The sequence below is a fragment of the Apilactobacillus sp. genome, assembly GCF_025290035.1.
Taxonomy (GTDB): Bacteria; Bacillota; Bacilli; order Lactobacillales; family Lactobacillaceae; genus Apilactobacillus.
On record NZ_JAMBKT010000005.1, the window covers coordinates 1 to 53,392 of the forward strand.

The 53,392-nt window shown below is 33.1% G+C and carries 53 protein-coding genes and 2 other annotated features; of the genes, 51 read left to right on the top strand and 2 right to left on the bottom strand.

Annotation, left to right across the window (positions count from 1 at the left end):
- Positions 1 to 230 precede the first annotated feature (230 nt).
- Positions 231 to 695, bottom strand: coding sequence for a GAF domain-containing protein (locus M3005_RS02675; protein ID WP_293793484.1), 465 nt, complete (start codon positions 693 to 695; stop codon positions 231 to 233).
- A gap of 160 nt (positions 696 to 855) precedes the next feature.
- Here M3005_RS02675 and M3005_RS02680 point away from each other — a divergent pair, with 160 nt between their 5' ends.
- From M3005_RS02680 to trxA, 37 genes are all read left to right on the top strand, one after another.
- Positions 856 to 2,565, top strand: coding sequence for a septation ring formation regulator EzrA (locus M3005_RS02680; protein ID WP_293793486.1), 1,710 nt, complete (start codon positions 856 to 858; stop codon positions 2,563 to 2,565).
- 100 nt (positions 2,566 to 2,665) lie between these two features.
- The gene (locus tag M3005_RS02685) at positions 2,666 to 3,814 is read left to right on the top strand and encodes a cysteine desulfurase family protein (protein WP_293793487.1); all 1,149 of its coding nucleotides are present in this window, start codon (positions 2,666 to 2,668) and stop codon (positions 3,812 to 3,814) included.
- Between the two features lie 15 nt (positions 3,815 to 3,829).
- The gene (thiI, locus tag M3005_RS02690; RefSeq protein WP_053949853.1) at positions 3,830 to 5,047 is read left to right on the top strand and encodes a tRNA uracil 4-sulfurtransferase ThiI; all 1,218 of its coding nucleotides are present in this window, start codon (positions 3,830 to 3,832) and stop codon (positions 5,045 to 5,047) included.
- A gap of 105 nt (positions 5,048 to 5,152) precedes the next feature.
- Positions 5,153 to 5,650, top strand: a complete 498-nt coding sequence (locus M3005_RS02695) for a peroxiredoxin (protein WP_293793489.1) — start codon at positions 5,153 to 5,155, stop codon at positions 5,648 to 5,650.
- 45 nt (positions 5,651 to 5,695) lie between these two features.
- Positions 5,696 to 5,908, top strand: a binding site (T-box leader).
- Between the two features lie 38 nt (positions 5,909 to 5,946).
- A complete protein-coding gene (locus M3005_RS02700) occupies positions 5,947 to 8,607 on the top strand; it encodes a valine--tRNA ligase (RefSeq protein WP_293793490.1) in 2,661 nt (886 codons plus the stop codon).
- Between the two features lie 55 nt (positions 8,608 to 8,662).
- The gene (locus M3005_RS02705; protein ID WP_293793491.1) at positions 8,663 to 9,973 is read left to right on the top strand and encodes a bifunctional folylpolyglutamate synthase/dihydrofolate synthase; all 1,311 of its coding nucleotides are present in this window, start codon (positions 8,663 to 8,665) and stop codon (positions 9,971 to 9,973) included.
- A 179-nt stretch (positions 9,974 to 10,152) separates the two neighbouring features.
- Positions 10,153 to 11,154, top strand: coding sequence for a rod shape-determining protein (locus M3005_RS02710; protein WP_293793492.1), 1,002 nt, complete (start codon positions 10,153 to 10,155; stop codon positions 11,152 to 11,154).
- 56 nt (positions 11,155 to 11,210) lie between these two features.
- A complete protein-coding gene (gene mreC, locus M3005_RS02715; RefSeq protein ID WP_293793493.1) occupies positions 11,211 to 12,056 on the top strand; it encodes a rod shape-determining protein MreC in 846 nt (281 codons plus the stop codon).
- Positions 12,057 to 12,074: 18 nt separating this feature from the next.
- On the top strand, positions 12,075 to 12,593 hold the full coding sequence (mreD, locus tag M3005_RS02720) for a rod shape-determining protein MreD (RefSeq protein WP_293793496.1): 519 nt from the start codon (positions 12,075 to 12,077) through the stop codon (positions 12,591 to 12,593).
- 33 nt (positions 12,594 to 12,626) lie between these two features.
- Entirely contained in the window at positions 12,627 to 13,298 is a 672-nt protein-coding gene (locus M3005_RS02725; RefSeq protein WP_293793498.1) for a septum site-determining protein MinC, read from the top strand.
- The gene (gene minD, locus M3005_RS02730) at positions 13,298 to 14,101 is read left to right on the top strand and encodes a septum site-determining protein MinD (RefSeq protein WP_293793499.1); all 804 of its coding nucleotides are present in this window, start codon (positions 13,298 to 13,300) and stop codon (positions 14,099 to 14,101) included. Before M3005_RS02725 ends, minD begins: the two co-directional genes overlap by 1 nt.
- A 43-nt stretch (positions 14,102 to 14,144) precedes the next feature.
- Positions 14,145 to 14,368: a binding site (T-box leader), on the top strand.
- A gap of 42 nt (positions 14,369 to 14,410) precedes the next feature.
- Complete coding sequence (locus M3005_RS02735; RefSeq protein WP_293793500.1) at positions 14,411 to 15,049, top strand: amino acid ABC transporter permease; 639 nt, start codon at positions 14,411 to 14,413, stop codon at positions 15,047 to 15,049.
- Positions 15,050 to 15,064: 15 nt separating this feature from the next.
- Positions 15,065 to 15,703 carry an amino acid ABC transporter ATP-binding protein gene (locus M3005_RS02740; protein ID WP_293793501.1) on the top strand — a complete coding sequence of 213 codons (639 nt, stop codon included), beginning with the start codon at positions 15,065 to 15,067 and terminating at the stop codon, positions 15,701 to 15,703.
- A gap of 4 nt (positions 15,704 to 15,707) precedes the next feature.
- Entirely contained in the window at positions 15,708 to 16,568 is an 861-nt protein-coding gene (locus tag M3005_RS02745) for an amino acid ABC transporter substrate-binding protein (protein WP_293793502.1), read from the top strand.
- 11 nt (positions 16,569 to 16,579) lie between these two features.
- A complete protein-coding gene (yfmF, locus tag M3005_RS02750; protein WP_293793503.1) occupies positions 16,580 to 17,854 on the top strand; it encodes an EF-P 5-aminopentanol modification-associated protein YfmF in 1,275 nt (424 codons plus the stop codon).
- Positions 17,844 to 19,100, top strand: a complete 1,257-nt coding sequence (gene yfmH / locus M3005_RS02755; RefSeq protein ID WP_293793505.1) for an EF-P 5-aminopentanol modification-associated protein YfmH — start codon at positions 17,844 to 17,846, stop codon at positions 19,098 to 19,100. The genes yfmF and yfmH overlap by 11 nt, the downstream gene beginning before the upstream one ends.
- Positions 19,101 to 19,178: 78 nt before the next feature.
- A complete protein-coding gene (locus M3005_RS02760; RefSeq protein ID WP_293793506.1) occupies positions 19,179 to 20,033 on the top strand; it encodes a helix-turn-helix domain-containing protein in 855 nt (284 codons plus the stop codon).
- A gap of 50 nt (positions 20,034 to 20,083) precedes the next feature.
- The gene (gene pgsA / locus M3005_RS02765; RefSeq protein WP_293793507.1) at positions 20,084 to 20,671 is read left to right on the top strand and encodes a CDP-diacylglycerol--glycerol-3-phosphate 3-phosphatidyltransferase; all 588 of its coding nucleotides are present in this window, start codon (positions 20,084 to 20,086) and stop codon (positions 20,669 to 20,671) included.
- A gap of 45 nt (positions 20,672 to 20,716) precedes the next feature.
- Positions 20,717 to 21,181 (top strand): nicotinamide-nucleotide amidohydrolase family protein, encoded by a 465-nt coding sequence (locus M3005_RS02770; RefSeq protein WP_293793508.1) that lies wholly within the window; start codon positions 20,717 to 20,719, stop codon positions 21,179 to 21,181.
- Between the two features lie 92 nt (positions 21,182 to 21,273).
- Positions 21,274 to 22,326: a recombinase RecA gene (recA, locus tag M3005_RS02775; protein WP_293793509.1), complete on the top strand. Its 1,053-nt coding sequence runs from the start codon at positions 21,274 to 21,276 to the stop codon at positions 22,324 to 22,326.
- Between the two features lie 149 nt (positions 22,327 to 22,475).
- Positions 22,476 to 24,041 carry a ribonuclease Y gene (gene rny / locus M3005_RS02780; RefSeq protein ID WP_293793510.1) on the top strand — a complete coding sequence of 522 codons (1,566 nt, stop codon included), beginning with the start codon at positions 22,476 to 22,478 and terminating at the stop codon, positions 24,039 to 24,041.
- 78 nt (positions 24,042 to 24,119) lie between these two features.
- A complete protein-coding gene (locus M3005_RS02785; RefSeq protein WP_293793511.1) occupies positions 24,120 to 24,920 on the top strand; it encodes a TIGR00282 family metallophosphoesterase in 801 nt (266 codons plus the stop codon).
- 11 nt (positions 24,921 to 24,931) lie between these two features.
- On the top strand, positions 24,932 to 27,547 hold the full coding sequence (gene mutS, locus M3005_RS02790) for a DNA mismatch repair protein MutS (RefSeq protein ID WP_293793512.1): 2,616 nt from the start codon (positions 24,932 to 24,934) through the stop codon (positions 27,545 to 27,547).
- A gap of 15 nt (positions 27,548 to 27,562) precedes the next feature.
- Positions 27,563 to 29,488, top strand: coding sequence for a DNA mismatch repair endonuclease MutL (gene mutL / locus M3005_RS02795; RefSeq protein ID WP_293793513.1), 1,926 nt, complete (start codon positions 27,563 to 27,565; stop codon positions 29,486 to 29,488).
- A gap of 12 nt (positions 29,489 to 29,500) precedes the next feature.
- The gene (ruvA, locus tag M3005_RS02800; RefSeq protein ID WP_293793514.1) at positions 29,501 to 30,115 is read left to right on the top strand and encodes a Holliday junction branch migration protein RuvA; all 615 of its coding nucleotides are present in this window, start codon (positions 29,501 to 29,503) and stop codon (positions 30,113 to 30,115) included.
- Positions 30,116 to 30,130: 15 nt separating this feature from the next.
- The gene (gene ruvB, locus M3005_RS02805; RefSeq protein WP_293793515.1) at positions 30,131 to 31,141 is read left to right on the top strand and encodes a Holliday junction branch migration DNA helicase RuvB; all 1,011 of its coding nucleotides are present in this window, start codon (positions 30,131 to 30,133) and stop codon (positions 31,139 to 31,141) included.
- 65 nt (positions 31,142 to 31,206) lie between these two features.
- Positions 31,207 to 31,524, top strand: a complete 318-nt coding sequence (gene yajC / locus M3005_RS02810; RefSeq protein WP_293793516.1) for a preprotein translocase subunit YajC — start codon at positions 31,207 to 31,209, stop codon at positions 31,522 to 31,524.
- Positions 31,525 to 31,684: 160 nt separating this feature from the next.
- Positions 31,685 to 32,635: a DHH family phosphoesterase gene (locus M3005_RS02815; RefSeq protein WP_293793551.1), complete on the top strand. Its 951-nt coding sequence runs from the start codon at positions 31,685 to 31,687 to the stop codon at positions 32,633 to 32,635.
- Position 32,636: 1 nt separating this feature from the next.
- Positions 32,637 to 33,998, top strand: coding sequence for a DEAD/DEAH box helicase (locus M3005_RS02820; protein WP_293793517.1), 1,362 nt, complete (start codon positions 32,637 to 32,639; stop codon positions 33,996 to 33,998).
- 267 nt (positions 33,999 to 34,265) lie between these two features.
- Positions 34,266 to 36,908 carry an alanine--tRNA ligase gene (alaS, locus tag M3005_RS02825; protein WP_293793518.1) on the top strand — a complete coding sequence of 881 codons (2,643 nt, stop codon included), beginning with the start codon at positions 34,266 to 34,268 and terminating at the stop codon, positions 36,906 to 36,908.
- A gap of 78 nt (positions 36,909 to 36,986) precedes the next feature.
- Positions 36,987 to 37,259: an IreB family regulatory phosphoprotein gene (locus M3005_RS02830; RefSeq protein ID WP_293793520.1), complete on the top strand. Its 273-nt coding sequence runs from the start codon at positions 36,987 to 36,989 to the stop codon at positions 37,257 to 37,259.
- Between the two features lie 3 nt (positions 37,260 to 37,262).
- Positions 37,263 to 37,694 (top strand): Holliday junction resolvase RuvX, encoded by a 432-nt coding sequence (gene ruvX, locus M3005_RS02835; protein WP_293793521.1) that lies wholly within the window; start codon positions 37,263 to 37,265, stop codon positions 37,692 to 37,694.
- A gap of 19 nt (positions 37,695 to 37,713) precedes the next feature.
- A complete protein-coding gene (locus M3005_RS02840; RefSeq protein ID WP_053949881.1) occupies positions 37,714 to 38,022 on the top strand; it encodes a DUF1292 domain-containing protein in 309 nt (102 codons plus the stop codon).
- Between the two features lie 111 nt (positions 38,023 to 38,133).
- Positions 38,134 to 38,403 (top strand): cell division protein ZapA, encoded by a 270-nt coding sequence (locus M3005_RS02845; RefSeq protein WP_053949882.1) that lies wholly within the window; start codon positions 38,134 to 38,136, stop codon positions 38,401 to 38,403.
- Entirely contained in the window at positions 38,403 to 38,888 is a 486-nt protein-coding gene (locus tag M3005_RS02850) for a CvpA family protein (RefSeq protein WP_293793524.1), read from the top strand. The genes M3005_RS02845 and M3005_RS02850 overlap by 1 nt, the downstream gene beginning before the upstream one ends.
- A gap of 12 nt (positions 38,889 to 38,900) precedes the next feature.
- Positions 38,901 to 41,258, top strand: coding sequence for an endonuclease MutS2 (locus M3005_RS02855; protein ID WP_293793526.1), 2,358 nt, complete (start codon positions 38,901 to 38,903; stop codon positions 41,256 to 41,258).
- 90 nt (positions 41,259 to 41,348) lie between these two features.
- Positions 41,349 to 41,660 carry a thioredoxin gene (gene trxA, locus M3005_RS02860; protein ID WP_053949885.1) on the top strand — a complete coding sequence of 104 codons (312 nt, stop codon included), beginning with the start codon at positions 41,349 to 41,351 and terminating at the stop codon, positions 41,658 to 41,660.
- A 39-nt stretch (positions 41,661 to 41,699) separates the two neighbouring features.
- Here the strand turns inward: trxA and M3005_RS02865 are convergent, their stop codons facing one another.
- A complete protein-coding gene (locus M3005_RS02865) occupies positions 41,700 to 42,188 on the bottom strand; it encodes a YslB family protein (protein WP_293793529.1) in 489 nt (162 codons plus the stop codon).
- A gap of 163 nt (positions 42,189 to 42,351) precedes the next feature.
- Here M3005_RS02865 and racE point away from each other — a divergent pair, with 163 nt between their 5' ends.
- The 14 genes from racE to M3005_RS02935 form a co-directional block, all read left to right on the top strand.
- Positions 42,352 to 43,161, top strand: a complete 810-nt coding sequence (gene racE / locus M3005_RS02870; protein WP_353320897.1) for a glutamate racemase — start codon at positions 42,352 to 42,354, stop codon at positions 43,159 to 43,161.
- Positions 43,154 to 43,753, top strand: a complete 600-nt coding sequence (locus tag M3005_RS02875; RefSeq protein ID WP_293793553.1) for an XTP/dITP diphosphatase — start codon at positions 43,154 to 43,156, stop codon at positions 43,751 to 43,753. The genes racE and M3005_RS02875 overlap by 8 nt, the downstream gene beginning before the upstream one ends.
- 80 nt (positions 43,754 to 43,833) lie before the next feature.
- Positions 43,834 to 44,211 carry a DUF948 domain-containing protein gene (locus M3005_RS02880; protein ID WP_053949888.1) on the top strand — a complete coding sequence of 126 codons (378 nt, stop codon included), beginning with the start codon at positions 43,834 to 43,836 and terminating at the stop codon, positions 44,209 to 44,211.
- A 15-nt stretch (positions 44,212 to 44,226) separates the two neighbouring features.
- Positions 44,227 to 44,646, top strand: a complete 420-nt coding sequence (locus M3005_RS02885) for a YtxH domain-containing protein (RefSeq protein WP_293793531.1) — start codon at positions 44,227 to 44,229, stop codon at positions 44,644 to 44,646.
- 153 nt (positions 44,647 to 44,799) lie between these two features.
- The gene (gene ccpA, locus M3005_RS02890) at positions 44,800 to 45,801 is read left to right on the top strand and encodes a catabolite control protein A (protein ID WP_293793532.1); all 1,002 of its coding nucleotides are present in this window, start codon (positions 44,800 to 44,802) and stop codon (positions 45,799 to 45,801) included.
- A 98-nt stretch (positions 45,802 to 45,899) separates the two neighbouring features.
- A complete protein-coding gene (locus tag M3005_RS02895; RefSeq protein WP_053949891.1) occupies positions 45,900 to 46,634 on the top strand; it encodes a YebC/PmpR family DNA-binding transcriptional regulator in 735 nt (244 codons plus the stop codon).
- 87 nt (positions 46,635 to 46,721) lie between these two features.
- Positions 46,722 to 47,576 (top strand): competence type IV pilus ATPase ComGA, encoded by an 855-nt coding sequence (gene comGA, locus M3005_RS02900; protein WP_293793533.1) that lies wholly within the window; start codon positions 46,722 to 46,724, stop codon positions 47,574 to 47,576.
- Positions 47,566 to 48,570, top strand: a complete 1,005-nt coding sequence (locus M3005_RS02905) for a type II secretion system F family protein (protein ID WP_293793534.1) — start codon at positions 47,566 to 47,568, stop codon at positions 48,568 to 48,570. The genes comGA and M3005_RS02905 overlap by 11 nt, the downstream gene beginning before the upstream one ends.
- 3 nt (positions 48,571 to 48,573) lie before the next feature.
- The gene (gene comGC / locus M3005_RS02910) at positions 48,574 to 48,879 is read left to right on the top strand and encodes a competence type IV pilus major pilin ComGC (RefSeq protein ID WP_293793536.1); all 306 of its coding nucleotides are present in this window, start codon (positions 48,574 to 48,576) and stop codon (positions 48,877 to 48,879) included.
- A 401-nt stretch (positions 48,880 to 49,280) separates the two neighbouring features.
- Positions 49,281 to 49,466, top strand: coding sequence for a hypothetical protein (locus M3005_RS02915; protein ID WP_293793538.1), 186 nt, complete (start codon positions 49,281 to 49,283; stop codon positions 49,464 to 49,466).
- Complete coding sequence (locus M3005_RS02920) at positions 49,459 to 49,860, top strand: ComGF family competence protein (protein ID WP_293793539.1); 402 nt, start codon at positions 49,459 to 49,461, stop codon at positions 49,858 to 49,860. Before M3005_RS02915 ends, M3005_RS02920 begins: the two co-directional genes overlap by 8 nt.
- A gap of 233 nt (positions 49,861 to 50,093) precedes the next feature.
- Positions 50,094 to 51,128: a class I SAM-dependent methyltransferase gene (locus M3005_RS02925; protein WP_293793540.1), complete on the top strand. Its 1,035-nt coding sequence runs from the start codon at positions 50,094 to 50,096 to the stop codon at positions 51,126 to 51,128.
- 10 nt (positions 51,129 to 51,138) lie between these two features.
- Entirely contained in the window at positions 51,139 to 52,326 is a 1,188-nt protein-coding gene (locus M3005_RS02930; RefSeq protein WP_293793541.1) for an acetate/propionate family kinase, read from the top strand.
- A gap of 206 nt (positions 52,327 to 52,532) precedes the next feature.
- Positions 52,533 to 53,392: amino acid permease (locus M3005_RS02935; RefSeq protein WP_293793554.1), on the top strand; the 860-nt coding region annotated here is incomplete at its 3' end.

The following is a 53,392-nucleotide window of genomic DNA, read 5'->3' on the forward strand; positions in this document are numbered from 1 at the left end:
AATTCTCCAACTTGGACCTGTATATCTAGACATAAAAATATCCTCCAATAAAAATAATTATTTGGAGTAAAATAATCACTGTATACTTAGTATTCGTGCATATTGCTTTGCAATTTTCACCTCAGCAGCCGTGAGGGTACTAGTTGAACCTAATAGGCATCAATATGTTGACGAGCTTACCGTATACTGCTGCATTATTTTACACAAAGATTATTTTATGATTAATAGTCTTAATTGTCAATTGTTATATGGTTTTCGAAGACTTTTACAAATTCTTCTAGTAGTTTTTGATCATCTTCTGAGAAACGATTTAAAATAGGAGCATCAATGTCTAATACACCATAGGAAATTCCATCTTTAGAAATTGGAATAACGATTTCAGATTTACTATTTGAATCACATGCAATGTGACCAGGGAATTGATTAACGTCTTCCACTCTAAGTGTCTTGTTTTCTTTAAATGATGTACCACAGACACCATTTCCAACAGGGATGTGAACACAAGCGACCTTACCTTGGAATGGGCCAAGTATTAATTCGTTCTTATCATCTACGTATGTATAAAAACCTGCCCAACTAACATCTTCAAGTTCTTGCATAAGTAATGCCGAAGCATTTGCCATGTTGGCAACATTATTATGTTCGTCAGTTAATAATGCGTCTAATTGTTGTGCTAACATTGAATTGATTTCCATCTCTGAAAAACTCCTTTATATATTGGTAATAGGTATTTTAATAATTATCACGTATGATATAATTAAATAATGTAAATTAGTTTATTATTAAAACATTAAAAATTCAAACAATTAATACAAAAAAATACAATAATACAAAAATAAGGGGATAGATATAAAAATGATTGATTTGGTAATTCTTGGGATAGTAGTTATCTTGGTTATATTTGTAGCTTCATTTATATACAAAAATAGTCTAATTAAAAAAATAGATGATGTTGAATCACACAAAAATCAAATCGCCGACTCAACAGTAGGGGATTCGCTTGAAGCTACTTCTAAAATCAAGTTAAATGGTGAATCATACAATCATTTTAATCAATATAAAGATGAATATAATAAGATTTTTAACACTGAATTATTATCTATCCAACGTGATTTAGATGAGGCTAGAAGATATGCCAGCAGTTTTAAATTACTATCAGCAAATGCATTAGTTACTGACATTATCGAAGATCTTAAAAGAACTGAACAAGTGATTGATAACGTAGAAAAAGGATTATTGCAATTACAAACTCTTGATTCAGAACATAGAGAAGCAGTTGATAATATTGAATCAACTTTAAGAGAAATCAATCAACAATTGCTAGCACAAAATTATTCATTTGGACCAAGTAGTGAAAAACTTGAAGATAAGCTAAATTCTATCAAGGAAGTATATGACGAATTTGTAGAATCAACTGAAAATGGTGACCAAGACAAATCAGAAAAATTATTGGACCAAATTAACGTTTCAATCCAAGAATTAGATGATTTAATGAAGTTAATCCCTGATACATATGCTGCGCTATCAAAGGAATTCCCTAGACAGTTAGATGAAATTGATCGTGGACATAGTACTATGATTCAAACAGATTACAACTTTATTGATGATGAATTTGAAGAAACACTAAAAGCGCTTAAGGAAGCATGCCAAGATGGATTGAATTCTCTATGTACTTTGGATATTCCCGAAACTAAGAAAACAAGTAGATACATTGAAGATACTATTGACTCATTATATGAACTTATGGAAAAAGAAATCGTTTCAAAACGTAAGGTTAAAAAGAATCTTAGTTTGATTTATGATTACATTTTTCATGCAAAGAACCAAAATAGAATCTTGCTAGAAGAATTAGATGGATTAAGCAAAAACTACAATTTAGAACATAATGAACTAGAAGATGCTAATGAACTATCTGATAAAATTGAACAAATTGAAAGTATCTACAATGAAGATGCTGAAACTATTACTAACAAGAAGGCTGTTTATTCTGTTATTCAAAGACATCAACAAGATGCCAAGCAAGAACTAAGTGCGATTGAAAAACGTCAAAAAGATATTAATGACTCTGTTGCAGATTTGAGTGAAGAAGAAAGAGTAGCTAGAGATAGCTTACAAAAATTTGATTTACAGTTATTAACAATCAGAAGACGAATTGATAACTTAAATCTTCCAGGTCTAACAGAAGATTTCTTGGAACGTTATGATTATGTATATAACGATGTTCAAAAACTTTCATCATCCATTAATCAAGTTAAGATTAGTATGGATGAAATCAACCAAAAACTAGCTAACATTTCTGATTCAATGAATGATTTAATTCATGATACAGATAATATCGTTGATAGTGCCATGTTAGCTGAAAGATTAATGCAATACGCTAATAGATATCGTAATGATAATGCTGAAATTGACGAAGCATGCGCTAAGGCTAAAGAATACTTTGATATTCGTTTCCAATACGAAAAGAGTTTAGCAACAATTGCAGCTGCAATTGAAAAAGTTAACCCAGGTGCATATAAGCAAATTGAAACAGAATATTACGATGAAAAAAACAACACTAAATAAGAAGAAGTAACGCGTTTAGATCTAAACGTTACTTCTTTTTTTCTGTTATAATGTCTAATATAGCTAAGTCGGACAAATAAAAAAATGAAGAAGGGTAATAATGATATACTTTGACAATAGTGCAACTACTAAACCAGATGATTCTGTAGTAGCGACTTATGATAAAGTAAGTAAGGATTTTTGGGGAAATCCATCTAGTTTACATCAATTTGGTGAACAATCATTTAACTTATTGGAACAATCTAGATCACAAATTGCGAAGTTGCTAGGAGTGCTACCTAGTGAAATTTTATTCACAAGTGGTGGTACGGAAGGTGATAATTGGGCCATTAAGGGAACTGCAATGGAAAAAAGAGCTTATGGTAATCACATTATCACAAGCACTGTTGAACATCCTGCGGTTAAAAACTCAATTGAACAGCTAACACAATTAGGATTTGAAGCCACATATCTACCAGTTGATGACGAAGGTCGAATATCCGTAGAAGATTTACGAAAAGCAATTAGACCTTCTACAATTTTAGTTAGCATTATGGCTGTTAATAATGAAATTGGGACTATTCAACCCATTAAAGAAGTCGCTGAACTTTTAAAAGACTACCCTAATATCAGTTATCATATTGATGCCGTACAAGGGATTGGTAAAGGAATCCACGACTTAATTTTTAATGATCGTGTTGACTTTGCGACATTCTCTGGACATAAGTTCCACGCTCCAAGAGGGGTTGGCTTTATGTACAAAAGAAGCGGTAAAAAGATTGCGCCACTTATCACGGGTGGTGGCCAAGAAAGAAACTTAAGAAGTAGTACTGAAAACCTACCAGCGATTGCTGCAATGGCAAGAGCGGTTCGTTTATTACTTGATGATCAAGACAAAAAGGTTGCAAAACAACTTGAAATCAAGCAAAATATTCTAAGTCATATTTCTCAATTTGATAAAGTCAAAATTTTCTCAAAGGATAATACAGGATTTGCGCCACACATTCTTTGTTTCGCAATTTTAGGTGTACGTGGCGAAACTGTAGTTCATGCTTTTGAGAGCTTTGGAATTTACATTTCAACTACAAGTGCTTGTTCTTCTAAAAGACATGTTGCTTCAGGTACCTTATCAGCTATGAAAGTTGATGAGGATGAATCAACAAGCGCTGTTAGAATATCTTTGGATGAACATAATTCGTTAGAAGAAGCTAATAAATTTAACGAAGTATTTGATGAATTATATGAAAGATTTAAAAAGATTAACTCTTAGAAAGGAAATCCGTTAATGCAATACACTGAAATAATGGTTAGATACGGTGAATTATCCACAAAGGGTAAAAACCGTAAAGACTTTATTAAGCAATTAGGTAAAAACGTTGATAGAGTATTACATGATTTTGAAAACTTGAAGGTTTCAGCTAAACGAGATCGTTTACATGTTACTTTAAACGGGGATGACTCTGATAAAGTAATTGAAAGATTAAAAGACGTGTTTGGAATTGAAAACTTCTCACCATCAATTAAAGTTGATAAAGACATTGAAGCTGTTAAAGAAATGGCTGTAAAGATGATTAGTAATCAATTTAAGGATGGGATGACATTCAAGATTGATACTCGTCGTCAAGACAAGCATTTTCCTATGGATACTCATGACATCAATGATGCCTTGGGTGGATATATTTTAGAAAATGTTAAGGGAATTAAAGTTCAAATGAAAGATCCTGACATTAAGCTTCGAGTTGAAGTTAGAATGAATGGAATCTTCTTATCAAGCGAAACAATTCCTGGAGCAGGAGGACTTCCAGTTGGTACTGGTGGACGTGCGACAATGATGCTTTCTGGAGGAATTGACTCTCCAGTTGCAGCTTACATGGGGATGAAACGTGGAGTTAAATTAGACATGATTCATTTCTACAGTCCTCCATATACTAGTGAACAAGCACTAGCAAAAGCAAAAGAATTAGCTGGTAAGTTAACTCGTTTTGGTGGAAACATTCAGTTCATTCAAGTTCCTTTTACTGAAATTCAAGAAGAAATTAAAGAAAAGGTTCCTGAAGGTTACTTGATGACCATTCAAAGAAGAATGATGCTAAGATTAGCTGCTAAGCTAACTTTAGATAGACATTGTAAAGGTGTCTTCACTGGTGAATCACTTGGTCAAGTGGCTTCACAAACATTGGAAAGCATGATGGCTATTAATGACGTTACAACTGTACCAGTATTAAAACCATTAATTTCAATGGATAAGACTGAAATCATCAAGATTGCTGAAAAAATTGATACTTATGATTTATCAATTATGCCTTTTGAAGATTGTTGTACTGTCTTTACACCACCTGCACCAAAAACTAAACCTGATTTGGAAAAGACCAGAGCTTGTGAAAAGTTAATTGATGTTGAAGCATTAATGCAAAGATCATTAGAAAAAGTACAAATCATTGATATCAAACCAGGGGAAGAATTCTTGAATGCTCAAGAAGATGTATTCGCTGAACTACTATAATTAATCAAAAAGCTATCTAATCCTTAGATAGCTTTTTTGCTTGCAATTTAATCGTGTAAGTTGTATTTTATTTAACTAGTAAGTCATAACTAAGGAGAATTTAAAATGGAATTAAAATTTTTAGAAAAACCAGTCCAAACAATTAAAGAACCAATGGAAAAAGGGGAAGCTTTACCAGAATTTACTGTATTAGATGCAAAGGGTAACTCATTTACTAATGTTGATTTTAAGGGTAAACCAGCATTGATTTTAACTGTTCCTGATGTGAACTCACGTGCATGTAGTCTAGAAGCAAAGAAATTTAACAGAAAATCAGATAAGTACGAAAACGTTGATTTTTATACTATTTCAAAAAACACTGTTGAAGAACAAAGCGAATGGTGTGCTGCTAAAGGTGTAGAAAGCATGCATTTACTTTCAGATGCTGACAACGACTTTGGAATGGCTTCAGGAACATATGTTAAGGACATCGACGCACTTGCAAGAATGATTTTTGCTATTGATGAAAACGGCGAAATCGTTTACCGTCAAGTTGTTGAAGAAATTGGTTCACAACCTGATTTTAACGAAGCACTTGATGTAGTTGAAAATTTAAATAAATAGAGTTGACGGTTGGCTAAAAATTGTCTAATATAATCTGTATAGAGTTTAAATGCGAAGATCAAGAGAGTAATCTAAGTTCTGCGATATAGAGAAAAGATGATTAGGTGAAACATCTTTCCAGTAATTTAGGTGAAGGTAACTTGTGAGCATTCATATTGATTTTGATAATTTAGATATGAACGGGCCATCGTTAACTGGTTAAGAGAAAGTATGTAAATACTTTAAATTAGGTGGTACCGCGAGCACTTCGTCCTATTAGGATGAGGTGCTTTTTTTATTTACTGGAGGGAAAGCAAATGGCAAAAGAAACAGAAATGTCAACTAAATATGACCATAATGACGTTGAAACTGGACGTTATGAAAAATGGTTAGAACAAGACGTCTTTAAACCAAGTGGTGACAAAAAGGCTAAACCATATTCAATCGTTTTACCACCACCAAATGTTACTGGTAAGCTACATTTAGGTCATGCGTGGGATACAACATTACAAGATATGTTAATTAGACAAAAGAGAATGTTAGGATATGACACTCTTTGGGTTCCTGGTATGGATCATGCTGGTATCGCTACACAAGCTAAAGTGGAAGCTAAGTTGAGAGAACAAGGTATTTCACGTTACGACTTAGGCCGTGAAAAGTTTGTTGATAAAGTATGGGAATGGAAAGATGAATACGCTGCAACTATCAAGAAGCAATGGGCTAAAATGGGATTATCACTAGATTATTCTCGTGAAAGATTCACTTTAGACGATGGTTTATCTGATGCTGTTCGCAAAGTCTTCGTTGATTTATACAACCAAGGATTAATTTACCGTGGTGAATATATCATTAACTGGGATCCACAAGCTCAAACAGCTTTATCAGATATCGAAGTTATTCATAAGGATGACCAAGGTGCCTTTTACCATGTTAAATACCCATTTGTTGATGGAACTACCTTTGATGGTAAAGACTACATTGAAATTGCTACTACCCGTCCAGAAACTATGTTTGGTGACGTTGCAGTTGCTGTTAATCCAAGTGATGAAAGATATAAAGATATTGTTGGTAAGAAGATTATGGTTCCTCTAGTTAATAGAGAAATTCCAATTATTGCTGACCAATATGTTGATCCTGAATTTGGAACAGGGATGGTTAAGATTACACCAGCCCATGACCCTAATGACTTTAAGGTCGGAAATCGTCATGATTTGAAACGTATTAACACCATGAATGGTGACGCAACAATGAATGAAAATGCCGGTAAATACGTCGGTATGGACCGCTTTGATGCTAGAAAAGCAATGGTAGCTGACTTAGAAGAACAAGGATTTATGCTAAAGATTGATCCAATCGTTCACTCTGTTGGTCATTCAGAAAGAACCGGAGTTCAAGTTGAATCAAGACTATCAACTCAATGGTTCGTTAAAATGCAACCACTTGCTGATAAAGCAGTTAAAAATCAATCAACAGATGACAAGGTTAGCTTTGTTCCTGAAAGATTTGAAAATACATTTACTCAATGGATGGACAACATTCATGATTGGGTAATTTCTAGACAATTATGGTGGGGTCACCGTATTCCAGCTTGGTACCACAAAGAAACTGGTGAAATGTACGTTGGAATGGAAGCGCCTAAAGATGTTGAAAATTGGGAACAAGATCCTGATGTTTTAGATACATGGTTCTCATCAGCATTATGGCCATTCTCAACTTTAGGTTGGCCTGATAAAAATTCAGAAGACTTCAAACGTTACTTCCCAACTAATACTTTAGTTACTGGATATGACATTATCTTCTTCTGGGTATCAAGAATGATTTTCCAAAGTCTTACATTTACTGACCGTAGACCATTTAAGGATGTTTTACTTCACGGACTAATGCGTGATGCACAAGGTCGTAAGATGAGTAAGTCTCTAGGTAATGGGATTGACCCAATGGATGTTATCGATAAGTATGGTGTTGATGCTTTACGTTGGTTCTTAGCTACTGGTAATACTGCAGGACAAGACGTAAGATTTAGCTATGAAAAGATTGAATCTGCATGGAACTTCATTAACAAGTTATGGAACGCCAGTCGTTACGTAATTATGAATTTAGGAGATATGGAAAAACCAGAACTTCCTGATTCATCAGAATGGAACTTAGCAGATAAATGGATTTTAAGTAAGCTAAACAGTGTTGTGAACCAAGTTACTGATCAATTTGAAAAGTATAACTTTGGTGAAGCAGGTCGTGCACTATATGACTTCATTTGGAATGACTTCTGTGATTGGTACATCGAAATGAGTAAAGAAACACTTACAGGTGATGATGCCAAAGCTAAAGACAACACTAGAAACATTCTTGCATACACACTGGACAAGATTCTTAAGTTAATGCATCCAATGATGCCATTTGTTACTGAAAAGATTTGGTTAACAATGCCTCATGAAGGTGAATCAATTGTGGTTTCACAATATCCTGTAAACCATGATGAATTCAATGATGCTAAAGCTGAAAAAGATATGTCTGCTTTGATTGAGTTAATTAAGGTAGTAAGAAATATCAGATCACAAGCTAATGCACCAATGTCATCATCAATTGACTTATTAATTAAGACTGATAATGAAGACTTGAAGAATATCTTCAATGAAAACAAGCATTACATTGATAGATTCTGTCATCCAAAAGAATTATCAATTGGATCAGATATCGTTGCTCCTAAGTTAGCGATGACTGGTATTATTACAGATGCTGAAATCAGTATTCCTTTAGCAGAGCTAGTTGATCTTGATGAAGAAATCGCTAGAATTGAAAAGGAAATCGAAACTTATACTTTTGAAGTACAACGTGCTGAAAAGAAACTATCAAACAAAAAATTTGTTGATAACGCTCCAGAAGACGTTGTTAATGCTGAAAAAGAAAAGCAATCTGATAACCAATCTAAACTAGAAGCTGCAAAACAAAGACTAGAAGAAATTAAAAGTCAAAAATAGAAAAGAGCCGGGAGGATTGATGCCCGGCTTTTTTTGAAAGAATGGTGATTTAACAATGGATTATGAAGATGCATTGGCGTTTATTCATGGTAGATATAAATTCAAAAAACATGCTAATTTAGATACAATTAAAAGACTTTTAAAAGAACTTGGTAATCCTGAACAGAAGTTAAAAATAATCCATGTAGGTGGAACTAACGGTAAAGGATCAACAGTATCATATTTAAAAAACATTTTTATGGCTGAAGGGAAAACGGTCGGAACCTTTACATCACCATTCATAACTAGATTCAACGAACGAATTAGTGTTAATGGTGAACCAATTTCTGATGATGATTTAGTTGATTTAGTGGCAACGATTAAGCCAATTGTTGATAAATTGGATGCAGAACTAGCAGAAGATCGACCAACAGAGTTTGAAATAATTACCGCAATGATGTTTTTATTCTTCTCGCAACAACCAATTGATGTGGCGATTGTCGAAGTTGGAATTGGCGGAATTCTGGATTCAACAAATGTGATTACTCCAATTGTTTCAGTTATAACTACTATCGGAATGGATCACATGCAACTTTTAGGTAATACAATTAGAGAAATTTCTGAACAAAAAGCTGGAATAATTAAAGAAAATCGTGCCGTAGTGGTCGGAAATGTATCAGATGAAGCAATGGAAGTTTTTATTTCAAAAGCAAATAATACAAAATCTTCATTATATTCTTTTGGAAATCAATTCACTATTAGTGACTTAAAAAATACCAATAGATGGACGCAGACGTTTGATTATGAAGATAATCAAATTGTGATTAGAAAATTAGAATCACAATTGTTGGGAGAATATCAATCACATAATGCTGCCTGTGCTATCAAAGCGTATTGCTTGTTTAAAGAATTCGCTAATGAAGATGCAAGCAGGGATGTAATTACCAAAGGAATAAAGAAAACAACTTGGCCAGGTCGATTTGAAAGAGTGAATGAATCACCATTAGTAGTATTAGACGGAGCCCATAATGTTGACGCGATGAATCAATTAAAGAAACTAATTAAAAATTATTTTAATGGCACAGAAATATACATTATTATTGGGATTTTATCTGATAAGAGTTATATGGAGATGCTAAACATTATTGGGTCAATAAACAATGCCCATCTGGTATTAACTAAGTTTGAAGCTTACGGGAGTAGACAAAGTGTAGATGTTGATGAAATCGCTAGTTCGATTAAAGCCAAAAATGATGTACAAGTGATTGATGATTGGCATGAAGCAATTGCGACTGTTGCATCTGAAGTATCCGATGATGACATGATATTGGTTACTGGATCACTTTATTTCATATCTGATGTCAGAAAGTTATTTACAAATGAATAAAAAAATCATTAAAATTGAAAAAGTTTAATGATAAATATTGTAAAATCGTATACACTAGAGGATGTTATTAAAATAAAGAAATAACTATGGTATACTGATAAAGTGAATTTAAATATGTATATTTAAAAAGGTGAAATTAAAAATAGCCAGCCAAATGTATTATGAAGGGATGAAAAACTGTGTTTGGATTTGGAACTAAAAACATTGGTATCGATTTAGGTACTGCTAACACAATCGTCTATGTAGATGGTAAAGAAATCGTGTTAAGAGAACCTTCAGTTGTTGCTAAAAACACAAAAACTGGAGAAATTGTTGCAGTTGGACAAGAAGCTAGAGATATGATTGGTCGTACTCCAGCAAGTATTTCTGCTATTAGACCTATGAAAGACGGTGTAATTGCTGATTATGAAACTACTGTTACAATGTTAAAATACTACATTAACAAAGCTGTGGGTAACTCAGGAAAACCATATGTAATGGTTTGTGTACCCAGTGGAATTACAGCCGTTGAAAAGAGAGCCGTTATTGATGCAACTCGTGTTGCTGGAGCAAAGGATGCTTACGTAATTGAAGAACCATTTGCTGCTGCTATCGGTGCAGGTCTTCCTATTATGGATCCAAAAGGTAGCATGGTTGTTGATATTGGTGGTGGAACTACTGATGTTGCAACAATTTCATTAGGTGGAATTGTTTCAAGTAGATCACTACGTGTTGCTGGTGACCGTTTGAATGATGCCATTGCTGCATACATTCGTAAGAACTACAATCTTTTAATTGGTGAAAGAACTGCTGAAAGATTAAAATGGGAAATCGGTTCAGCTTCAGTTGAAGAAGCTAAGAACATGGAAAATGTTACTATCAGAGGTAGATACCTATTAACAGGTTTACCAAAGAGTATCGAAATTACTGCTGAAGATGTTGCTCGAGCAATTGCAGAACCAATCCAAGAAATTATTGGTACTGTAAAGGAAACCCTTGAAGAAACATCACCAGAAATTTCAGCTGATGTTATTGATCATGGAATTGTTTTAACTGGTGGTGGAGCTTTACTAAAGAACTTACCACAAGTTATTTCAGAAGCTACAAAGGTTCCTGTTTCAATTGCTAATAACCCGCTTGATTGTGTTGCAATCGGAACTGGTGAATCACTAAAGAGCATCGACATTATGAAGAGAAAATAGTTTAGATAAGCGGGGAGGATATCTTCCCGCTTATTTGCTAGTTCGGAGGACTTATTATGCGAAAATTTTTCTCCAATCGAAAATGGATGACATTTGCTGTGATTTTTATTATCTGTTTAGCATTTATTTCATTTTCTGTATCCACTAGAAATAAGAAATCAATGCCACCATTTATTCAAAGATTCGGCAATGACGTGGTTGGAATTGTGGGATGGACTGTTTCAGGACCATCTAATGCGTTAAGACATGCAGGTGAAACTGTTAATAATTTAATTAACACATATAAAGAAAACCAAAGACTAAAAGCACAAGTGGAAACTGTAACTGCTACAAAGGTGAGAGACCAAGCATTACAAAAAGAAAACAGTCAGCTAAAACGTGAGTTAGATATCAAAGATGGATTAACTGACTACAACCCAATTGTTGCTGAAGTATTGGTTAGAACACCTTCTGCATGGCAAAATCAATTTGTAATTAATAAAGGTAAATCTGCCGGTATTCAAAAGAATATGTCTGTGTTAGGTGCTAAGGGACTTATCGGAAGAGTGATTGAAGTTAATAACACTAACAGTAAAGTTGAATTAATCTCAGATACTGTTGACTCTGATGATAAGTTCTCTGTTGAAGCAATTAATTCTAGCGGTCAAGTCGTAAATGGAATTATTAACGGGTATGATCGAAAGACTGGTCAATTAATCATTGGTCATTTGAATACAAAAGTGAAACTTAAAGTGAATGATAAGGTATCTACTAATGGTTTAGGTGGATTAACACCAAAGGGAATTTACATTGGTAAAATTGCAAAAGTAACAAGTGATGATTTTGGAACTGCTACTAAAGTGTATGTAAAAACACCTGCCGATATGAACGATTTAGAAGTAGTTACCGTTGTTAATAAATAAATTTTGAGGTGATTAAGCATGAAAAAGTATTATCCAATTAGATATGTATTTATAATTGGTTTATTCATCGCGTTTTTTCTTGATGGATCAATTTCATTAATCTTTAGTCATCTTTTATTTGGTAATTTTGTTTTTGTTCCTAATCTAACTTTCATTTGGCTTTTTTTTGGAATGTACTTTATAAATAGAACCAATGAGCATATTGAGATGTGGGCAGCTATAATCGGGTTAGTCTTCGATTTGTTCTATACTGGAATCATTGGTGTTAATGTTATAATTTTTCCATTGGCTATTTATATCGGAAAGAAATTATACCAATACTTACCAACAAACGTATTAATGGGAATTTTATCATTTGGAATAAATGTAATTTTGATTAATATGCTTTCGTTTGGTTTAAATCGATTAATGCATGCAACAAACTATTCTGGTAGTTATTTTATAATCCATGCAATGATTCCTACTTTAATATTCAATCTAATTATTTTTATGATTTTATTTATTCCAGTGGGAGTATTGTTCGATAGAATTGAATAATTAAACATGATATAAGAGGGAGTATCTAATTAAATGCAATCAGTAGTACTTAAAGGAACAAAAGATGGATATGAGTTAATTTTAAAAGAAACTGCAAGTATTAGAGAGATACTTGTTGATTTAAAACAACTTTTAGAGGATCTTAGCGAAGAAAGTAAGAAAAACAGTAACAAGCTTAGTTTAAATGTTCAATTAGGTAATAGATTAATGTCAGATGGAGCTAAAAATGATATTATTAAGTTAGTTGAGGAATATGACAATTTAGAAATTGGCAATTTTTTAACTAATGTTATTACCAAAGAAGAATCTCAAAAGATTATGGCGCAAAATAACGTTGATGTTATGAGTAGAGTCATAAGAAATGGTCAAGAAGTAAACATCGATGGTGATGTTTTGTTCTTTGGTAAAATCCATGAAGGTGGTAAATTATTTGCTACTGGAAATATTTACAATATGGGAATTGTTGAAGGAATCGTTCAAGCAGGATTTCCAGATGATGAAAGTAAGCTAATAATTGGTAATTTACATACTGCTCAGCAAGTTCGCGTGGGTGAACAATACGATATTGTTTCTGATAAGCCAATTGAAGACTCTGAAAAAACAGTTGTATATGTAAATGATCTACATGTTTTAAGCTATGGTAAAATAAAAAATCTAAAAGAGATTAATCCTAAGTTCTTTAATCGAATTGGAGGTATTGAGTAATGGGAAAAGCCATTGTAATTACATCAGGTAAAGGTGGAGTTGGTAAGACAACTTCAAGTGCAAATGTCGGAATTGCGTTAGCAATGATGGGTAAAAGAGTTTGTTTAATCGATTTAGATATCGGTTTGAGAAATCTAGATGTTGTAATGGGATTAGATAATCGTGTTATGTACGACATCGTTGATGTGGCAACTGGAAGAGTAAAGCTAGTTCAAGCAATGGTAAAAGACAAACGTTTCGATGATTTGTTATACCTATTACCAGCTGCACAAAATACTGATAAAACTGCTTTAAATGAAGAACAAGTTAAAAGTATCGTTGACGAATTAAAACCTGATTTTGATTATGTATTTATTGATTGTCCTGCCGGTATCGAACAAGGATTTATCAATGCTGTATCAGGTGCCGATGGTGCGATTGTTGTTACTACACCTGAAATTTCAGCAGTTCGTGATGCTGATAGAGTAATTGGTTTATTAGAACAACATCCATTACAAGAAACACCTAAACTAATTATCAACCGTATTAGAAAGTCACTAATGAACGATGATAACTATATGGATGTGGATGAAATTACCACTCATCTTGGAATTGATTTATTAGGAATCATTTTAGATGATGATAAGGTAATTAGTACTTCTAACCATGGTGAATCAATTGTTATGAACCCTGATAATCCAACTGCTCAAGGATACAGAAACGTATCTAGAAGACTTGAAGGAGAAACTGTTCCTTTAATGAAAATTGATGCTTCAAAAGAAAGTACTTGGGATAAATTTAAGCACTTATTTAAACGTAATTAATATAATTATTGATTAAATGATAATTATAAGTTATTCTATTAACATTAAAACTTTGATCAGGAATTCGTTTATGGATGAATCGTAGAGAGCCTATGTAGCTGAGAAATAGGTATTCTACATAAACATTCACGCCTGTGAGTTGTTATTCTGAACGTAATTAGGAATAAACCGGTGCAACCGTTATCTGCGAGTCTTATGACTCATTAAGCTATTTTGTGTGAACAAAATAGGAAATTAGGTGGAACCACGTTTTCAAACGTCCTTTTGGCAAATGCCAAAAGGGCGTTTTTTTATTAAGGAGGATTAAAGATGCAATATATATTAGAAATATTACCTTCATTATTTTCTGGGGTAGTAACTACTTTAGAAATTTTTGTTTTAACAATTGTACTATCAATTCCGTTGGGAATTATTGTTTCACTAGCATTGACTGGAAAAAGTATTATCAAGTTAATCTTTGAATTCTATGTCTGGATCATGCGTGGAACACCGCTATTATTACAACTTATTTTTATTTTCTACGGGTTACCAATTATTGGAATTGTATTTCCTAGATTTGAAGCAGCATTATTCGCATTTACATTAAACTACGCAGCATATTTCGCTGAAATATTTAGAGGTGGTTTTCAATCAATTCCAAATAATCAATTTGAAAGCGCTAAGATGCTTAGATTGAGTCGTTGGCAAACTTTACGCAAAGTAATTATTCCACAAGTCGTAAAAATCGTATTACCATCAATTGGAAATGAAGTAATTAACTTAGTTAAAGATTCATCACTAGTTTATGTAATTGGAATTGGCGACTTATTACAAGCTGGTAATATCGCCACAGCAAGAGACGTTACATTAGTACCGTTGATTTTAGTTGCTATATTCTACTTGGCATTAACTGCGATATTAACTATTGCGTTACGTAAATTAGAACAACACTTTGATTACTGGAGATAGAAAGGGGGAATAGTCATGTTTAAAGTAATTAAATTAAATAAGAGTTTTCAAGGTAAAACAATTATTAAGGATATGGATTTATCAGTAGATGATGATGAAATTTTAAGTATCGTTGGACCTTCAGGTGCTGGTAAAACAACTTTACTTAGATGTATTACTGGATTAGAACAACCGGATTCTGGTAAGTTTATTTTAGATGGAAAAGAAATTGATCCATCAGATTCAACTCAATCTGTTATTGGTGTTGTATTCCAAGATTTTGGATTATTCCCTAATCTAACGGTAATTGAGAATATTATTTTAGCTCCACAATTAGTTTTGAAAAAATCAAAAGATGAAGCTAAAAAAGAGGCTCAAGAGTTAATTGATAAACTAGATTTAACTGGAAAAGAAACACTATACCCATATCAATTATCCGGTGGACAAAAACAACGCGTGGCAATTGTTAGAACATTAGCAATGCATCCTAAGATTATTTGTTATGACGAACCAACATCTGCTTTGGATCCAAAACTTAGTGAAGAAGTTGGAAAGATTATATTAGATTTAAAACAACAAAAAATAACACAGCTTGTGGTAACTCACGATATGTCATTTGCTAAACAAGTTGCTGATAAGGTGAAAGAAGTTAAACCATTTAAAGAGGGGGAATAGTATAATGTCGAAAAAGATAAAATATAGTGGCATATTCACAATTCTTCTGTTAACTATCTTCATCCTAACTGGTTGTTCTTCGGTTACTAAAAGAGCAGATCATTACGATAATTGGAATAGAATTAAGCAAAGCAAAAAGATTACTATTGGTCTAGATGTTACTTTTGTTCCAATGGGGTTTGAAAACAAGAGTGGAAAAATCACTGGATTTGATGTTGATTTAGCTAACGCTGTATTTAAGAAATATGGAATTAAAGCAGTATTTCAACCAATCGATTGGTCCATGAACGTTACAGAACTTCGCAATACAACGATTGATTTAATTTGGAATGGTTTTTCGATTACTCCAGAACGAGAAAAAGTGGTAAACTTTAGTACACCATATTTGTCCAATGACCAAGAATTAGTAACTCTTAAATCTTCTAACATTAATAAATTTAGTGATATGAAGGGCAAATATTTGGGAGCACAAAGTGGTTCGTCCGGACTAAATGATATAAATGATCAACCGCAATTATTGAGAAAGTATATTAAGAATCAATCACCAATTTTGTATAACTCTTTTACTAATGCATTTATTGATTTGAATCACGGTAGAATTAGTGGATTATTAATTGATAGCACTTATGCTAACTATTACATTGCACACCAACCTAATCCAGATGATTACAAGATTGTAACAGGTGCTTTCCCAAGAGAAGAATTTGGTGTCGGAATTAGAAAAGGCGATAAAACATTAAAAAATAAGATTAATATCGCTTTGAAACAATTAGCTAAATCCGGAGAACTTAAAAAGATTTGTGAAAAATGGTTCGGTAAAAATTATAGAACACCACTTTTAAAAATAACTAAGCAAACTAAGTAGAGGTGAATTTGATGAATATAGCGATTAATGATGGAGTGGAATTAAATGTTATTCCTGAGGATAAATTTAAAACTATTTCCTTTACTGTAGACTTAATTGCAGAAAATGAAAAAGAAAATTTAGCTAAACGTGCTGTCTTAGCTGAATTAATGGAAATTAGTAATGAAGATTATTCAACTCAATCTAAATTAGCTAGAAAGCTTTCATCAATGTATGGAGCAACTTTTGGGACTAATGTTTTGAGATATGGAAATTTATCAGTTTTAAGAATTTCATTGAGCATTCCTAATCCAAAATTTTTTGATTCATCAGAAAATATACTAAATGAAGCAATTGAATTTTTAAAAGGTGTATTATTCCACCCGTTAGTTAGTGATGGAAGTTACGATGAAAAAACGTTTGAATTGCAAAGAAAAAATATGAAGAAGTATGTTTCTTCGATCGCTGATAATAAGCGGTTCTTTGCTTCCACTAAGTTAAAAGAATTATTCTTCAAAAATGATATCAATCGCGGGATATTCTTGTATGGCCGAGAAGATGATTATGACGATATCTCAGCTAAGGAAGAGTATGATTATTATCAAGAAGTAATGGCAAACGATAACGTTAAAATATCTGTTATCGGGGATGTTAACGAATCAAATATGCTAGATTTATTTAAATCATTTGAGTTTGGACAAAAGTCATCGATAAGACGAATTATATCTTTATCTGACTTTGCTGTTAATAAAGAAGTTGAAGTTGTCAAAAAACAAATTAATTCTTCACAAAGCTATTTAAACATGGGATATAGACTGCCTGTTTTTTATGATGACGATGAGTTTATGGCGGCAGTCTTATTCAATGCTGTTTTTGGTGGAACCCCACAATCAAAATTATTTAAAAATGTAAGAGAAAAGAATAGTTTAGCTTATAGCGCAAGTAGCAGTTATAGCTCAATTAATGGATTTTTAATGGTATCTACAGGAATAAACGCCAGAAACTATCAAAAGGTTATTGATATAGTTGAGGAACAACTAAATGAAATGATCAACGGAAATATTGATTTAGATACGTTGAACAGTATTAAAGCTGAAATGATAAACGCTAAGAAGTCCGTTTTAGATAGTCCTAGACAAAGTATTGAACAAGAATTTACTAACACTTTATTAAATAGAAAAGTTTCCTTTGCAGAATGGGAACAATCTGTTTTATCGGTTAGCGTTTCGGATATAGCTAGGGTAGCTAGAAAGTTAAAATTAAATTCAATTTTCTTTTTAGAAGGGCGGATTAAAAGTGGAGATTAAAAATTATCAACAATATGGCGATAAAGTTTATATTGATGAATTAGAAAATGGTTTATCAGTAGTGATGATTCCCAAATCTGGATATCATAAAACTTATGCTACTTTTTCAGTCAATTATGGTTCTATTGATACCACGATTAATGGAAAAAAATATCCAGCAGGAATTGCTCACTTTCTAGAACATAAAATGTTTGATAAGAAAGATCATGATTCAATGGATGTTTTTTCTAAATATGGGGCATCATCAAATGCATTTACTAACTTCAATAAAACTAGTTATTTATTTGCAACAACTGATAATGTTCATGACAACTTAATGGAACTTCTTGATTTTGTTCAAGATCCTTATTTTGATGAACAAAAAGTTGAAAAAGAAAAAGGGATTATTGGACAGGAAATAAGTATGTATGATGATAATCCGGGTTCGGTATTATTTTTCAAAACGATTCAAAATATGTATCCCGATACACCACTTAATGTTGATATTGCAGGTAGTCAAGAATCAATTAATAAGATAACTAAAGATGATTTATACGATTCATATAATTACTTCTATCAACCTAACAACATGCAACTTACCATTGTAGGAGATATCAATCCTGATGAAACATTAGGATGGGTCATTGATAATCAAAAGCAAAAGAGTTCTCCAAACGTAAGATCAATTAATAAAACACTAATTGAATCTAACGATATAGTTAAAGAAACCACGCAAGAAATGGATGTTAGCATACCTAAAGTAGCAATTGGAATTAAAGGTAGTAGCGAATTTAATAACGATATCAAATATGAATTATCAATTTCACTATTATTACAAATGCTGCTTTCAGAAGGATCAGAAGTATATGAAAACCTCTATAACAAAGGTATTATTGATGATTCATTTGGCTTCGATTTTGATTGTGAAGATCAATTTAATTATGCAATCTTTGCTGGTGAAACTGATGATATAGATAGTTTTTATCAAGAAATTTCAAAAGTTCTATTTGATTTTGAAGATATTGTTAAAGAATTGAATGATGAATTTGAACTGATTAAGAGAGAAGAAATTGGTCAACATATTTCAATGATGAATTCAATTGAAGCAGTATCAAACAGTGTTAACGATAAGGATCATAACTATCGTAACTTGTATGATGAAATCGATATTATTAAATCTTTGCAATTAAGTGACATAATTTACTATGGTAAAATGTTATTAAAAGAAGAATTTATGGTGAAAAATATCATTTTACCTCAAAAATAAATGATAACGCGGTTTAGATTATTGGGTATGGTATGATATACTATAAATATAAAATAATAAATAAGTGGAGTAATACCTATGCAAAATAATAATGGAAAACAAGTAGAAATTGGTAAATCACTACAAGAATCGCGTATTGCAAAAGATATGTCTATTGATGACATTCAAAAGATTACCAAAATCCAAAAACATTATCTAGAAGCTATTGAGCAAGGTAACTTTGAAGAACTACCTGGGGAATTTTATGTTAGAGCTTTTATCAAACAATTCGCTGATACTGTCGGAATCGACGGAATTGAATTGTTGAATGAACATGATGAAAGCTTGCCTGATACTCAAAGCGAAGAATATGCTGAAAAAGTTTCAAAGGACGATGTAAACAAGAAGGTTGCACGTCGTAGCAAAGCTGAAAGAAAATCATCTTTCCGTAAACTATTACCAACTTTTGGAATCATCGTTGCTATTTTGGTAGTTGTTTTTGGGGTATGGGCTGTTGTTGTTCATACTAATAATTCTTCACAAACAAGTATTAGTAGTAGTTCAGTCTCTGTAACTGGTTCATCTGAATCTTCTGGTTCAGCTAGTTCATCAAGTAAAAAGGCTGATAAGTCAAAAGATGATCAATCAACTGAAACTAAAGTTAAAGAAGTAAGCACTACTAAATACGAAGTTACTGGACAAAAGACCAACAAAATCACTCTTGAAGCTTCTGCTAGAGCATGGTCATCAATCATGGCTGATAACAAGTCATTATTCCAAGGTCTTCAAAACTCTGGGGAAAAGAAAACAGTTGATGTTCCTGAAAACACTTCTAATGTTGTCATTTCCTTAGGTAACGTTAAGGGTTCAAAGATTATGATTAACGGAACAACTGTTAAGCTTGATGAAAAGACACCATTAACTACACAAATTACATTTACTTTTAAGAAATAAAAAAAGGGGCTTATTAAAGCCTTTTTTTATTTAAAAAATGGGGGATAAACATGAATTTACCTAATAAATTAACAATTGTAAGAATTTTATTAATTCCGGTTTTCATTATTCTATTATCATGTTCAATCAATATGGGAACTGTTATCTGGTTAGGAACTAGTATTCAAGTAACAAGAATTGTGGCAGCACTAATATTTGCTGCAGCATGTATTACTGACTTTTTAGATGGACAAATCGCAAGAAGACAACACCTAGTAACCAATTTTGGTAAATTTGCTGATCCGCTTGCAGATAAAATGATTGTGATGTCAGCATTCATTATTTTAGTTTCATTTGGTTTTGTACCAGCATGGGTGGCAGCTATAATCGTGTGCCGTGAATTAGCAGTAACTGGATTAAGACTAATCGTGGTTGAAAATAATGGTGAAGTAATCGCCGCTGCATGGCCAGGTAAGATAAAGACATTTAGTCAAATGATCTCAATCATTTTATTACTGCTAAATGACTTCCTATATGTTCCATTCACAACAATTGGTTTTGGAACAATCATTTTATACGTTTGTTTAATTTTCACTATTTACTCTGGAATTGAATATTTTGTAAAAAGTAGATTTATTTTTGAAGATTCATTCAAATAAAAACAATATTTTTAACGTATCTTTATAATGAAAGGTCGTAATTTTATGCAATTTGACACGTCAGTAATTAATAGATTAATTGAACAAAATAAGTCTATTACAGCAGCAGAAAGTCTCACTGCTGGATTATTTCAAGCGACTCTTGGGGATGTAGCAGGGGTATCTAAGATATTTCCAGGAGGATTTGTGACTTACTCTAATGAGGCTAAAGCAAGTCTATTACAAATTCCGCAATCCATTATCCAAGCTTGTGGAGTTGTTTCTAGTGAAGTTGCAATTTGGATGGCACAACAATCTAAACAAATAATGAAAACTAATATTGGGGTTTCATTTACTGGTGTTGCTGGTCCAGATGGACTTGAAGGACATCTGTCAGGAACTGTATTTATTGGACTAGATTATGATGGAATGCAGTCTGTAAAAGAGTGTCACTTTGAAGGAACAAGACAAGAGGTTAGGGAACAATCTGTTGCTGAAGCACTTGATTTGTTAAAATTACACGTAAAATAAAAATGCGAACTTTTGTTCTTTTTTACTTGCTTTTTTAAAGATAGATTAGTATAGTATAAATATCGAATAGTTATTAAAGGGAGGTCAAATTAATGGCTGATGAACGAAAAGCAGCTCTAGATGGAGCCTTAAAACGAATTGAAAAAGAATTCGGTAAAGGTTCTATTATGAGAATGGGTGATAGAGGGGATACAAGAATCTCAACTATCCCAACCGGATCTTTAGCGTTAGATAATGCTTTAGGTGTTGGTGGATTCCCACGAGGAAGAATTGTTGAAATCTATGGACCAGAAAGTTCTGGTAAGACTACCATTGCACTTCAAGCAGTTGCCGAAGTACAAAAACAAGGTGGTACAGCAGCTTATATTGATGCTGAAAATGCCTTGGATCCAGTATATGCAACTAATCTAGGTGTTAATATTGATGATTTACTATTATCACAACCTGACACTGGTGAACAAGGATTACAAATTTGTGATGCCTTAGTATCAAGTGGAGCAATCGATATCGTTGTTGTCGATTCAGTTGCTGCTTTAGTTCCTAGAGCTGAAATTGAAGGTGAAATGGGTGACGCGCATGTTGGTCTACAAGCAAGATTAATGTCACAAGCTCTTCGTAAACTTTCAGGTTCAATTAACAAAACTAAAACCATTGCACTCTTTATTAACCAAATTAGAGAAAAAGTTGGGGTTATGTTTGGTAACCCTGAAACTACACCGGGTGGACGTGCCCTTAAGTTCTACTCAACTATTAGACTAGAAATTAGAAGAGCTGAACAAATTAAAGATGGTACTGATATTATTGGTAACAGAACTAAGATTAAAGTTGCTAAGAATAAGGTAGCTCCTCCATTCAAACGTGCTGAAGTTGATATCATGTACGGTGAAGGTGTTTCTCAAACTGGGGAACTTGTTGATATGGCCGTAGAACAAGACATCATTAATAAGTCTGGTTCATGGTACTCATATGGCGACGAAAGAATTGGTCAAGGTCGTGAAAACGCTAAGCAATTCTTGAAGGAAAACCCAGATAAAATGGAAGAAATTAACTTAAAGGTTCGTGCTGCATATGGAATGGGTGAAGATGTTCCAGAAACCAGTGATGAATCAGCAGAACAAACTAGTTTAGATACTGGTGAAGAATAAAAAGCCGCGAGGCTTTTTTATTTTTGCCAAAAACAAATATGATGTGTTGACACTTCACTAAGTAAAATTTAAAATATAGTAGTGCACACGTATATGCACTTATAAAAAAATTTAATTAACATTAGATGATGTGGAGGTGTAATAAGCCTATGACTTATTTGTTACCTATAATCCTCGCAATCATCGCTGCTTTTGTGGTGGGAACTACTGTTGGTATCTTTTTTAACAAGAAGATTGTTGATAAGAAATTGACTAAGGCTCACATGAGTGCACAAGATATTTTGGAAGATGCTAAACGACAAGCTCAAACGTCTGCTAAGGAAGCAATTCTAGAAGCAAGAGAAAAGAGTAATCATTATCGTTCTAACATTGAAAAAGAAATTAAGCAAAGACGTATTGAAGTTCAACGACAAGAAAATCGTCTAATTCAACGTGAAGATTCTTTAGATCGAAAAGATGACGCTTTTGATAAGCGTGAAGATTCATTGAACAAGCGTGAAGAAAAGCTTAACTTGAACCAAAAGAAGCTTGAACAAAAGCAACAGCAAGCTGATATGCTAGTTAAACAACGTCAGGCTGAGTTAGAACATATTTCAACACTATCGCAAGAAGAAGCACAAGAGCTAATTATTAATGAAACTAAGCAAGAATTAGCTGATGAACGTGCCAAGATGGTTAAGGATAGTTATAATTTAGCTCGTAAGGAATCATCTGAAAACGCTAAAAATTTAGTTATTGAAGCAATTCAACAAAGTGCTGCTGATATTGTTTCTGAAACTACTGTTTCTGTTGTTAATCTACCTAATGATGATATGAAGGGTAGAATTATCGGTAGAGAAGGAAGAAATATTAGAACCTTCGAAACTTTAACAGGAATTGATTTAGTTATTGATGATACCCCTGAAGCTGTAGTATTAAGTGGATTCGATCCAATTAGACGAGAAGTAGCCAAGATGGCACTTGAAAGTCTAATTAAAGATGGAAGAATTCATCCCGCTAGAATCGAAGAAATGGTTGAAAAGAGTCGCCGTGAACTTGATGAAAAGATTCAAGAAATTGGTGAAGAAACAGTATTCGATTTAGGTATTCATTCAATGAGTCCTGAAATGATTATGATGATTGGTAAATTGAAATTTAAGATTTATCATGGTCGTAATGTTTTAAGTCATTCTATTGAAGTTGCCAAGCTAGCTGGTGTATTAGCCGCAGAACTAGGTGAAGATGTCGTTTTAGCTAAGCGCGCAGGATTATTGCACGAAATTGGTCGCTCTGCTGATAATGATAATGAAGGTTCACATATTGACCTTGGTGTTGATTTAGCCAAGAAGTTTAAGGAAAGTCCAGTAGTGATTGATTCTATTGCATCCGATAACGAAGATAGCGAACCTAAGTTTATTGTTTCTGAATTAGTAAATATCGCAAACAAGATTGCGATTGCTAGACCAGGTGCCAAGAGTAAATCTCTTGAAAGTTTTGTTCATCGTCTTGAAAGTTTGGAAACAATTAGTGATAGCTTTGATGAAGTTAAGAAGAGTTATGCTATTCAAGCCGGACGTGAGATCAGAGTGATTGTTAAACCAGAGAAAGTTTCTGATACTCAAGCTGTTGTATTAGCAAGAGATATTAAAAATAAAATTGAAGAGGATATGGAATATCCTGGTCATATCAAGGTTACAATTATAAGAGAAGTAAGATCAATTGAATATGCAAAATAAAAAAGGCGATAAGCCTTTTTTATTTTGGTTAAAACGGTGTAAAATTGTACATATATAATAACGGAATTGAGGATAGAGATGAGAATACTATTTTTAGGGGATGTAGTTGGTAATTTAGGAGTAGATATGGTTGATCAATATCTATCTAAATTGAAACACGACTTTAAACCACAAGTGACAATTGTAAATGGAGAAAATTCAACGCCAGTAGGAAGAGGAATTAGCTACAAAGTTTATAAGCAATTAATGAATGATGGAGCTGATGTCATTACTTTGGGAAACCATGCGTGGAATAATGAAGAAATTTATGATTTCATTGATGATAGTAAAAATTTAGTGCGCCCATTGAATTACCCGGGAAAAGACGTTCCAGGTGCTGGATATACAATCGTTAATGTGAACGGTAAGAAATTAGCGGTGGTTAATTTACAAGGAAGAATTTTTATTGATCCAATTGATGATCCTTTTCAAAAGATTGATGAATTATTAAACAAGATTGAAAAAGAGGTAGATTATATTTTCGTTGATTTTCATGCGGAAACAACAAGTGAAAAAAAGGCGATGGGTCTATTTCTGACTGGAAGAGCTTCCGCCGTTGTAGGAACTCATACCCATGTACAAACAAATGATAATCAAATTTTAAATAAACAAACTGCGTACATAACTGATGTAGGAATGTGTGGTCCATTTAATAGTGTTTTAGGGATGAAATATGATAGTATTATTCATCGCTTTTTAACTCAAAGACCCACCAGATTTGAAGTGCAAAATGAGGGTGACCAAATTTTATCAGGATGTGTAATTGATTTAAGAGATGATGGAACTGCTAGATCCATCAAAACAATCTTAATTGATCCGAGTCATCCATATAATAGATAGGGGGATTTTAAATGGCTAGTAAAGCTAAACAAACACCAATGATGGAACAATATCAAAAAGTTAAGGATCAATACCCAGATGCTTTTGTTTTTTATCGTTTAGGTGATTTTTATGAAATGTTTAACGAAGATGCCGTTAAAGGTGCGCAAATTCTAGAATTAACACTTACATCTAGAAGTAAAAATGCTGATAATCCAATTCCTATGTGTGGAGTTCCCCATAAAGCTGTTGAAGCTTATATCGATACATTAATCGATAAAGGATACAAAGTAGCGATTTGTGAACAAATGGAAGACCCTAAGACTGCTAAAGGAATGGTTAAAAGAGCTGTTACACAATTAATCACCCCAGGTACAAGAACAGCAATGGGTGCTGAAAATGCGAAGGAAAACAACTACTTAACATCAATAGAATATGTAGATGGTAAGTATGGCTTTGCATATGCCGAATTATCTACAGGTGAATTGAAGACAACGGTCTTAAGCAGCATGGATAGTGTCGTAAACGAATTAATGACATTGCAAACTAAAGAAGTAATTGTTAATTCCGATTTACCACAAAAGGATATTGATATGATTAATAAGCTAGGAATTTTAGTGTCTTACCAAGACAATATGCAAATGTCTGAAGACATGGAATACCTAGTTGTTAATCTTTTAAATGAAGTTGAAAAACAAGTAGTTAGTCGTTTAATTAATTATATTACTGACACGCAAAAACGTAGTTTATCCCATATGAAACCAGCAATCGCTTATCAACCAGCTGAGTTTTTAAAAATGGATCATAATTCACAATATAATCTAGAGTTAACCAAGAACTTAAGAACAAACAAGAAGTCTGGTAGTTTGTTATGGTTATTAGATGAAACAAAAACTGCAATGGGTGGTAGAAAGTTAAAGGAATGGATTGATCATCCTTTAATTAACCAATCAGAAATTAAAAATCGCCAAAACCAGGTCAATGATTTATTAGATCATTACTATGAACGTAGTGAAATTAAAGATTTATTGGTAAAAGTTTATGACCTTGAAAGATTGGCTGGAAAGGTTTCATTCGGTTCTGTTAACGGAAGAGATTTAGTGCAATTAAAGACATCACTACAACAAATTCCTAAAATTAAATATATTTTGGCTGAAATGGAAACTAAATCATTTGAACAAATTGATAATGATTTAGATCCAGTCGAAGAAGTGGCTGAATTAATTGAACAAGCCATCATTAGCGAACCACCAATTTCGGTAACAGAGGGTGGCATTATTAATGAAGGATATAACGAAGTGTTGGATCAATATCGTGATGCAATGAATAATGGAAAACAATGGATTGCTGAACTGGAAAATAAAGAACGTGAACTAACCGGCATCAACAACTTAAAAATCGGTTATAACCATGTTTTTGGCTATTACATTGAGGTATCTAAAGCTAACTTAGCTAAGCTGCCAGAAGATAGATACGAACGTAAACAAACATTAACTAATGCCGAAAGATTTTCTACTACGGAGTTAAAAGAAAAAGAAAAGTTAATCATTGAAGCACAAGAAAAGTCCAAAACATTGGAATATGATTTATTTAGTGAAGTTAGAGCAGTTGTAAAAACAGCAATTCAAAGATTGCAAAAACTAGCCAATGCGGTTTCTAGTTTAGATGTTTTACAAAGTTTTGCTTCAATTTCAGATGAATACCGTTTAGTTCGTCCGACATTAAATGACAATCATACTTTGGAAATCGTTGATGGAAGACATCCAGTAGTCGAAAAGGTAATGGGACATCAATCTTATGTTCCAAATGATGTGATTATGAAACCTGATACCAACGTTTTATTGATAACAGGTCCTAACATGTCTGGTAAAAGTACTTACATGAGACAATTAGCGTTAACTGTTATAATGACGCAAATAGGATGTTTTGTTCCTGCTAAATCTGCTAATATGCCAATTTTCGATCAAATTTTCACTAGAATTGGTGCTGCTGATGATTTAATTTCAGGCCAAAGTACATTTATGGTGGAAATGAAAGAATCAAACCAAGCAATTCAAAATGCTACTGATAACAGCTTGATTTTATTTGATGAAATTGGAAGAGGGACAGCCACGTATGATGGAATGGCTCTTGCTCAATCGATTATTGAATACGTTCATAATAATATTCATGCTAAAACTTTATTCTCAACACATTATCATGAATTAACTGAACTATCTGACTCATTGAAACAACTAAAAAACGTTCACGTTGGAGCTGTAGAAAAAGACGGAGAATTAGTATTTTTACACAAGGTACAATCTGGTGCAGCTGATAAGTCATACGGAATTCATGTTGCTAAGTTAGCTGGATTACCAGAATCATTGTTAACTCGCGCGGATATTATTTTAACTGACTTAGAGCAAAACGATATTGCTGCTAAACCGGTGGTTATGGCAGAAGATGCAGCTCCTACCAAAAAGCAAGTTGAAGAAAATTATGATGACGATTTACAGCTTTCATTATTTAATGACGATAGTAAATCAGCGCCTAAATCAACTGAAAATGATAAAATTATTAAGGCAATTAAGAACCTTGATTTAATGTCTAAAACACCAATGGACATTATGAATGAAGTATACAAATGGAAAAGAGAAATTGATAAGTAATAGGGGTGAATAATCTTGCATAAAATTCATGAATTGTCTGCTATTTTAGCCGATCAAATTGCAGCTGGTGAAGTTGTCGAACGTCCTGCTTCTGTTGTAAAGGAATTAGTAGAAAATGCGATCGATGCACAAAGTACACAAATTGATATCAACATTGAAGATGCAGGATTAAAGAAAATCGAAATCATTGATGATGGAATTGGTATTGACCAAGATGATGTTCAAATTGCATTTAAGCGTCATGCCACTAGTAAAATTAATGATCAAAAAGATTTATTTATGGTGCGGTCACTCGGTTTTAGAGGAGAAGCACTACCTTCTATTGCTTCAGTTTCAGATGTTCATTTAAAGACTTCAACAGGGGATGAAGGAACACAAATTCACATCAAAGGTGGCAAGGTTGAAGATATTAAACCTTCTGATTCAAGACGTGGAACCAGTATTTGTGTTGAAAACCTATTTTTTAATACTCCTGCAAGACTAAAATATATGAAGTCGCTTCGGACAGAATTATCACAAATTTCTGATATTGTTGATCGATTGGCAATTGGTCATCCTGATATTGCGTTCTCTTTGGTTCATAATCATAAGGAAATATTACGAACTTCTGGACGAGGGCAATTAAAACAGGTGATTGGTGATATTTACGGTGCCAAAAATTTGAAAAAGATTATTAAAATAAGTAATCAAGATGATGATTTTACAATTGATGGTTATGTTAGTTTACCGGAGCTAACTAGATCTGCTCGCAGCCATATTACGATTAATTTGAATGGTCGATATATTAAAAACTATTCTTTAGTTAAAGCGATTACTGACGGTTACGGTTCGAAGTTAATGGTTGGAAGATATCCAATTGCAGTTTTAAATATCAAATTAAATCCTATTCTAACTGATGTAAATGTTCATCCAACGAAACAGACGATTAGGATAAGTAAAGAAGATCAGTTATGTAATTTGGTTGCTAAGACCATTTATGATACGATTTATAAAGAAAATCTAATTCCAGATGTGATGACTAGAGATAGAGCGGTTAAGCCTAAATATACTAATCAACAATTACAAATGGAAATTAATCAATATAGTGTTTCTAATCATCCAAAAACTAGTGACGAAGAATTAGTTCAACCCAATTTCACTAGCAATGATAGTGAAGACAAAATTGATAGTGAAGTCGATTTAAAAATTTCCAATATTGACTCAATTTTTATCACAAATAGAAATCAATTAAACGATGATAGCGTGATCGAATTTACGCAGAAATATGCTGTGCCGGCTACACCTTTTAATGATGAAGAAGATGTTTTAGTTGAAAGTAAGCCAGCTGAAGTAAGATTTCCTAAGTTGTTATATATTGGTCAATTGCACGGGACTTATTTAATCTGTGAATCTGATGATGGAATGTATATTGTTGATCAACATGCAGCACAAGAAAGAATTAACTATGAAAGATTAAGAGAAGAAATTGGTGAAGTTTCTGATGACCAACAAAATCTATTAGTCCCACTAGTTTTAAACTACCCAAATAGGGATGCATTGATTATTTCTGAAAAATTAGAGACCTTAAAAAAAGTTGGATTAGATATTGAAGCTTTTGGAAACAATAGTTTTATTATTAAACAGCATCCAACTTGGATTTCAGAAGGTACTGAAGAAGAAACAATTAGGGAAATGATTGATTGGGTACTATCTCATAAGGATATTTCAGTAGCTGATTTTAGAGCTGATACAGCGATTATGATGAGTTGTAAACAAGCAATCAAAGCTAATCATCACTTAGATAGAAAGCAAGCTGTTCACTTGCTAGATGAATTAGCAACAGTTAACAATCCATTTAATTGTCCTCACGGTAGACCGGTTCTGGTTTCTTTCTCTAATACAGATATGGAAAAAATGTTTAAACGAATTCAAGATCCACATGGACAAGATAAATTTATGTAAGCGAGGAAAACAATGTTCGAATATTTAAATGGAACTATTCAAGATGTACAACCTGGTTTCATAGTATTAGACGTGAATGGAGTTGGGTACTTAGTTTATACCTCTAATCCATACGTCTATACAGTAGACAATAACGAAAAAGTAAAAGTGTTTATTCATCAATCAGTCACTGACACTTCTCAAACCCTTTATGGATTCTCAAGTAGAGAATTAAAATCGATTTTTGAAAAGTTATTAAATGTTTCTGGGATTGGACCTAAGAGTGCACTTGCAATTATTGCGGGTAATGATCCGCAATCATTGCTAAATGCGATTAACACTGAAAATGTTACTTATTTAACTAAATTCCCAGGTGTTGGTCAAAAAACAGCTAAGCAAATTATTCTTGATTTGAAGGGTAAGCTTGATGATATTGCACCAACATTGTTTGATGAAGTTGATGATAACGTATCGATTAGTAATTATACTTCTGATAATCAAGAGTTAGAAGATGCGCTGGAAGCACTAAAAGAATTAGGATATACAGCAAAAGATATTAAGAAGGCTCGTAAAGCATTAGAAGAAATTCCTGCAACAAGTACCGAAGAATACTTAAGACAAGGGCTAACAGCAGTTACCAAATTTTAAAGGGAGGATTCATAAATGAATGATGACCGCATCGTCTCTGGTGATATTGAGGGACAAATGGAAGATTCTTTCGAAAAATCACTACGTCCACAATTCTTATCAGAATATATTGGACAGGATGATTTAAAAGAAGAATTGTCCGTATATATCAAGGCAGCTAAACAGAGAGAAGAAACGTTGGATCATGTATTGTTATATGGACCTCCGGGACTTGGTAAAACCACATTAGCAATGGTTATCGCTAATGAAATGAATACCAATATAAAAACTACTAGTGGACCAGCAATTGAAAAGACTGGTGATTTGGCAGCGCTATTAAATGAACTTCAACCAGGTGATATTTTATTTATAGATGAAATCCATCGACTACCTAAAACAGTTGAAGAAATGTTATATTCCGCTATGGAAGATTTCAGTGTGGATATAGTGGTTGGCCAAGGTCCTACAGCGCATCCAGTGCATTTACCACTGCCACCATTCACATTGATTGGTGCCACCACAAGAGCGGGGCTGTTATCAGCACCTTTTAGAGATCGTTTTGGAATTGTCGAACATATGAAATACTACAATGTAGAAGATTTACAAGACATTGTCATTAGGTCAGCTGACATATTTGAAACTGAAATTGTAGATCAAGGTGCTCATGAAATTGCACGTAGATCTAGAGGAACACCTAGAATTGCAAACCGCTTATTAAAGCGAGTTCGTGATTTTGCTCAAGTTGACGAAAAGGAAAACGTTGATGTAGAAATTGTTGATAAAGCATTAACAATGTTAGGCGTTGATAATAAGGGACTTGATGCTACTGATATTAAATTGTTGAAAACCATGATTGAGTTTTATAACGGTGGTCCAGTTGGTGTTTCAACGTTAGCCGCGAACATTGGTGAAGAAGTGAATACAATTGAAGAAATGTATGAACCATATTTGCTACAAATTGGATTTATTAAGAGAACCGCAAGGGGGAGAGTGGTTACGCAAGAAGGTTATACCCACTTAAATTACCCGTATAATCTTGATAAGTAAAACTGGACGAAGTAGGTAATCTTTGGTAACATATATACTAAATTATAGAAGGCACGGTGAGTTAAATGATTCAAAACTACAGTGGATTTATTATTTTAATCGTTTTATTTGCGATTATGTATTTCTTGGTTATCAGACCACAAAAGAAACAACAACAAAAACATGCTGAAACTTTAAAGCAACTACAAAAAGGTGACCACGTTATCACAATCGGTCGTTTACACGGAATCGTTGATGACATCAACGAAGAAGAAAAAACAGTTACTCTAGACTGCGATGGTATTTACCTAGTGTTCGATTTAACTGCTGTTGCTAAAGTTACAGAACGTGTAGCAGAAGCTAAGTCTGAAGAAGCAACTGAAGCTAAGGAAGACAAAGAATAATTAAATAGTATTTTTAAAGACAGTTATCAGCATTGCTGGTAATTGTCTTTTTGTTTTCAAAGACTTTAACAACCATCCAATCCGTATGATATAATTATGGTATTGATAAATAATGAGGTTAGTAGGGACAAAAATGAACAAATTTTTAAATCTTTTAAATATTTCACCACAAAGAAAAATAATTAAAGCGATTTGTGACTTTGATACAATTATCATTCATAGACATCAACGCCCAGATCCTGATGCATATGGTTCACAAATGGGATTAGCTGAAATTATAAAGACATCTTTTCCCAACAAAAAAGTTTATTGTGTTGGTAAGCAATATAACAGTTTTGATTGGTTAGGAAAGACTGATGAAATTGATGATGAAGTATATGAAAATGCTTTAGTAATTGTTGTTGATACAGCAAATCAACCTAGGGTAGATGATGACAGATATACTCACGGTAAGATGATGATTAAGATTGACCATCATCCAAATGACGATCAATTTGGTGACATTATGTGGGTTGTTCCGGAAGCATCCAGTACATCTGAATTGATTTATGATTTATTTGAATCATCACGTCGTTTGAAGATAAGCAGTAATGCAGGTCGTTTATTGTATGCCGGTATTGTTGGTGATACAGGACGCTTTAAATACCCATCAACATCATCAAACACATTCAGAGTCGCATCAAAATTAGCACAATTAGACTTTTCAACAACAGAGGTAAACACAATTGAATCATCAATCGATTTACCAATGGCCAGATTATCTGCTTATGTTTATGAAAACTTAGACATTACAGATAATGGTGCAGCTTCAATTGTTTTAACAGATGAAATTTTGAAGAAATATGAACTTATTAATGAAAGTACCTCCGCAGTTGTACCGTTACCAGGTAATATCAATCAAGTAATGTCTTGGGCTGTATTTATTCAAAAAGAAGATGGTACTTTTAAAATCAGTTTACGTTCTAAGGGACCTGCGATTAATGAGCTAGCCAAACAATTTGGCGGTGGCGGACATGATTTAGCTAGTGGGGCTGCTGCACAAAACGAAGATGAAATTAAGTCTGTGATTAGTAAATTAGATGAAATCGTAGCTAGTTACAAAGGAGAATAGAATGCCAAGTACATTTAAGCAATACAATTTAAAGCCATTTTTATATGATGCTTTAGATGAATTAAGTTTTAGAGAACCAACGGCAATTCAGGAAAAAATTATTCCTGAAATTAGAAAGAATAGAAGTGTTGTTGGACAATCAGCAACAGGAAGTGGTAAAACTCATGCCTTCTTGTTACCAATCTTTGATCAACTTAATGTTGATAAACTTGAAGTGCAAGCCGTTATCACAACACCAAGTCGTGAACTTGCCTATCAAATTTATAATAATGCTAAGCAATTAGCTAAACATTCAGATAAAACTATCCACATCGTTAACTATGTGGGTGGAACCGATAAGTCTAGACAAATCGAAAAGTTAAAGAATGAACAACCTCAAATCGTTATTGGAACTCCAGGTCGTATTAACGATTTAATCAAGGGGCAATATTTACAAGTTCATACTGCAACACAATTAGTAATTGATGAAGCTGATATGACCTTAGATTTAGGATTTTTATCTGATATTGATAATATTGCGGCTAGTTTTGGAAAAGATGTTCAAATGATGGTCTTTTCTGCTACTATTCCACAAAAGTTAAAACCATTTTTAAAGAAATATTTGGAAAATCCTTATGTTGAAAATATTCCTAATCAAGCAGTTATTAGTCCAACAATTGATAATTGGTTAATCTCTACCAAAGGTCAAAATAAGAATGAATTAATTCATAAATTAATCACCTTAGGTGAACCATATCTTGTTTTAATTTTCGCTAACACAAGAAAACGTGTGGAAGAAATTTATGATTATTTAAGAAACCAAGGACTAAAAGTCGGAATTGTTTCAGGTGATTTAAATCCACGTGAAAGAAAACGTACTATGAAACAGATTCAAAACCTTGAATTCCAATACGTTGTAGCGACTGATTTAGCTGCCCGTGGAATTGATATTGAAGGAGTTTCAGACGTTATTAACGATGATATTCCAGATGATTTAGAATACTTTATTCATCGTGTCGGAAGAACTGGTAGAAATAATATGCCAGGAACAGCCGTAACCTTATATTCACCTGATGAAGAAGACGAAATTGATGCATTAGAAAAAATGGGAATTACATTTAAACCTAAGGCAATCAAGAATGATCGAGTAGAAGATACTTATGATCGTAACCGTCGTAAGACTCATCGTCGTGGACACGATAAGCTTGAACCAACGATGATTGGTATGATTAAGAAGAAAAAGAAAAATGTTAAACCTGGTTACAAGAACAAGATCAAACAAGAGCTTAAGAGAAACGATGAAATGAATCGTCGTATCCAACAAAGAGAAGAAGGACGTCGTAAGAGAAAGTCCAAGAAGAGTAGTTCACAACGTTACAGATAACGTTTGACAGGGGTTTTAATAAACCATATAATTTAATTATATAAAAGAGAACATACTAGACTATTGGTGAATTATAGAGACATCTTGGTTGGTGAAAAAGGTGATGACCTTTAGTATGGTGCTATCTCGAATTTGTTATATTAATCGCTTCTCAGCGTTATTGAGACTAAAGAGGTATACGAAAGAACATCGTTGCAAGTAAAGTGGTACCGCGCGTGAGCGTCTTTACTAGCAACGGTGTTTTTGTGCTTATAGGAGGGTATTTCTATGAAAAAATTAGATAGTAGTCAAATTCGTGCTATGTATTTGGAATTTTTCAAACAACATGGTCACACAATCGAACCAAGTGCATCACTAGTTCCAAAGGATGATCCATCATTACTATGGATTAACTCTGGTGTTGCAACTATGAAAAAATATTTTGATGGTAGTGTAGTACCAAAGAACCATCGTTTAACAAGTTCACAAAAAAGTATTAGAACTAACGATATTGAAAATGTTGGTAAGACAGCTCGTCACCACACATTATTTGAAATGCTAGGAAACTTTTCAGTAGGTGATTACTTTAAAGAAGAAGCTATTAAATGGGCTTTTGAATTACTAACATCACCTGAATGGTTTGGGTGGGACAAAGAAAAACTATACATGACTGTCTATCCAGAAGATACAGATGCTAAAAAATTCTGGCAAGAAGCCGGTGTTGCTCCAGATCATTTAATCGATATGGATGATAACTTCTGGGATATTGGTCAAGGACCTTCAGGACCAGATACTGAAATTTTCTATGATCGTGGAGAAAAGTATGATGATTTAGCTCCAGATGATCCTGAAAACTATCCTGGTGGAGAAAACGAACGTTACCTAGAAGTATGGAACATCGTATTCTCACAATTTAACCATAAACCTGACGACACATACGAACCACTTCCTAGAAAGAACATTGATACGGGGATGGGATTAGAACGTGTTGTATCAATTTTCGAAGATGCACCAACAAACTTTGAAACTGATTTATTCATGCCAATTATCGAAAAAACACAATCATTTAGCGGTGACAAGAAGTACGGTGTCAACGCTAAAGATGATATCGACTTCAAGATTATTGCTGACCATGCAAGAGCTATTACTTTTGCAATCGGTGATGGAGCACTACCTTCAAATGTGGGTAGAGGATACGTTATTCGTCGTTTAATTAGAAGAGCGATTGTTTCGGGACATCGTTTAGGAATTAAGGATGACTTCTTATACAAATTAGTACCTGTTGTGGGTGAAATTATGAAGTCATACTATCCAGAAGTATTAGAACAAAAAGATTACCTAGAAAAGGTTATTCATTCAGAAGAAAAACGTTTCAATGAAACACTTTCAGATGGATTACAACTACTAGGTGACTTAATGGATGATTTAAAATCAAACAATCAAAGTGTTGTTGAAGGAAAAGATGCCTTCAAATTATACGATACTTATGGTTTCCCTCTTGAAATGACAAAAGAATACCTAGAAGATGCTGGTTACTCAGTTGATGAAGTTGGTTTTAAAGCAGAAATGCAAAAACAAAAAGACCGTGCCAGAAATGCTCGTGGTAACGATAAATCAATGGGAGTTCAAAGAGACTTATTAATCGATATTAAAACTCCTAGTGAATATGTAGGATACACACAACTTGAAGTAAAAGATGCTAAGTTGATTGACTTAATCGTTGATGAAAAATTAGTAGATCAAGCTGGTGAAGGTGAAGCGGAAGTAATTTTCGATAAGACACCATTCTATGCTGAAATGGGTGGACAAGTTGCTGACCAAGGGACCATCATTGATGAAAATGGTAATGTTTGTGCCAACGTTGTTGATGTTCAACACGCTCCAAACGGTCAAAACCTACACACTGTAGAAATCATTACAAGTCTATCAAAAGACCATTCATATGAATTACAAGTTGATCGCAAGTTCCATGCATTAGTAGAACATAACCATACTGCTACTCATTTGCTTGATCAATCACTTAGAAATGTTCTAGGAGACCACACTCAACAAGCTGGATCATTGGTTGAACCAAATTACTTAAGATTTGACTTTACTCATTTCGGTTCAGTTACTAAGGAAGACCTACAAAAGGTTGAAGACTTAGTTAATGCTGAAATCTTTAAAGCCGATCCAGTGAATACTGTTGAAACTGATCAAGAAACTGGTAAGAAGATGGGAGCCATTGCCTTATTTGATAGCAAATATGGGGATAAGGTTCGTGTTGTTTCTGCTGGTGACTATTCAATTGAATTCTGTGGTGGTAACCACGTTTCAAATACTAGTGAAATTGGCTTATTCAAGATTGTTTCTGAATCAGGTGTCGGTGCCGGTGTCAGAAGAATTGAAGCCGTTACTTCAAAGGCAGCGTTTGATTATCTAAATAATGAAGAATCATTATTAAAACAAGTTGCTGAACAAGTTAAAACTAGTCAAATTAAAGAAGTACCAAACAAAGTTGCTCAACTTCAAGAACAAGTTAAGCAATTACAACAAAAACAAGAAAAACTAGAATCAAAATTAGCCAGCCAACAAGCTGATTCAGTATTTGATGATATCAAGGAAGTTAATGGTAAGTCTATCATTACTGGTGTCTTAAACGTTTCAGGGATGGATCAACTTAGACAATTAGCTGATACTTGGAGATCAAAGAATTTATCTGACGTCTTAGTATTAGGAACTCAAAGTGGTGATAAAGCTAACTTGATTGTTGCAGTTAGTGACGAACAAGTGAAAAACGGTCTAAAAGCTGGTGACATTATTAAAGCTATTTCTAGCGAAATTAATGGAGGCGGTGGCGGACGTCCAAACATGGCTCAAGCCGGTGGTTCTAAGCCAGAAGGTCTTCCTGCAGCAATGAGTGCAGCTGTTGATTGGTTAGAAAAATTATAAAATTAGTTATGTTTAAGTTTTAATTTTGGCTAAGTAGAATTATAATGAACCTACGTCATATATTTAGAGGTGTTATAAATGAGTGCTTCAGATAAAACAATGTATTTTGATTTGAATAACAATTCTCCTAAAAATGTTCATGACACACTTTTAATTGTGTTTAATGCTTTAGAGGAAAAGGGATATGACCCATATAATCAAATCGTCGGATACTTAATATCCGGAGATCCAGCATATATTCCTCGATTTAATGATGCTCGTAATTTAATTCGTCGATATGAAAGAGATGAAATTATCGAAGAACTAGTAAGATTTTACTTGGATAAGAATAACGATCGTGAGGGTAAATAATATATGAGATTAATGGGGATGGATGTTGGTTCTAGAACAGTTGGAATTTCAGTCAGTGATTTACTAGGATGGACTGCACAAGGTGTTGAAATCATATCAATCAATGAAGACGAAGAACAATTTGGACTAGAACGAGTAGCCGAATTAGTCGAAAAATATCAAGTTACTGGTTTTGTTCTGGGATTACCCAAGAATATGAACAATACTTCAGGTCCAAGAGTTGAAGCTGCCAAACGATATGGTGATATGCTAATTGAGAAGTTTAATCTTCCTGTGGATTTCGTCGATGAAAGACTAACTACAGTTGAAGCTGAAAGAATGCTTATCGAAAAAGCTGATACTTCACGAAAGAAACGTAAAAAAGTAATTGATAAGATTGCTTCCGAGTTAATTTTACAAACATATCTTGATAAAAAAGGTAAACTAACTCAATAAACTAGAAGAGGTGTATAGAATGAACAACGAACAAGAAAAACAACAAATTTCATTAGTTGATGAAAAAGGTAACGAAGAATTATATGATGTCTTATTCACATTTGAATCAGACGATTATGGTAAATCATACATTTTAGTATACCCAGCAGGTAAAGCAGATGATGAAGAAGTTAACATTGAAGCATATGCATTACCAGCAGGTGACGATCCTATGGATCCTCAAGGTGGAGATTTACAATTAATTGAAACTGATGAAGAATGGGAAATGGTTGAATCTGTTTTAAATACACTATTAAACACAGATGAAGACAGTGACTCAGAAGAATAATTAACTTTTTCTCAAAAAGATGCCTAAGGGCATCTTTTTTTATATCCATTACTGGAGTTAAAAGTCGTTTTCATGCTAAAATGGACTAGTATTAATGGAGGTTTTCGAACTATGAACGAATCAAATCAACGCTTTAAGGCAGTTATCGGCAAGAAAGACTATACATTTGTTGGTAAAAGTTCTGCTGAACACATGAAAACAGTTACTGAACTAATGAACAGACAACTAGTGCAACTAAAAGAAATGGCACCAGATATTAACGATGAAGATGCTGCTATTTTATTAGCATTTAACGCTTTTTCAGAACAATTAAAACTACAAGATAAAATTAATGAATTAACTCACAACGATGATTACAATCAAGAAGGAAACTGGAAATAATGTTATTTAATATTATTATTATTTTATTATTCGTATATGGTATCTACGATGGATATCGTCGCGGATTAATGCATGAAATTTTGCGAATCGTAGGATTTATGTTTAGCTTACTTTTTTCTCTATACTATGCGCGTGATTTAAGTCAGGCTATTTTTGGGCATTCAAGTTTGATTAACGATCAAATATTGAGCAATAGTATCAGCTTTTTTATTTTGTTTATGCTATCCGGTATTATTGTCAGAATCGTTATATCAATTGTTGATAAATTAACTCATATTCCGGTAATTCATCAAATTAATTCAATTGGTGGAACTGTTGTAGGACTTGTAATTGCTTATTTAACAATTCTATTTATTTTGAATGTAATTTCTGTTTTACCAGATAATCAAATTACACAACAATATGAAAAATCAAGCATAGCCAATTTTATGGTTAATAAGACACCAGTTTTATCTCATGATTTATACGAAAAATGGTTAAGATAAGGTGATTAAATAATGAACGATAAAGTATTAAATACTTTAGAATATAAAAAAATAAAACAGTCTATTGAGCAGTATTTAACCACTAAGAATGGACAAAAAGAATTAGCTGAATTATATCCAGTGGATAATCCTAATACTATTCAAACATGGTTAGATGAAACCGATGATGGTGCTCATATTCTTAGATTAGACAAGGAAATATCAATTCCAAAATTAGAAGATGTTTCTCCATATATTAAACGTTTAAAGATCGATGCATCATTAAACGGTAGTGAACTTTCTAAAATTAATAAGGTTTTAAAGACCTCAAATTATTTAGTTCGATTTTTTGATAATTTGAAAGCTGATGACGTTTCATTAAATCGACTATATAAATTGATTAATGAAGTTCAATCTGTCCCAACAATTTCAAAGCAATTATCTGATTCAATCGATGATGACGGTCGAGTGCTAAGTACAGCATCTGCCGAGTTAAATTCAATTCGACGCAGAATGGATGTAATTAAGAGTCAAGTGCGTTCTATTATGAATCAATATACTCAAAAGAATGGTAAAGATTTAACAGAGCCAATCGTAACGATCAGAGAAGACCGAATGGTTTTACCTGTGAAAGCGGAAAATAAAAATAAATTCGGTGGAATTGTGCATGATAGAAGTTCTTCTGGACAAACTTTATACATTGAACCGGCTTCAACAGTTGGATTAAATACTGAATTACGTCAAAAAGAGGTTGAAGAACGCGTTGAAGAGAGAAGAATTTTAGCTGAATTATCAGATTTAATTCGACCTTATCAATATGAAATTATTAACAACGCAAAGTTGTTAGGCCATTTTGATTTAATTAATGCAAAGGCTAAGTATGCTAGAAGTTTAAAGGCAACTAGACCAACCATTTCAAAAGAAAATGTTGTTAACTTAAAACAAGCAAGACATCCAATGATTAGTTTGGATAAAGTCGTTGCTAATGATCTATATATTGGCGGTGAAAACAAATCAATTATCATCACTGGTCCTAATACAGGTGGTAAGACAATTACCATTAAAACAATTGGTTTACTTCAATTGATGGCGCAATCAGGTTTGTTTGTGACTGCCAATGAAGGTTCAAGTGTCGCAGTGTTTGATAATGTTTTTGCTGATATTGGTGATGAACAATCAATTGAACAAAATTTGAGTACTTTTTCATCACATATGGACAATATTGTCGACATCCTAAATGGGACAACTAAGAAAAGTTTAGTTATTTTAGATGAACTAGGTGCTGGTACTGATCCAAAAGAAGGAGCAGCGTTGGCAATGGCCATTTTAGATAAATTAGCTGAACAAGGTTGTGATGTAGTTGCCACTACTCATTATCCAGAGCTAAAAGTATTTGCATATAATCGACTTGAAACAATTAATGCATCAATGGAATTTGATAGTGAAACACTACAACCAACATATCACTTATTGATGGGCATTCCTGGACAAAGTAATGGTTTAAACATTGCATCTCGCCTAGGATTAGATAAAAGCATTATAGTTGAAGCTAGATCACTAGTTGATCAAGAAAGCCAAGACCTTAATAATATGATTGTTGAATTAACTGAACAAACTAAGCGTGCTCGTGAAAATGCTGACGAATTATCTGTTCAATTAAGTGATGCTATGCAATTACATGCTGATTTATCAGAAGAGTTTACCAAGTATAAAAACCAAAAAGATAGACTAGTAGTTGCAGCCAAGCAAAAGGCAAACGAAATTGCGGATGCAGCCAAGCAAAAAGCTGATGCAATTATTAAAGATTTACGTGAAAAGCAAAAGCAAATCGGAGAAGTTAGCGTTAAGGAAAATGAATTAATTGACGCACAGGGGCAATTAAACTCACTACGTCATGATGTGGATCTAGTTCATAATCGTGTCTTAAAGAAGGCTAAAGCTAAGCATGACTTCCATAAGGGTGATGACGTTATGGTCAAGTCTTATGGTCAAAGAGGGGTTCTTATGCAAAAACTAGCACCAAGTGAATGGGAAGTTCAATTGGGGATTTTGAAAATGAGAATCGATGAGTCTGATATGGAAAAAATTAATGTTAAAAATGATGAAACTCGATTTAACACTAAGGTAAAACGAACGTCATCTAAAGGATTATCAGCTCAACTTGATTTAAGAGGACATCGATATGAAGAAGCAATGCATGAAGTTGATCAATACTTGGATTCAGCCGTGTTAGCAGGATATCCTTCAGTCACAATTATCCACGGAAAAGGAACCGGAGCGTTACGTCAAGGGGTCACCGAACTATTACAAAGTGACCGAAGAGTAGCATCATTTAATTATTCACCAGCGAATGCTGGAGGAGATGGTTCAACCGTGGTAGAATTAAAATAGAATATTAAATCGTATAAGACATATTCGTTGCAATTAAAACTAAAAATGATAAACTTACTTTCAGTAAGAGAAATAAGGAGGCATATTATTATGGTTTCAGAAACAACTGATAAGACATTTGAAAAAGATACTTCTGAAGGTGTTACATTAACTGACTTTTGGGCAACTTGGTGTGGTCCTTGTCGTATGCAATCACCTGTAGTTGATCAATTAGCTGAAGAAATGGGTGACCAAGTTACATTCAACAAGATGGATGTTGACCAAAACCCAGAAACTCCACAAAAGTTTGGAATTATGAGTATTCCAACTTTACTTGTTAAGAAAGATGGAGAAGTTGTTGATAGCATTGTTGGTTATCACAGCAAAGAACAATTAGCTAAAATTTTAGGTCAATACCTATAATAAAAAAGAACCTGATGAATTAATCATCAGGTTCTTTTTTTATTGTTTTAAGTCAAAGGTTTTAATTTCTTCTTCAATAACTGGAGCAGGGTTCTTAGGATCCATGTGAACACGAATTAAGACAGTACCATTCTTTTCTTCCTTTGGATTCATTTCTGCTTCAGAGATTACCTTAAATTGTTGTTGGGTAATTTGAGCTAGAAAACCAGCTTCAAACATGAAATCAGCATCTGGATTAGCTTCGATTCTTTTGGCAACGATGTCACCGCTAAGAGTCCACTTTATTTCATATTTATTTTCAGATTCAATAGTTAAATCTCCAAGACCAGCTTGTTTGAAAAATAAAACGATATCTAAAGCATCCTTTAGTGGGTATTTTCTAGCAATTTTTTTACCAGCCCAGTACATAATGCTATGAGTATCATTTCCTAGTAAATCATTAAGTAAGACGTCTCTTAATAATTCTTGTCCCCAAAAAGGACGAGTAGAATTATCTTCAATTATTTTATTGTAAAGATTGTTATCCATACTGTTTACCTCAATTCCTTATATACAAGTTTATTATATTATAAATTAAACGTAATTTACACAGATTGAGAAAATTTAGTTCATTTATGTATTAATATTCATGATAGATTGCATTAAACATGATAATATTAATTATGTGGAATTGCGAAAGAAGGTTAAAATATTGAATAAAAAAGCGATTGGATTTATGGATTCTGGAGTAGGTGGATTAACAATCGCCAAAGTCGCAATGCAAAAACTACCAAAAGAAAATATAATTTATTTTGGCGATGAAGCAAGATTGCCATATGGTGAGAAAACTCCCGAACAAATTAAAAGCTATGCGCTACAAATATCAAAGTTTTTATTATGTAAAAATATTAAGATGCTAGTGATTGCATGTAATACGGCAACTGCGTTGGCATTACCATTTTTAAAAGAACAATTATCAATTCCGGTAATTGGAGTCATTAATCCGGGAAGCTTAGCAGCTGTTAAAGCAACTAATAATAATCATGTTGGAGTAATTGCCACTAACGGAACCGTCAAAAGTGGTAAATATGAGAATGAAATCAAGCAAGTAAATGAAAATGTTGATGTTGTTAGCCTTGGCTGTCCTAGTTTTGTAACAATGGTTGAAAACCAAGGATATAAAGAATCATCCAACCAATCAGATGTTGATAAGGTATTGGCAAAAATTAAATCTAATAACATTGATACACTAGTTATGGGATGTACTCATTTTCCAATCATGCGTTCAATGATTCAACAATCAATGGGTGATAAGGTTCAATTAATTGATCCAGGAATAGAAACAATTAAACAAGTAGATTCAATGTTAAAAGAAAATAATATCTATAATGATGAAAGTACTCCTCACTATGATTTTTATACTACTGGGGATGTTAATCAATTTAAAGCCATTGCAAATGAATGGTTAAATCAAGATGTTAATGTAAAACATATTGACGTGAAAGAATTGGAGGATTATTAAAGTGGATACAATCGTAATTGCTACAAATAACCCAAATAAAGCTAGAGAGTTTAAAGAAATGTTTGCTGATAAAAACATTCAATTTAAAACGTTAGCTGATTTTCCAGAGATTAAGGAAATTAACGAAAACGGTAGTTCATTTGAGGAAAATGCAACAATTAAAGCAGAATCGGTAAGTAATCTTACTAATTTACCTGTACTAGCGGATGATTCTGGTTTAGAAGTCCATGCAATCAACGATGAACCTGGCATCAAATCTGCTAGATATGCTGGTGACCATGATGATGATGCTAACAACAAAAAGCTATTAGATAAGCTAAAAGATGTTGATGATAGAACAGCCAGTTTCGTTACTTGTTTAGTATTACTTAATCCGCAAGGTAAGAAATTGGTAGTTTATGGAACTGTCGACGGTGAAATATTAAGTGCACCAAAAGGTGACAATGGTTTTGGCTACGATCCATTGTTTTATGTTCCATCAAAAAACAAATCAATGGCTGAAATGACTGATGAAGAAAAGAATGAGATTAGTCATAGAGGTAACGCAATTAGAAATTTATACCAAAAGTTTGACGAATGGTGGAAGCTTTAATAATTAATTAAGTAGATACTAATTGTAAATTTATAGGTTAAATGCTATTCTAAACATATCAAGTTAAGAGGAGGGGTTGCATGACAATTGGAGAATTAGCAGGTTTAATTGCCGCAATTGCTTTTTTCATTATTGCAATTAGTGTTGCTGTGCTTCTTATTAAACTATCAAAGACGGTAGATCAAGTTAATAAAAATATTAGTTCCATTTCTCAAGATATTGATGTAATATCTAAGCAAGCGGAAGATATATTAGCTAGCTCAAACTCATTAGTTAAGGACATTAATGAAAAAATCAATATCTTAGACCCAGTTTATCAAGCTGCCGCCGATGTTGGTCAAAGTGTTAGTGATTTAAATACCGCAACAAAAAACTTAACCAAAAAATTCCAAAACAGAAATAAGAAGTCATTTATGGAAAAAGCTGCTGGAGTAGGTTTAAGAATGTTTAAAAAATAAGAAGGAGTGTTTTTTATGAAAAAGACAGGACTATTTTTATTAGGATTAACCACTGGTGCAGCCGCTGCTGCATACTTCGCTTACCGTAAGATGGATGATGAAAAAACCAAAGAATTAGTAGATAAAACTGTTAAAACAGCTAACGATCTAAAAGATAGAGCATTAGATTATGCTTTCTATGCTTTAGATTCAGTTGACGATGTTAAAGAATCATTACAATACAAGACATCAGATGCTACTTCAAAAATTAAAGATGCTGCTGGTAAAGTTAATGACAACGTAGTTAACAAAGCTCAATACTATTATGATGAAGGTAGCACACAATTTCATAAAGCTGCTGATAGTTTAAGAAACCAAGTTCGTAAAGCTAACGATTCTGAAGATGACGTAGTAATTGAACCAGATTTCTTAAAACATTCAGAAGACGAAAAATAAATAGAAATTAAAAAAAGCCTAGATTTTATCTAGGTTTTTTTATTGTTTTATAAGTTAGTAGTCTTGTTAATTTCTCATATTTCTGATATATTTGTAAACATATTGAAAGCGCTATGAAAACATATTCGGCGAGCTTAAAGAGGAGTTTGAGGGATGGACAAGCAAAATGTGACAATTTATGATGTTGCAAGAGAAGCTGGTGTTTCCATGGCTACGGTTTCCAGAGTTTTGAACGGTAACAGTAACGTAAGACAAACCACTAAAGAAAAGGTTTTGCAGGTTATAGATAATCTGGACTATCGCCCTAATGCTGTAGCAAGGGGACTTGCAAGCAAGAAAACTACAACAGTAGGTGTAATCATTCCAGATGTTACGGATGGTTACTTTTCTTCTTTAGCTAGGGGAATTGATGATATTGCAACTATGTACAATTACAATATTATTTTAGCCAATTCGGATGACAATCCGGGAAAAGAAGCATCGGTTCTTAATACATTATTAGGCAAACAAGTTGATGGAATCATTTTCATGGGTAATGAAATCGATGATCACTTAAGAGATGAATTTAAGAGATCTGATTGCCCAATTGTTTTAGCCGGTTCAGTTGATGTTAATAATTCAGTGCCAAGTGTCAATATTGATTATGTTGATGCTGTAATGAATGAGACTAACAGATTAATACAACATGGTAATAAAAAAATTGCGTTTGTATCAGGACCACTAAAACAAGCAATTAATAAGGACTATCGTCTAAAAGGATATAAGGAATCATTAATGAATAACAATATTACATTTAGTGATGATTTAGTCTTTGAAACCAATAGTACTTATGAAGATGGCTATAATCTAGCTGATGAAGTAATTGAAAAGAATATTACTGCTGCGGTTGTAACTAATGATGAATTAGCAGCAGGGTTATTGAATGCTATGACTGATAGAGGAGTAGTTGTTCCTGATGACTTTGAAATCTTTACTAGCAATAACACTAAGTTAGCTAAGATGTTAAGACCACAATTATCATCGATAACACAGCCACTATACGATATTGGTGCTGTCGCAATGAGACTATTGACTAAAATTATGAATCAAGAAAAAATTGATGATAAGTATGTAGTTTTAGGATACGAAATTGAAGAAAGACAATCTACTAAATAGCGGTTGTTGTAAACTTGATTAATTATATCCTGATTGATATAATTGATATGTTTGTAAACTATAGAAAACAATAGATATTTGAGAGGAGTGCTGTGATTATGTCAGGACATTCAAAATGGCATAACATTCAAGGACGTAAGGGTGCCCAAGATAAGAAACGTGGTAAGATTTTCCAAAAATTATCTCGTGATTTATACCAAGCTGCAAAAGCTGGTGGCCCAGAACCAGATGGTAACCCACAATTACGTCTTGTGATTGATAAAGCTCATGCTGCCAACATGCCTAAGGATAACATTCAACGTGCTATCGATAAGGCTTCTGGTCAAGGTGGAGCAAACTACGAAGAAATTACTTACGAAGGATATGGACCTGCTGGTACAGCAATCATGGTTTCTTGTTTAACTGATAACAAAAACCGTACTGCTGCTGCCGTTCGTTCAGCATTCAGTCACCATGGTGGTTCTCTAGGTTCAAACGGTTCAGTTTCATACATGTTTGATCGTAAAGGATACATCGTTATCTTACGTGACGGTTTAGACGTTGACGAAGATAGTATGCTAATGGATGTTTTAGATGCTGGTGGAGAAGACATGAGAGCTGATGAAGATCAATTTGAAATCTTTACTCAACCATCTGACTTAACTTCTGTAAGAGATGCACTTCAAGATAAATATGATTTAGATACTGCTGAAGTTACAATGTTCCCTCAAAACAAGACAGCTGTACCAAGTGACAAAGTATCACAATACACTGGCTTAATTGATGAACTTGATGAAAACGATGACGTTCAAGACGTTTACGAAGCAGCTGAATTACCAGAATCTGCTGAATAATTATTAAAGATGCACATTTATGTGCATCTTTTTTTTATAAAAAAATAAAACCTCCTTTCTACGAATATAAGAATGGAGGTTTTTTTGATGGACATACAATTATATTTTAAGAAGTTAATATCGACTTCATGTGATAAAAGAATTGAAGATATATTTATCCTGCCTGAGGAGAATAAATATGTGTTAAAGGCCAAAAATGGATATGGAATTATATTTCAAGAAACACTAAAAACTGATATCGCACTAAAGTTAATTAACTATTGTAAGTATATAAGTGGAATGAGTTTGAGTGAAAAAAGGCGTCCTCAAGTGGGATCAATTAGTGACCAATTAGATTTTTTCTTACGGATTTCTACTGTGGGAAATTTTCAAAATGAAGAATCAATGGTGATTAGAATTATCTATGCGCTTGATAATAAGCAGATAACATATAAAGATGACGATATTTTACATCAAATCATAAAAAACACTGATGAATCAGGTCTGATAATTTTTGCTGGAAAAACAGGATCTGGTAAAACGACATCTGTTTATAAGATTGCGGATGAAATCGCTAAAAATAAGATGATTATGAGTATTGAAGATCCTGTTGAAATCAGAAATAAATCATTTTTACAGTTACAAGTGAATGATATTGCAGGGATGGACTATGATGAGTTGATTAAGGTTGGATTGAGACATAGACCAGATGTCTTTATCATCGGCGAAATTAGAGATGCTAAAACCGCCAATGCAGCAATTAGGGCCGCATTATCTGGTCATTTGGTACTGACAACAATTCATGCGAGAAGCTGCAAAGGGGTTATAAATAGATTAATCCAATTAGGATGTGAGTATTCTGATGTTAAGAGTAGTTTAAATACGATTGTATATCAGCGCATGTTATTAAATGATGATGGTGATTTAATGGCAGATTTAGAAATCATTAATAATGAAAACTAGTGATGGGAACGGGCGTCTAAAAATGAAAAAATTAAATTTAAAAAGGCAATATGTATTATTTAAGCTGATGAGTGATTTATTGAATGCTGGATATAATCTAAAACAAGTAATTCAATTTATCAAGGAGATGGATAATTGCGTAAAGGAATATGATTATATTGAGAATCAGCTACTTAGTGGAAAAAGTTTTAGTGATAGTGTTGATGGGTTAATCAATGCCGAATTTGTAAATCAAATTATGATTAGTGAACGTTATGGTAATTTAGCAAAATGCTTGTCTGAACTTAGTAAGTTTATTCAACGTAGAATACAGAACGAATCAAAAATTAAAGAGGTGCTATGTTATCCGATTGTTTTGATAATGATGTTGATATTTACGGTGTTTGCAATCAATGAATTGGTATTGCCGCAGTTAAACAACGTCAGTACCATTAATCAATATGACTTTAGTATGCTCTATGTTTTCGTTGGAATAGTTATTATTACGTTGTTAGGATTAGCATATTTTTATAATAAATTATCTATACTAGAAAAAAGAAATTATATTTGTAGAATTCCCTTTATAGGTAGGATTTATCAAAGCTATATTGCATATGTTTTATCAATGGAATTAAGCATGTTATTAAGTAGTGGAATGGAGCTCATTCAAGTAGTGCGAATATTAAAAACCTTAAAAAAAAATACACTATTGAATGTTTTAGGAATCGAATTATCCAAATGTGCAAAGGTTGGTGAAGAGGTTACTAAGTTGATCAATAAATATCGTTTTTTACCGTCAGAATACAATAGTTTCTTCACTAGTGGGAAAACTATTAATGATATACAAGATGAGCTGATTATTTTTTCGAAAATTAAATTTTCCGATATGAATAAACAGGTTAATCGTTTAATAAATATGATTCAGCCAATACTATTTTTAATAATTGGGGTATGTATTATCGTGGCATATCTATTAGTTTTGGCACCAATATATTCTTCATTGAAAGGAATTTAGAAATTGAAAAATAAAAAAGATGGATTCACCTTAATAGAAATGACAGTAGTTTTGTTTATTATTTCGTTATTAATATTAATCATTGTTCCCAATATTTCTGGACAAAAGAAACACGCTAATAAGATACACATACACGCAATGAGTACAATGATTCAAGGACAAGTAGATGCTTTATCTGACGAGTCAAACAATAAAAATATTGGATTTACGGATCTGGTTAGTAAAGGATATTTAACTGATAAACAAGTAAAACAAGCAGAATCGGATGGAATCAAGATTGAGAATAATAAAGTTATTGAAGATGAATAGGACTGGCTTTTCTACTTTTGAAATGATTGTTGTTTTGTTAATGGCCACTGTATTTTTTTCAATGACTTTATTTATGTTTAATTCACTAAAATACAATCATTCTCAAAACGATAAGGTGTTTTGGGAGTTGTTTAAATCGAATTGGGAGGCAACTATTGAATCATCGAAAGTTAATCATATCGATAGTAGCATTTATATTTCAAACCATCATGTAATTTTTCAAAATCACATTAAAGAAAGTTCAATCACAGTTCCCGACAATATGGTCACGCCAGCTGATTTTAATATTCAAATAAAAAGAAATGGTTATATTGCTCCTAAGACATATTATTGGTTGATTAAAAATCAAAATAAGAAGTATATTCAGAAAATACAAATGGGATGGGGCGTTTATAGATTATATGAAAGATAAGAGAAATGGTTTTTTAATGATAGATGCAATGATTGCGTTATTAATAATCTCGACAAGCATAATTGTTTTCTCAGACTTTAACGCAACGATGAATAAAAATTTAGATGAAAGAAAAAAAGTATTGATCAAAAAAAGGATTAGTTATGAAAAGCAAAAAGGCGTTTACGATGATTGAGAGTGTAATTAGTATATTTATTTTATCTTTGATTGCGGTGTTAGCTATATCAATTCATCCATTTATTGAAAAGTCACAATCAGATAGCAGGGAAAATGTTATAGATTATCAGCTATTTTTGAAGGAAATCGAGTCCGATAAGTTTAACTTTGTTTTGAAAGATGTTAGCAGTAGCGAAGTCTATCTTTATAGCAAAACAAATAAAAAAGAATACAAGCTAAAACAAAGTAAGCAGTCATTAATCTTATCTGGTGAAAAGAGTGGATATCTACCAATGTTAGATAAGATAAGAAGTGTATTCTTTTCGAAGAGCGGTCACCATTTCGCAATAAACGTAAGCTTTATTAATGGTGAACAATATACAAATGTGAGTGTAATAAAAAATGAGAAATAAAAAGGGTTCTGCAACGATGGTTGCCATATTAATTGCACTAATAATATCGTCAATCTTATTAGTTAAATATGAAAAATATAATACTGAAATTCAAACAATTAATAAAATTATCAAAAGTTATCCAAATACCTAATTTATCTTAAAGTAATTAGTGGTTTATCTTGAATTTTATGCTAAAAATCTGGTAATATGAAAGTTGTTATTAAGTGATAATACTTTTAGGGGAGTTGAGTGTGCTGACTGAGAGAGATACAGAAACTCTGTTTAAAGTTTTAAATTCTTCTACTGAACTTCTAAAAGATAAGTTAGGGATATCTTACCTAGATGCTTTCATCGAAACTGGAGATAACCTAATTAATAATGGTGAAGTGCATGTTGAAGAAGGTATGCCAGATAGTGACACTGTTTCTAAATTAGAGAAAATATATAGCGAAATAGATTATCATAAGCTTGATGCTGAAACTGTTAGAAAAGCTGTTCAAATTTGTATGATAAAAGCTACTAAAGAAGATGCTATTCAGGCTAACCATCAAATTACTCCAGATACCATAGCTTCAATTATGGGATATTTAGTAATTAGATTAGTAAAAGAAGATAAGCAATTACAAATATTAGACGTTTCTGTTGGGATGGGGAATCTATTATCTACAGTTGTTAATCAACTAAAAGATGCTATTAAGGAAGTTGATATACATACAGTTGGAATCGATAATGATGATTCAATGCTTGCTGTAGCAAGTATTAATTCTCAAATGCAACAAAATAGCGATAATAGTGAATTGATTTATCAAGATTCTGTTGCAAACATCCTAGTAGATGATGCAGATTTAGTTATTTCAGATTTACCAATTGGGTATTATCCAATCGATGAAAATACTGCTAATTACAAGACTAGATCTTCCGATGGACATTCATTTGCGCACCATCTATTAATTGAGCAAGGGATGAATCACATTAAACCCGGCGGATTTGGAGTGTTTTTAGTACCAAGTAATCTATTTGATACTACCGAATCAAAAGGTCTTTTAAAATGGATTCAAGATAATGCCTACTTACAAGCATTATTAAACCTTCCAAAAGAGATATTTAACAATGAAAATGCTCAAAAGGCCATCCTAATTTTACAAAAACATGGTGATAACGCTCATCAAGTTGAAAAAATTATGATTGGTGAATTTCCATCATTTAAACAACCTTCAGCATTCCAAAAGTTTTTAGCTGAAATCGTTGAATGGGAAGAAAAAGATTTATTAACAAATAAAGGTTAGGAGAACTATTATGGGAAAATCAATTGCAATTAACGCAGGAAGTTCCACATTAAAATTTAAATTATTTGAAATGCCATCAGAAAAACTAATTTCAAGCGGAGCTATTGATAGAATCGGTCTATCAAACTCTGATGTTGAAATCAAATATGGCGATGGTGAAAAGTTCCAAAAAACTATGGACGTTAATAATCACGAAGAAGCTATCAAACTTGTATTAGACAAGCTTCTAAGCCTAAGTATTATTGAAAACTATGACGAAATTACAGGTGTCGGTCACCGTGTTGTTGCTGGTGGAGAATACTTTACTGACTCAGTAATTATTGATGATGATGTTTTAAGCAAACTAGAAGAACTTTCAGAACTTGCTCCATTACATGAACCAGCTAACATTCTAGGAATCAAAGCATTTAAGAAGGTATTACCAGATGTAATTAGTGTTGCGGTTTTTGATACTTCTTTCCATACTTCAATGCCTGAAGAAAACTACATGTACGCTTTACCATACAAGTACTACACTGAACATAAAGCAAGAAAATACGGTGCACATGGTACCAGTTATAGATATGTTTCTGGTCGTGCAGCTGCAATGATGGGTAAACCACTTGAAGATTTAAAACTTGTTATTATGCATTTAGGTGCTGGTGCATCAATTTGTGCCGTAGATCATGGTAAGTCATTAGATACTTCAATGGGCTTCACTCCTTTAACTGGAATTATGATGGCTACTAGATCAGGAGATGTTGATCCTTCACTATTAGCTTACATCATGGAAAAAGAAGGAATCACAGATATTAATGAAATGATTAATATCTTAAACAAGCAATCAGGTTTAGTTGGTGTATCTGAAGTTTCAGCTGATATGAGAGATTTAGAAGCAGTTAAAGCAGATAACCATCAAGCTGAATTAGCTCGTAATATGTACATGAACAGAATTGTTAAATACGTTGGTCAATACGTTGCAGAAATGAACGGTGTTGATGGAGTTGTATTCACAGCTGGTGTTGGTGAAAATGATATTGGCATTAGAGAAGAAATTGCGGAAAAGCTAAGTTACTTTGGTGTTAAGGTTGATTCAGAAAAGAACCACATTCGCGCTGTTGAACGTGACATTAGTGCCGATGACGCTAAGATCAAGACTTTATTAATTCCAACTAACGAAGAATTAATGATTGTAAAAGATATCGAACGTCTAAAATAATTTAAAGAGGATGCTATTAATAGCATCCTCTTTTATTTTCATGGATTGATGAAAATAATTCAACTTAAAATATATAACATGAATAAATGTTGATACACCAATGTTTGTAATTATCATGAAAGCTTTGTCAGCAAGGGCAGAGATACTATTTAATAGCATTTTATGTAATAATTATTCTCATAGAACTTTAATAGGAGGGTGATGAAATGGAAGAATCACCGAAAACAGAAAACGTTGAATTATCTAGAGGATTAAAGAACCGCCACGTTCAATTAATTGCTCTAGGAGGAACAATTGGTACAGGATTGTTCTTAGGTGCTGGTGAATCAATTCAATTCGCTGGACCATCTATTATTTTGGCATACTTAATTGCTGGAATTGCCGGATTCTTTATTATGAGATCACTTGGTGAATTGCTATTATCTAACGTTAATTGTCATTCATACATTGAATTTATTGAAAAATATTTAGGCGAAAAGCTTGGATTTGTCGCTGGATGGACATATTGGGCTTGTTGGATAACAATTGCAATGGCTGAAATAACTGCTGCTAGTTTATATATTAAGTACTGGTTCCCAAGTATTCCACAATGGATTACAGGTTTAGTTATTATTATTATCTTGTTCTTATTGAATACAGTTAATGTTTCAGCATTTGGGGAAACTGAATTCTGGTTTGCATTAATAAAGGTAATTGCTATTTTAGCGCTAATTGCTACTGGTGTTGTATTGGTTATTATTAACTATAAAACACCCGTTGGACATGCTAGTTTAGGTAATCTATTTGGTCACAAAATGTTTGCTCACGGATTATCTGGTTTCTTTATGAGTTTCCAAATGGTTATTTTCAGTTTTGCTGGAATTGAAATGATTGGAATGACAGCTTCAGAAACACATAATCCACAAAAGGTTATTCCTAAGGCTATTAACGAAGTTCCATCAAGAATTTTAATTTTCTACATTGGATCATTAATTGCTTTAATGTGTATCTACCCATGGAACTTCATCAATGCTGACTCAAGTCCATTCGTACAAGTTTTCCAAAATATTGGAATTGGAGCTGCTGC

What these genes read in the sequence shown, in the direction of transcription:
- M3005_RS02840 (WP_053949881.1), top strand. Translation starts at nt 37,714, where the DNA reads ATGAACAACGAACAAGAAAAACAACAAATTTCATTAGTTGATGAAAAA.
- M3005_RS02695 (WP_293793489.1), top strand. Translation starts at nt 5,153, where the DNA reads ATGGAATTAAAATTTTTAGAAAAACCAGTCCAAACAATTAAAGAACCA.
- M3005_RS02845 (WP_053949882.1), top strand. Translation starts at nt 38,134, where the DNA reads ATGAACGAATCAAATCAACGCTTTAAGGCAGTTATCGGCAAGAAAGAC.
- alaS (WP_293793518.1), top strand. Translation starts at nt 34,266, where the DNA reads ATGAAAAAATTAGATAGTAGTCAAATTCGTGCTATGTATTTGGAATTT.
- recA (WP_293793509.1), top strand. Translation starts at nt 21,274, where the DNA reads ATGGCTGATGAACGAAAAGCAGCTCTAGATGGAGCCTTAAAACGAATT.
- M3005_RS02740 (WP_293793501.1), top strand. Translation starts at nt 15,065, where the DNA reads ATGTTTAAAGTAATTAAATTAAATAAGAGTTTTCAAGGTAAAACAATT.
- M3005_RS02760 (WP_293793506.1), top strand. Translation starts at nt 19,179, where the DNA reads ATGCAAAATAATAATGGAAAACAAGTAGAAATTGGTAAATCACTACAA.
- M3005_RS02895 (WP_053949891.1), top strand. Translation starts at nt 45,900, where the DNA reads ATGTCAGGACATTCAAAATGGCATAACATTCAAGGACGTAAGGGTGCC.
- M3005_RS02880 (WP_053949888.1), top strand. Translation starts at nt 43,834, where the DNA reads ATGACAATTGGAGAATTAGCAGGTTTAATTGCCGCAATTGCTTTTTTC.
- ccpA (WP_293793532.1), top strand. Translation starts at nt 44,800, where the DNA reads ATGGACAAGCAAAATGTGACAATTTATGATGTTGCAAGAGAAGCTGGT.
- minD (WP_293793499.1), top strand. Translation starts at nt 13,298, where the DNA reads ATGGGAAAAGCCATTGTAATTACATCAGGTAAAGGTGGAGTTGGTAAG.
- M3005_RS02915 (WP_293793538.1), top strand. Translation starts at nt 49,281, where the DNA reads ATGAAAGATAAGAGAAATGGTTTTTTAATGATAGATGCAATGATTGCG.
- M3005_RS02865 (WP_293793529.1), bottom strand. Translation starts at nt 42,188, where the DNA reads ATGGATAACAATCTTTACAATAAAATAATTGAAGATAATTCTACTCGT.
- mreD (WP_293793496.1), top strand. Translation starts at nt 12,075, where the DNA reads ATGAAAAAGTATTATCCAATTAGATATGTATTTATAATTGGTTTATTC.
- yajC (WP_293793516.1), top strand. Translation starts at nt 31,207, where the DNA reads ATGATTCAAAACTACAGTGGATTTATTATTTTAATCGTTTTATTTGCG.
- M3005_RS02905 (WP_293793534.1), top strand. Translation starts at nt 47,566, where the DNA reads ATGAAAACTAGTGATGGGAACGGGCGTCTAAAAATGAAAAAATTAAAT.
- ruvB (WP_293793515.1), top strand. Translation starts at nt 30,131, where the DNA reads ATGAATGATGACCGCATCGTCTCTGGTGATATTGAGGGACAAATGGAA.
- ruvA (WP_293793514.1), top strand. Translation starts at nt 29,501, where the DNA reads ATGTTCGAATATTTAAATGGAACTATTCAAGATGTACAACCTGGTTTC.
- M3005_RS02855 (WP_293793526.1), top strand. Translation starts at nt 38,901, where the DNA reads ATGAACGATAAAGTATTAAATACTTTAGAATATAAAAAAATAAAACAG.
- rny (WP_293793510.1), top strand. Translation starts at nt 22,476, where the DNA reads ATGACTTATTTGTTACCTATAATCCTCGCAATCATCGCTGCTTTTGTG.
- M3005_RS02735 (WP_293793500.1), top strand. Translation starts at nt 14,411, where the DNA reads ATGCAATATATATTAGAAATATTACCTTCATTATTTTCTGGGGTAGTA.
- M3005_RS02785 (WP_293793511.1), top strand. Translation starts at nt 24,120, where the DNA reads ATGAGAATACTATTTTTAGGGGATGTAGTTGGTAATTTAGGAGTAGAT.
- thiI (WP_053949853.1), top strand. Translation starts at nt 3,830, where the DNA reads ATGCAATACACTGAAATAATGGTTAGATACGGTGAATTATCCACAAAG.
- trxA (WP_053949885.1), top strand. Translation starts at nt 41,349, where the DNA reads ATGGTTTCAGAAACAACTGATAAGACATTTGAAAAAGATACTTCTGAA.
- M3005_RS02705 (WP_293793491.1), top strand. Translation starts at nt 8,663, where the DNA reads ATGGATTATGAAGATGCATTGGCGTTTATTCATGGTAGATATAAATTC.
- mutS (WP_293793512.1), top strand. Translation starts at nt 24,932, where the DNA reads ATGGCTAGTAAAGCTAAACAAACACCAATGATGGAACAATATCAAAAA.
- M3005_RS02850 (WP_293793524.1), top strand. Translation starts at nt 38,403, where the DNA reads ATGTTATTTAATATTATTATTATTTTATTATTCGTATATGGTATCTAC.
- M3005_RS02680 (WP_293793486.1), top strand. Translation starts at nt 856, where the DNA reads ATGATTGATTTGGTAATTCTTGGGATAGTAGTTATCTTGGTTATATTT.
- M3005_RS02770 (WP_293793508.1), top strand. Translation starts at nt 20,717, where the DNA reads ATGCAATTTGACACGTCAGTAATTAATAGATTAATTGAACAAAATAAG.
- M3005_RS02930 (WP_293793541.1), top strand. Translation starts at nt 51,139, where the DNA reads ATGGGAAAATCAATTGCAATTAACGCAGGAAGTTCCACATTAAAATTT.
- M3005_RS02745 (WP_293793502.1), top strand. Translation starts at nt 15,708, where the DNA reads ATGTCGAAAAAGATAAAATATAGTGGCATATTCACAATTCTTCTGTTA.
- M3005_RS02920 (WP_293793539.1), top strand. Translation starts at nt 49,459, where the DNA reads ATGATTGAGAGTGTAATTAGTATATTTATTTTATCTTTGATTGCGGTG.
- pgsA (WP_293793507.1), top strand. Translation starts at nt 20,084, where the DNA reads ATGAATTTACCTAATAAATTAACAATTGTAAGAATTTTATTAATTCCG.
- ruvX (WP_293793521.1), top strand. Translation starts at nt 37,263, where the DNA reads ATGAGATTAATGGGGATGGATGTTGGTTCTAGAACAGTTGGAATTTCA.
- M3005_RS02685 (WP_293793487.1), top strand. Translation starts at nt 2,666, where the DNA reads ATGATATACTTTGACAATAGTGCAACTACTAAACCAGATGATTCTGTA.
- M3005_RS02725 (WP_293793498.1), top strand. Translation starts at nt 12,627, where the DNA reads ATGCAATCAGTAGTACTTAAAGGAACAAAAGATGGATATGAGTTAATT.
- yfmF (WP_293793503.1), top strand. Translation starts at nt 16,580, where the DNA reads ATGAATATAGCGATTAATGATGGAGTGGAATTAAATGTTATTCCTGAG.
- M3005_RS02700 (WP_293793490.1), top strand. Translation starts at nt 5,947, where the DNA reads ATGGCAAAAGAAACAGAAATGTCAACTAAATATGACCATAATGACGTT.
- M3005_RS02820 (WP_293793517.1), top strand. Translation starts at nt 32,637, where the DNA reads ATGCCAAGTACATTTAAGCAATACAATTTAAAGCCATTTTTATATGAT.
- comGA (WP_293793533.1), top strand. Translation starts at nt 46,722, where the DNA reads ATGGACATACAATTATATTTTAAGAAGTTAATATCGACTTCATGTGAT.
- M3005_RS02885 (WP_293793531.1), top strand. Translation starts at nt 44,227, where the DNA reads ATGAAAAAGACAGGACTATTTTTATTAGGATTAACCACTGGTGCAGCC.
- mreC (WP_293793493.1), top strand. Translation starts at nt 11,211, where the DNA reads ATGCGAAAATTTTTCTCCAATCGAAAATGGATGACATTTGCTGTGATT.
- M3005_RS02830 (WP_293793520.1), top strand. Translation starts at nt 36,987, where the DNA reads ATGAGTGCTTCAGATAAAACAATGTATTTTGATTTGAATAACAATTCT.
- M3005_RS02675 (WP_293793484.1), bottom strand. Translation starts at nt 695, where the DNA reads ATGGAAATCAATTCAATGTTAGCACAACAATTAGACGCATTATTAACT.